The sequence below is a fragment of the Streptacidiphilus jiangxiensis genome (genome assembly GCF_900109465.1).
Classification (GTDB): Bacteria; Actinomycetota; Actinomycetes; order Streptomycetales; family Streptomycetaceae; genus Streptacidiphilus; species Streptacidiphilus jiangxiensis.
In genome coordinates, this window is the sequence record NZ_FOAZ01000010.1 from 173,015 (window position 1) to 228,821 (window position 55,807).

Genomic DNA, 55,807 nt, shown 5'->3' on the forward strand with positions numbered 1-55,807 from the left:
GTGTAGGGCTTCTTCGCCTCCAGTCCGAAGCCGGTGGCCCGGTGCCGACGCAGCGGCTCGACCTCGCTGAAGGAGCCTTCGTCCAGCAGCAGAGCGATACGCTCGCGCGCGGTCAGCTTGCCCTTCGCGTGCTGGGCCTCGGTGGCCGCCGCACTCGGCCCCGCCAGCACCTGCTCACGAATGGCAGCCAGCTCGGCGACGCGGCCGTGCGCATCGCTCGTGCTGACAGGGGCTTCACGCAGGACGGTCATCGCAGAACACTCCAAGGTCGGCACGGAACGGCTTCCCGCTGTGGCGGGGAACCAGCTCACCCTTACGACCCTACGAGGCGGGACCAGCGAGACATGGGTGCGACTCTGTACAAGACCTGAGCCCCGGTTCTGGTGGGGATGGACAGGAGCGACACCCGAGTCCGCGTGGCGTGGCCAGCTCCGGCAGGCCGCGAATCCCATGAAGGAGTCAAGAATTCATCCGCTCCTCACAAAGAAGCCCTAGGGTGCCCCGCATGACGACTCCCGGTCCCACCACCCCGGGCGGCACCTCCGCCCCCAGCGGCCTCCCCGGCCTCGGCCCCGCCGCCCCCATGTCCGACGACGCGCAGGTCGCCGATCCCAAGACGGTCTCCATGGGCGTCACCCAGAAGACCGCGTGGGCACCCCGCGCGAACACGGTCCTCAGCCCCGAGCAGAAGGAGCTGGACGACCTGACCGACGAGGAGCTGGAGGCGCTGACGCAGGAGAGCGTCTCCAAGGGCGTCCTCGGCGGCGCGTCCGCGATCGTCTCCGCGGCGCTGGGCGTGGTGTCGCTGAGTGGCACGTACCTCGGCACGGTCATCCAGCAGCGTCAGGGTGTACTGGGCCAGATCGGCGCCAAGACCAATGCTGACGTGATCAAGAACGCCTACACCGAGGCGTGGCACCGCATGGCCGAGTGGAACGGCGCGTTCGCGCTGGTCGCCGTGCTGGTGGGGGCGGCGACGCTGTTCGGCGGCTCGTTCCTGTCCAGCAAGGAGGTTCCCTCCTGGGTCAAGGCGGTCGCGTGGGCGGGCGTGGTGCTGGGTCTGATCGGGCTCTTCGTCTCCGCGTCGATCTGGTTCGACTGGTTCATGTCCCCGATCAAGGCTCCCGCGACGTCGGCCACCGGCGGCTGAGCGTTCCCCCAGGGGCGCGGGGAACTGCGCGAGCAACCACCCACCACGGATGGCCCTGCTCGCTGAGCGACTCACCACGCAGGGTGGCTTGTCGCGCAGTTCCCCGCGCCCCTGACGGGTTCCTCACCTGCCCAACGTGACCGTCCGGTCGATCCCCAGCTCCGCGAGGAAGCGCCGGTCGTGGGAGACCACGATGAGCGCGCCCCGGTAGCCGGCCAACGCGGTGGTCAGCTGGCGGACGCCGGCGAGGTCGAGGTTGTTGGTCGGCTCGTCCAGCAGCAGCAGCTGCGGTGCGGGCTCGGCCAGCAGCAGCGCCGCGAGAGCGGCGCGGAACCGCTCGCCGCCGGAGAGTGTGCCGACCGGCTGGTCCGCCCGCGCGCCGCGGAAGAGGAAGCGGGCGAGCCGCGCCCGCAGCGCGTTCGGTGTGGCCTGAGGCGCGAACCGGGCCGCGTTCGCGACCACGCTCGCTTCCTCGTCGAGCAGGTCCAGCCGCTGCGGCAGGTACCGGATCGGCACGGGGGCGTGCACCTCGCCCGCCACTGGGCCGAGCTCGCCGACGATGGTCCGCAGCAGCGTCGTCTTGCCGCTCCCGTTCGGACCGACCAGGGCCACCCGCTCCGGTCCGCGCAGCTCCAGATCCACCCGCGGACCCAGCGGATCCGCGTACCGGGGCAGCAGGTCCATCAGGGACAGCACGGTGCGGCCCGCCGGGACCTCGGTCGCCGGAAGGTCGACGCGGATCTCGTCGTCGTCCCGCACCGCGAGCTCCGCCTCGCTGAGGCGCTCCCGGGCGAGGCGGACCTTCTCCTCGTGCTCGTTGCGCAGCCGCCCGGCGGACTGCTCCGCCGCGCGCCTGCGCGCACCCATGACGATCTTCGGCTCCCGCTTCTGGTCGAACATCTTCTGGCCGTAGCGCTGGCGCCGCGCCAGCTTGACCTGGGTGTCGACCAGCTCGCGGCGCTGGCGCCGCAGATCGGACTCGGCAACGCGGACGTCGCGGTGCGCCGCCTCCTGGGCGACGGCGAGCGCCTCCTCGTAGGCGCTGAAGTTGCCGCCGAACCAGTTCACCTCGCCGTCACGCAGCTCGGCCACGGAGTCGACCAGGTCCAGCAGCGCGCGGTCGTGGCTGACCACGACGAGCGTGCCGCGGAACTCGGTGACGGCCTGGTGGAGCCGCTCGCGGGCACCGGTGTCGAGGTTGTTGGTCGGCTCGTCCAGCAGCAGCACGTCCGGGCCGCGCAGCAGTTGGCCGGCCAGGCCCAGCAGGATCGCCTCGCCGCCGGACAGCTCGGCCAGGCGTCGGTCCAGGCCGAGGTGGCCGAGACCGAGCCGGTCCAGCTCCGCCTGCGCGCGCTCCTCGACGTCCCACTGCTCGCCGACGGCGGCGTAGTTCTCCTCCGTCACCTCGCCGCGTTCGATGGCGTGCAGGGCGCGGCGCGGGCCAGCGATGCCGAGGGCCACGTCGACGGGCAGTTCCACGTCCAGTGGCAGACGCTGCGGCAGGTAGCCGAGCGTGCCACGGATGCGGACCTGCCCGGCGTCGGGGGTCAGGTCCCCGGCGACCAGGCGCAGCAGCGTGGACTTGCCGCTGCCGTTGCGCCCGATCAGGCCGGTGCGGCCGGGTGTGACGGAGAAGTCCAGCCCGTCGAGGACGGGCGTGCCGTCGGGCCAGGCGTAGCTCAGGCCGGTGGCGATGACGGCGGGGTCGTGGAAGGTGGGTTGTGACATGCGGGGCTCCCGGTGGCGTTGGGTGAAGTGATCCAGCGACACGTGGGAGACACGGAGACCCGACGGAAAGCCCTTCGATCGCGACAGCACGTCAGCGCGAAAGCACGTCAGCGCGACAGCGCACGGGCATGCAAAAGCCGCCCGGAAACGGAAGAGGGCACAGCACAGCTGAGGTCGGGGACGTGTCTCCGAGCTCAGCGAAGCAAGGGCCTTCTCCTGACGGGCGGCAGTAGGTACGTCATCCACGGTAAGCGAGGCCCCCGGCGGCGGCAAACGAATTATCGGCCGCGCCCCGATCGGGCGAAACCGGCGTGCCGCCGCCGTGTCCGGGCGGTGCGGCGACGGGTGGCTTGCCATCGTGCGTACATGCGCGTTCTGATCCGGCTCGCCCTCGCCGCGGCCATCTGCTCCACCCTCCTCGGCGCCGCGCCCGCGCCCGCCCCGACGGGCGTCACCGCCGACGCCGCCCCGACCGAGGGGCAGGAGTACGTACGGCTGGCGCACCCCGTGAAGACGGCGCCGCGCGAGGTCACCGAGGTGTTCTGGTACAACTGCGCGCACTCGTACCAGCTGGAGCAGCCGCTGGACGACTGGGCCGCGCGGCAGAACCCGCCCGTGGTGATCCGCCGTATCCCGGCCGCATGGCCGGACAAGCCGGTGATGACGGCCTACGCCCGGCTCTTCTACACCCTCGACAAGCTGGGCGTCTCCCAGCGGGAGGCGATCCCGGTCTTCCACGCCGTGCGCGACGAGGGGATGGACCTGACGACCGAGCAGGCCGTGCTCGACTGGGCCGCCGGCGAGGGGATGGACCCGCGCGCGGTGCAGCAGGCCTACGAGTCGCAGCAGGTCCAGGACGAGACGCAGGCGGCGCCCGCGCTGCGGGACGCGTACCAGACCGACGAGATGCCGAGCGTCATCGTCGGTGGCACCTTCCGCACCTCGCCGTTCATGTACCAGGAAGGGGTCAGCGGCACCGTCCCCGTCGTCGACTACCTCTACCGGCACTCGTCCGGCCACTGAGTCCGATCCACTCAGGCGAACTCGCGCAGGCGCGGGCGGACGCCGGTCAGGACCAGCAGCATCGCCACGCCGAGCCCGGCCGCGGAGACCGCCGCCCAGCCGGACAGGTCGTCGGCCGCGGCGGACGCGTGGGCGCTGAAGGCCGCCGCGTCGGCCGCCGCCAGCGCGCCGAGGTGGACCGAGAAGTCGTAGTAGGAGAACGCCGCGTCGTCCCGGCCGACGCCGGTCAGCCGCAGCGCCGCGCCGTTGACGTCGCCGCTCTCGGCGACCTGCCGCAGGCCGGTGTCGGAGGTGAGGTAGGCGTCGAAGCGCTGCCGGACCACGGCCGCCGCCGGGGAGGTGTCAGCCGCCAGTAGCTGCTTGACGCGGGCGGCGTCGCCCTGGAAGTCGGCGGCCAGCGCGGACCGGTAGTCGACGTCGACGACCCACCGGCTCTGCCGCGCCTCGGCGTCCGCCGCGGCGACGGACGCCTGCGAGAGCCGGGCGTAGGGCGTGTACCCGGCCGAGACGGCGGAGTCGACCTCTCCGGCGGCACCGAGCAGGGCCGAGGTGGTGCCGACGAGCAGCGCGGCGACGCACACCGTGGCGGCCACCAGCGGCCGGTTGAAGACGCGGTTGTGCCGGACCATCAGGTCGCGCTGCCACCACAGCAGCACCAGCACGGTCGCCACACCGAGCCCGCCGAGCACCCCGGCGTAGGCGAGGGCGGCGTCGTGGGCGGCGGCGCGGTCCTGGGAGACCTGCCGGTCGGCGTCGCCGAGCAGGGCGTCGACCGCGGGCAGCAGCTGGGAGCCGAGCAGCGCGTCGGCCTGGGCGTAGTTGTCGACGGCGCCGGCCACGGGATGGCCGACGACCGGATCGGCCTGGGTGCCGACGAAGTACTCCTCGGTGCCGGTCCAGAAGTCGTAGAGGTTCAACGCGTTCAGCAGACCCTGGACCTGCTCCGGCTCGGCGGCGGCGAGCTGCGCGAGGGCGGCGGACGCGTCGCGCTGGTCCGCCTGCGCGGTCAGCGCGGCCAGGACGCCGTCGTCGACGAGGACCGGCGCGGCGGTGGGGTCGGCCGGATCCGGCGCGGAGTAGCCCATGACCAGGGACTTGGCGCGCTGCGCGTCAAGGTCGGCCAGCGCCTGGTAGAGCCGTCCGGCCGCGGCGGCGCGCGGCTCGGAGACGGCGGTGAGCTGGTGCACCCGCGCGACGGTGTCGGCGAACCCGAGCACCGCCGTCACCAGCAGCGCCGCGAGCAGCAGCAGCGCGGCGCCGGCCTGCAGCCGCAGGCGCGGCACCGGCCCGACCGCGCGCAGGCGTCCAGCGCGCGTACGGGCCGCGGCGGACGCTCCGCGGCCCGCCGGAGGCGTGGGCGCGGCCGGGGCGGCGGAGGCCGGAATCGTGGCGGTCATGGTGACAACGCTAGGAAGCGGGAGGGTCGTCCGGCTGACGTCAAGTCAGCCGGCGGGTGAACGAGGCGTCACGATGCGATAGCGGACCGTCTCGGTCCGGCAGCGGAGCGTGTTCCCAGCGTTCTCCCAGGTAAGAAGGGAGTGAGCACCGACACGTGGGGTGCGTGTCCGATGGCATGATGCACCGGCTAGCGTTGGTCGTCGACCAGTGGGAGGGCTGGTCCGGAACGTGGGTGGACCGGTAGCGACGCAGACGACGACCGAACAGGAACGGGCAAGGTGCAGTGGGCGTGAACGTGATGCTCGGCTACCTGGAATCGTCGTGGTTCTACCTGCTGGCCCTGCTGGCTGTCTTCTCCGACGCGTTCCTCCCGTTCGTCCCCAGCGCGTCCATCGTGGTCGCGGCCGTGCTGGAGTCGCGTGAGTCACACGCCCCGCTGCCGATCCTCATCGCCGGGGTCGCGGCGGCGTCCTTCGCCGCCGACCTGGTCCTGCTGCGGCTGGGCCGCCGGGGCGGCGCGCGGGCGCGCCGCTGGATCGGCCGTCGTGCGGGCACGGTCGAAGCCGCGGCCACCGTCCTGTCCGCGCTGGAGCGCAAGCCGGGCCGTACCGTCGTCATCGCCCGCTTCGTGCCCGGCGGACGCAGCGTCCTCGACCTGGCGGTCGGCACGGCGGTGGCGCCGCCGCGCCACTTCGTCCGCTGGTCCGCGGTGTCGGCGGCGGTCTGGTCGCTCTACGTCATCGCGGTCGGCTGGCTGAACGAGAACGCGTTCAACACGTTCTGGCTGAGCATGGCCGTCTCCTTCGCGGCGACGACCACGATCAGCGCGTTCGTCGCCCGCAAGGTCGCCCGCCAGCGCGCCCGCAACCGCGCCGCCGCGCCGGCGACGGAGTCGCTGGCTGAGGCCGCGTAGCGGCCTTCAGGGGCGCGAGGAGGGGGCACCTCCCGGCCGAAGGCTGGGGGATTGTCGCGCACGCAGTTGATTGGCAGAGCCTCGCGCGCCTATGAGGTTGCCACCAGCAGGTCTGCGATGCGCCCTGCGTGGGCCGGCGCGGTGAGGATCGAGTAGTGGTTCGAGTCCGGGACCACCTCGAAGGGGACGCGGAGCGTGTCCACGCCCGCGGCGGCGATGCGGGAGGCGTCCAGCAGGCCCTGCGGCTCGTTCTGCAGGCCGCGTTCCGCGATCAGCAGGCGGGACGGGACGGACAGCTCGTGCACCGCCGAGAGGACCTCCTTGTCGAACACGCCCATGCCGTCCACGCGAACGGCGTCCAGGACGCAGGAGGAGCGCAGCGTCGGCTCCTCCCCCACCAGGTCCCGCTGAAGGTAGGCGTCCACCGCTTCGGACCAGCCGCCGCCCACGGCCGGGTGGGCGAGCCAGAACTCCCGGTAGGCCTCGCGTGAGGCGAACGTCATCGACAGCCGCGCCATCGCCGGGCCGAGCACGGCGGTGAGCAGTTCGTCACCGTCCAGGCCCGGAGGCGGGGGGAAGCCGACGCCGCCGTCGACCAGCAGGACGGACGAGAACAGGGCCGGATACCGGACCGCGGCCACCGCAGCGACGTACGCACCCATCGAATGGCCCGTCAACGTGACCGGGCCGCCGCCCGCCAGCGCGTGGACGACCGCTGCGGCGTCGTCCGCATGGCGGCCGATGCCCCAGGGGCCGTCTGTCGACGCGCTCGCCGCCCGACCGCGCAGGTCGGGGGCGAGGAGCGTGACGCGGCCGTCCAGCGCCTCGGCGACCGGGCCCCAGGCGAGGCCGTTGGCGGTGATGCCGTGGAGGGCCAGCACGACGGGCCCGTCGGACGACCCGGATGCGGCCGACGACGACCCCGCCCACCGCAGGACCCTCAACTCGCCGCCCTCGACCGGGACGGACAGCTCCTCGAACTCCGGAACGGCGCTCATGCCTGAGCTCCCCTCCCCCGCAAGCGGGCCGGAAGACCGGCGACCCCGCCCGGCAGGGCGTAGACGATGACCACGAACAGCACCCCCAGTAGGAACAGCGGCTGCGACAGCGGCACCCGCAGCACGGACGGCAGGCCGGCGATCGTCCCGGAGCCGGCCAGGCTCGCGAGTCGATGCTGGGCCCAGGTGTACAGCACGCCACCGACAAGCGGCCCCCAGCGGCTGCCGGAGCCGCCCAGCACCACCATCACCAGCAGCGACAGCGTGAAGTCGGAGGTGGTGGCCTGCGGGGTGGCCCCGCCGGTGAGCAGAAGATAGACCACTCCGCCGAGGGCGGCGAGGGTTCCGGCGAGGACGAAGGCGACGAGCTTGAAGCCGTAGGGGCGCAGGCCGAGCACCTCCACCCGGCGTTCGTTCTCGCGGATGCCCTCCCAGACGCGGCCGATCGGCGAGCGCACCGCCCACTGGACGGCGGCGAGGGTGACGACGAGGTAGGCGAGGGCGATCCAGTACAGGTTGGCGGTGTGCTGGATGCCGACGAGCCAGCCGGGCAGGCCGGTCGCGGCCAGGCCCTCCTCGCCACCGGTGACCCCGCCGGGGTCGCGCTCGACCAGGATCGAACCGGCCTGCGCGAACGCGAGGGTGACCATGGCGAAGCCGATGCCCGTCATCCGCAGGCTGACCGAACCCAGCAGTGCGGCCAGGACGACGCCCGCGAGCAGGCCCAGCGCCGCCGAGGGCCAGAAGCCCAGGCCGGTCTGCGTGAGCAGCAGGTCCGTGGCGTACGTCCCGGCGGCGAAGTAGAGGGCGTGGCCGAAGGAGAGCAGGCCGGTGCGGCCGAGCAGCAGGTCGTAACCGGTGGCGAGCGCGCCGAAGACCAGGCAGAGCGCCAGCAGTTGCAGGCTGCCGGGGCTGCCGATCGGCCCGTCCAGCAGGCCGGGCAGCGACAGCGCGCTGTACGGAAGCAGGACCAGCACCACGAGGGCGAGCGCTGGCCACCACCGCCGGAGCGGGCGCAGTAGGGCGGGGACGTTCACGCGAGCCTCCCGGTCAGGCCGCTCGGCCGCACCAGCAGCAGGGCGGCGAGCAAGACGACCACGGACAGGTCGCCCAGACCCGCGGTGCTGTAGTAGTTGGCGAACTGCTGGACCAGGCCGACCACGACGCAGGCGACGGCCGCGCCGCTGACGGAGCCGAGGCCGCCCATCACGACGACGACGAAGCCGAAGATCAGCAGTGAGCTGCCCTGGGTCGGGTCGACGGAGCCGAAGTACAGGCCGGCGAGGCCACCCGCGAGGGCGGCCGCCGCGCCGCCGATCGCGAAGACCAGGGTGAACGCCCTGCGCACGTCGATGCCGAGGGCGGTGACCATGGCGCGGTCCTCGACGCCGGCGCGCACGACGAGCCCGTGCCGGGTGCGGCCGAGGAACGCCTTGAGAGCGAGCAGGACCACCAGCGCCGCACCGATCAGCACCAGCCGGTCCACCGGCACGGTCGCGCCGAGCAGCGTGAACGTCCCGCCGAGCGAGGCGGGGACGGGGAAGGTGCGGGCGTCGGCGCCCCAGATCGCGGAGAGCAGCGCCGGCACGGCCAGTCCCACGCCGACGGTGGCCAGGACCTGTTCGCGGGGGCGCCGGTACAGCGGCCGGATCAGGCCCAGTTCGAGCGCGACGGAGGCCAGCGTGCCGACGGCGGTGCCGAAGAGCAGCGCGAGCGGGTAGCCGAAGGAGTGGCTCGCCGCCCACCAGGTGGCGTAGGCGCCGATCGACAGCAGGGCGCCGTGGGCGAAGTTGAGCACGTCCATCAGGCCGAAGATGAGCGAGAGGCCGGACGCGACGAGGAAGTACAGCGCGCCGAGGCCGAGCCCGGTGACGCTGAGCAGGACGACGGTGGACATCAGTGGTCCCCTCCTGTCGCGGGGGCAGCGGGAGCAACGGGAGCCGGGGCCGTGTCCGCGCGGCGGCCGACGCCGAGCAGCGTGCGGGACTTGTCGGCGTCGGCCAGCAACTCGGCGGCCGGGCCGGCGTGGGCGGTGCGGCCGTCGGCGAGGACGGCGCAGTGGTCGGCCAACCGCCGGACCAGGGCCAGGTTCTGCTCGACGAGCAGGATCGGCACGGCCTGGGCGGCGCGTTCGAGCGCCACCGCCACCTCGGTGACGACGCGCGGCGCGAGGCCCTTGGTGGGCTCGTCCGCGATGACGAGCCGGTTGGAGCGGTTGAGCAGGGTGCGGCCGATGGCGACCATCTGCTGCTGTCCGCCGGAGAGCGTCCCGGCGGCCTGCCGGGCGCGCTGTCTGAGCTCGGGAAAGAGCTCGTGGACCAGGTCGTAGGCGGGGTCGGGATCGCGCTCGGCGAGCCGCAGGTTCTCCGCCACCGTGAGCGAGGCGAAGATGCCGCGGTCCTCGGGGACGTAGCCGATGCCGCGCTGCACGATCCGGTGCGTCGTCAGGCCGTTGGTCTCGAGGCCGTCGTAGATCACCGAGCCGGTGCGCGGGACCAGGCCGAGGATGCCGCGGACCGTCGTCGTCTTGCCCGCGCCGTTGCGGCCGAGCAGCGCGGTGACGCCGACCGGGGCGACGTCGAGGTCGACGCCGTGCAGGATGTGGCGGCCGCCGACAACGACCTTCAGGCCGCGGACGGACAGCAGGGAGGAGGTCACAACTCCTCCCCCAGGTACGCGAACTGCACGGTCTCGTCGGCCATGACGGTGTCGGGCACGTCGAGGGCGAGCAGGGTGCCGTGGTGCATGACGGCCAGGCGGTCGGCCAGGCCCAGCAGGACGTCCATGTGGTGCTCCACCATCATCACGGTGCGGCCCTCGTCGCGGTGGAGCGAGCGGATCAGCTCCGTCAGGGCGGGCACCTCCTCGGCGCTGACGCCGGCCATCGGTTCGTCGAGCAGCATCACCCGCGGGTCGCCCACCAGCAGCACGGCCAGCTCCAACTTCCTTTTCTCGCCGTGCGAGAGGGAGCCCGCGAGGGCGTCGGCACGGTCGGCGAGGCCGGTGCGCTCCAGCGTCGCCGTCACCTCGGCGGTGAACGGGCGTGCGCGGCGCCACAGCCGGTACGAGCCGCCCTGGGCCGCCTGCGCGGCGAGACGCACGTGGTCGGCGACGGTCATGGCGGGCCAGAGGCTGGAGGTCTGGAAGGTGCGGCCCAGCCCGCGCCGGGCACGGGCGTGCGGGGCGAGCCGGGTGATGTCCGCGCCGTCCAGCCGGATGCTGCCCCGGCTGACCGGGTTCAGGCCGCTGACCAGGTTGAACAGCGAGGTCTTGCCTGCCCCGTTGGGCCCGATGAAGGCGAGGAACTCGCCCTCGCGGACCTCCAGCGAGACGTCGTCCAGGATCACCGCGCCGCCGATGCTCCACCCCACGTCGGTGAGGCGGAGCACCGGCGGCGCCTGGTGCGTGTCGGTCGTCACGCGTCTCAGCCCGCGATGGTCTTGGCCGGCGGCGCGACCTGGTCGGCCGTGAGCGCGGTCAGCAGCTTGGGCTGCGCCGAGGCGCCGGAGCCGGTGAGGGTGGCCTGGAACATCGGCTGCAGCAGCGCGTGGTCGGACGCGCGCACCTGCTCCGCGCCCTTGGGTCCGTCGAAGGACCAGCCCTCCAGCGCCTTCACCATGGCGCCGGTGTCGCTGTCGGACGCCTGGATCGCGTGGACGATCATCAGCGCCGCGGTGAACCCGTCCGGCGAGAACAGGTCCGGCGTTCCGCCGGCCTGCTTGATGCCGTTGATCATGGCCGTCTCGACCGTGTTGTTGCCGCCCGCGCCCGGGAAGTAGTGGGCCAGGAAGTCGACCTTGCTGCCCGCGTTGCCGAAGATCGGGTACGAGGCGGTCCCGGCCAGGCCGGTGACGACCTTGGTGGACCCGAGCACGCCCTGCTGGTCCAGCGCCGTCCACAGCGCGGGCGCGGTGGCGCCGGCCCAGGCGACGTAGACCAGGTCGGCCTTGGCGGACTTCACCTGCTGCGCGAACGGCGTCAGGTCCTGCGCGCTCGGCGGTGCGAGCACCTGCGTGACCGTCGCGCCCTTCGCCCCCAGCACGGCCTTGACGGCGGCGACGTTGGCCTGCCCGAACGCGCTGTCCTGTGCGAGCACCAGGATCTTCTTGCCGCTCGGGTCGCCGACGAAGGAGCCGGCCGCGGCGATGTCCTGGTAGCTCTCCCGACCCGAGCGGAAGGTGTACTTGTTGATCCCGGTCAGCGCGTCGGTGGCGGCCGGGCCGGAGACGTACAGCACCTGGTTCTGTGCGGCGAGCGGCGCGAGCTGCAGGCCGATGCCGGAGTCCGTGGTGCCGGCCAGGATCTTCACGCCCTTGCCGATCAGGTCCTTGGCGTCGGCGACGGCGGTCGCCGGGTCGCCGGTGTCGTCCTGCTCGATCACGTCGACCTGATGCCCGTTCACCTTGCCGGTGCCGTGGGTGGCGTAGGCGAGGCCGGCTTGGAAGCCCTGCTCGTACTGCGCGCCGTAGGCGGCCAGCAGACCGGTCTTGGAGTACAGCAGGCCGACCTTGACCGGCGCGGACGCGTTGCCGCCGCTCGCCGCGGTTCCGGCGGTCCCGGCGGAGGCGCAGCCCGCGAGCAGGGCAGTGGCGGCGGCCGCGGCGAGGTAGGCGACGGCGCGTCTGGCGGAAGCGGACGGGCGGTTGGTGCTCATGGCTGCGGCTCCTCGGTCTGCAGGGTGGATGCCGGAACCGTAGGAGCGGGGCCCTTGCCGGGACATGTGACCGGCAGCTGCATCCCCTGCGGGAAGCATGTGGCCGATCGCCATAGCTGGTGCACTCAAGGGACGTTGCAATCACCTCAGGGGCGCGAGGAACTGCGCGAGCAACCACTGACGAGCGGATGGCTCTGCTCGTTCGGGGCTCTACCTGCGTGGGATGGGGGCACCTCCCGGCCGAAGGCTGGGGGATGGTCGCGCAGTTCCCCGCGCCCCTGAGGTGTTGCAACGTCCCCCATCTGAAACGGAACCCTCCCCATGGACAAAGTCCTCTCCTCCGCGGCCGAGGCCGTCGCGGACATACCCGAAGGGGCCTCCCTCGCCGTCGGCGGGTTCGGGCTGTGCGGGATCCCGTCGACGCTGATCGGCGCGCTCGTCGGCGCCGGCGTCGGCGGGCTGCGGGTCACGTCGAACAACTGCGGTGTGGACGACTGGGGACTCGGCCTGCTGCTGCGCGAAGGGCGGATCGCCCGGATGACCTCGTCGTACGTCGGCGAGAACAAGGAGTTCGCCCGGCAGTACCTGAGCGGCGAGCTGGAGGTCGAGCTCGTGCCGCAGGGCACCCTCGCCGAGCGGCTGCGCGCGGGTGGGGCCGGGATTCCCGCGTTCTACACCCCGGCCGGCGTCGGTACGCAGGTCGAGGAGGGTGGGCTGCCGTGGCGTTACGGGCCGGACGGCCACGTGCTCCTCGCCTCGCCACCCAAGGAGGTCCGCACCTTCGACGGCCGCGACCACCTGCTCGAGGAGGCGATCACCGCCGACTTCGCACTGGTCCGCGCGGCCGTCGCGGACCGGCACGGGAACCTCGTCTTCCACGCCGCCGCCCGCAACTTCAACCCGCTCGCGGCGGCCGCGGGCCGCATCACCCTGGTCGAGGCCGAACGGATCGTCGACGCGGGCGAGTTGGATCCGGACTCGATCCACCTCCCCGGCATCCACGTCGACCGTGTGGTCCTGGCCGATCCGGACGACAAGCGCATCGAGCGCCGCACCACCCGCACCGCCACCGAGGAGAACGCACGATGACGACCACGACACCCCTGACCCGCGACCAGCTCGCCGCCCGCGCCGCAGCGGAACTGCGGGACGGGCAGTACGTCAACCTCGGCATCGGACTGCCCACGCTCGTGCCCAACCACCTGCCCGCCGACGTCCACGTCGTGCTGCACTCGGAGAACGGCATCCTCGGCACCGGCCCGTACCCGATCGCCGGAACCGAGCATCCGGACCTGGTCAACGCGGGCAAGGAGACCGTCACGACGCTCGCCGGGGCGTGCTTCTTCGACTCGGCGGCGTCCTTCGGCATGGTCCGCTCGGGGCGGGTGGACGTGACGATCCTCGGGGCCATGCAGGTCTCGGCCGAGGGGGATCTGGCCAACTGGATGATCCCCGGCAAGATGGTCAAGGGCATGGGCGGCGCGATGGACCTGGTGCACGGCGCGCGCCGAGTCGTGGTCGTGATGGAGCACACGGCCAAGGACGGCAGCCCCAAGCTGCTGCGCCGCTGCACGCTGCCGCTGACCGGCCGCCGGGTGGTGCACCGGGTCATCACCGATCTCGCTGTCTTCGACGTCGAGCCCGAAGGGCTGCGCCTGGTGGAGACCGCGCCCGGAGTGACCGTCGACGAACTGCGCACCGTCACGGAGGCGCCATTCCGCATTTAACCGGTTTGTAGCATTACGTAGACGAGGTTCACTCGATGAGGGACCTGGGTCCGGAACCAGGTCCCTCTTTCGCGTTAATTTTCCGGAGCCGATTGCTTACGGCCCGTAACGCCGTGCAGGCTTGTTGCTACGGCCGTTTCCGGGGGGAACCGGCTGTTTCCGCATGGCTTGTGGGGGTTTGGCCGCACGCCCGGAGTCCGGGCCCGCGGTCCAAGGGGGGTTGTCGCACATGACGCAAACGTCTGCCGCGCCCCGGGTCACGAAGGAGCAGGAGGCTCCGCCCGATCCCGGGGTACGCACGAACGTCCCGCTCTACGACTACGAGCGGTTCAGCCGGCTCGCCGGTCCGGTCGCCGACGCGCCCGCCGGGCCGTACCGGGTGGCCTACCGCAGGCTGCTCAGCGACGCGCCGAACCGGCGCCGGGTCTGGGCGTTGATGGTGCTGGCCCCGCTCATGGAGCTGGCACTGCTGGTGTGGATGGTCCTGCCGCGCAACTGGACCACCCGGCCCTACGATCCGCGCACCTGGTTGCTGGCGCTGGACAAGACGGTGCTCGCCTGCATCGTGGTGATCGAGCTGTTCCGGCTGCTCCAGGTGGTCTCCAACGCGCACGGCTCGCTGTTCGCCCGCGACCCGGTCCCGGTGCGGGCCCAGAGCGGCACCAGGGTCGCCTTCCTGACCACCGCCGTGCCCGGCTCGGAGCCCGTGGAGATGCTGCGCCGCACGCTGGAGGCCGCGGTGCGGATCCGCCACACCGGCACGCTGCACGTCTGGCTGCTCGACGAGGGCGACACCGACGAACTGCGCGCGCTCTGCGCCGAGCTCGGCGTGCACCACTTCACCCGGCGCGGCGTCGAGGGGTTCAACACCCGCAAGGGCTCCTTCCGGGCGCGCACCAAGCACGGCAACTACAACGCCTGGCTGCACGTCCACGGCGAGCAGTACGACTACCTCGCCGCCGTCGACCCGGACCACGTGCCGCACCCGGGCTTCCTGGAACGCACCCTCGGCTGGTTCCGCGACCAGGACGTGGCCTTCGTCGTCGGCCCGCAGGTCTACGGCAACTACCACCGGCTGATCACCAAGGCCGCCGAGAGCCAGCAGTTCCTCTTCCACTCCGTGGTGCAGCGCGCCGGCAACAAGTACCACGCGCCGATGCTGGTCGGCACCAACAACGTGCTGCGGGTCAGCGCGCTGCGCCAGGTCGGCGGCTACCACGACTCGGTGACGGAGGACATGGCCACCGGCCTGATGCTGCACACCCGCCGCAACCCGGCCACGGGGGCACGCTGGCGTTCGGTCTACACGCCCGACGTGCTCGCCGTCGGCGAGGGCCCCAGCTCCTGGACGGACTTCTTCCGCCAGCAGTCCCGCTGGAGCCGCGGCACCTACGAGACGCTGCTCAAGCAGTTCTGGTGGCGGATGTGGCGGCTGTCCCCCGGCCGGATGGTCAACTACCTGCTGATGCTGACCTTCTACCCGATGTCGGCGATCTCCTGCATCCTCGGTGCGGTCAGCAGCGTGCTCTACCTGGTCCTCGGCGCCTCCGGGGTCACCGTCCCGACCTCGACGTGGATGATGCTCTACAGCGACGCGGTGCTGCTGCAGATCGGCCTGTACGCGGTGAACCGCCGCCACAACATCAGCCCGCACGAGAAGCCGGGCTCCACCGGTGTCGGCGGCATGGCCATCGGCGCGCTCGCCACCCCGATCTACGCCACCTCGTTCCTCGCCGCCCTGCTGCGGATCCCGACGGGCTTCCGAGTCACCCCCAAGGGCCGGTCGGTCAGCGGCGACGGGGTGCTGACCTTCGGCACGCACCTGCTCTGGGCCCTGATCTTCGGCGCCGCGCTCGGCGCCTCCTTCGTCACCCACAACACCTACCTGGCCATGCGGATCTGGGCCGGCATCGCGCTGGCGACCAGCCTGCTGCCGATCGTCATCTGGCGCATCGACGCGGCCCGTTCCGCCCGGAGGAAGTCCTCGTGAGTCCGTTCCCGTCCAAGGCCGGCCGCTTCAGCCGCCGCCCCCTCTCGCTGCGCACCAAGCGGCTCGCGCTCGGCAGCAGCCTGGTCCTGACCGTGGTCGGCATGAACGCCCCGGCCGCCGTCTCCTTCGCCCAGCAGCAGTACCACGCGTACGAGATCGCCCAGCCCGCCTACAAGGCGAAGTACGGCTCCTGGAGCACGCTGGTGCTGCCGCAGCAGTTCCGCGTCAACGCGATCCACGCCAGCCTGCTCCGCACCGGCAAGGTGCTGATCATCGCCGGCTCGGGCAACGACTCCGACAACTTCAAGGCCGGGACGTTCAAGACCCTGCTGTGGGACCCGGTCCGCAACAGCTACAAGCTGATCCCCACGCCGGCCGACATGTTCTGCGGTGGCCACTCCCAACTGCCGGACGGCAAGCTGCTGGTGGCGGGCGGCACGCTGCGGTACGAGGTGCTCGGCGCCGCCGTCACCACGGCGGGCGGCACCATGCAGGTCTTCAACGAGGACCCGAACAAGGCCCGCACCGTCCCCAAGGGCACGGTCTTCACCGCCCCCGACGGCCGCCGCTACCTCTCCGACGACACGCTCGTGCTCGGTCCCGCACAGAAGGTGCGGGTCACCGACCGGAAGGCCCCGGGCGGGTTCCGCACCGTCGTACGCCACACCCAGCAGGCCGTCTTCGTGCTCGCCGCCAAGGCCGGCCAGGGCCAGAACGTCAAGGCGCAGACCAGGTTCCAGATATCGGGGCTGGTCGGCAACGACGCCAACACGCTCTACGGCATGACCGGCAACATCAACATGGGTGACCAGAACTTCGAGGGCATCAAGGCGTCCTACGAGTTCGACCCGGTCAGCGAGCAGTACGAGCTCGTCGACCCGATGCAGTACGCCCGTTGGTACCCGACGCTGGCGCCGCTCGCCGACGGCAAGGTCGTCGCCGTCTCCGGCCTCGACGACACCGGCTCGATCCTCAACGGCCAGAACGAGATCTTCGATCCGGCCACCAAGAAGTGGACGCCCGGCCCGAACCGGTACTTCGCCACCTACCCGGCGCTCTTCCTCACCGCGAACGACAAGCTCTTCTACTCCGGCTCCAACGCCGGCTACGGCGACCCGAAGAAGGGCCGCACGCCCGGCCTGTGGGATCTGCGGACCAACACCTTCCAGGTGGTGCCCGGCCTGACCAGGCCCGACCTGACCGAGACCTCCTCGTCGGTGCTGCTGCCCCCTGCCCAGAGCCAGAAGGTGATGTTCCTCGGCGGTGGCGCGCCGGGCGAGTCCGCCGTGTCCACCGACCGCACCGCGATCGCCGACCTGGCCACCGCCGATCCGCACTTCGTCCCCGGCCCGAACCTGCCGGGCGGCGACACCCGCTACCTGAACAGCGTGGTCCTGCCGGACGACACCGTGCTCACCACCGGCGGCTCCAGCGACTACCGGGGCAAGCGCGGCAGCGACATCCTCAAGGCCGACGTCTACCACCCGGACACGAACACCTTCACCCCCGCCGCCGACCCGACCGTCGGCCGCGACTACCACAGCGAGGCGCTGCTGCTGCCGGACGGCCGCGTGGTCACCCTCGGCTCCAACCCGCTCTTCGGCAACAAGCAGGACGTCGGCCCGCAGTTCTTCGAGCAGCGCATCGAGATCTACACCCCCGCCTACCTCTACCAGCAGGGCGCCCGACCGAGCGTCACCGGCGGCCCGCAGGACCTGCGGCTCGGCGAGACGGCCAGGTTCAGCACGTCCGCCGCGGGCGACATCGCCTCGGCCCGGCTGATGCGGCCCTCCTCCGTCACCCACGCCACGGACGTGCAGCAGCGCAGCATCGCCCTGCCGCTGACGCGCGCAGCGGACGGTTCGGGCGTCAGTGTGACGATTCCGCAGAGCAGCGGACTGGTGCCGCCGGGCTGGTACATGCTGTTCGTCGTGAACAAGGCCGGAGTTCCGTCCGTGGCGCGGTGGGTGCAGGTGTCGTGAGGGCGGCGCGCGGATCGGTGCTGCTCGGGGTCGTCCTGGCCCTGCTGGCGGCGGGAGCGGTCGGGTACGCGCTGCTGCGCGGCGGGGCGCCCGCGTCCGGCAGCTCGGACGGCAGCTCGTCTACGGGCCCGGGCGCGGTCGGGACGCCGCCGCCGGGCTGGTCCACAGTCTGGCGCGACGACTTCGGCGGGCCGGCGGGCGCGCCACCGGATCCGGCGAGCTGGGTCGTCGACACCGGCACCGGCTACCCCGGTGGTGCCCCGCAGTGGGGCACCGGCGAGGTCGAGCGCTACACCACCGACCCGGCCAACCTGCGCCAGGACGGTCAAGGTCACCTGCTGATCACGCCACAGCGCGACGCAGCCGGGCGGTGGACCTCCGCCCGCATCGAGACCCGGCGGACGGACTTCCGCCCCGCGCCCGGTTCGGTGCTGCGCTTCGAGGCCCGGCTGCAGTTGCCGCAGGTGAGTGGGCCCGCCGCGCTGGGCTACTGGCCCTCGTTCTGGGCACTGGGCGCGGGCGAGCGGACGAACCCCAACGCCTGGCCCGGCATCGGCGAGTTCGACGTGGTCGAGAACGTCAACGGCGACAACACGGTGCGCGGCACGATGCACTGCGGCGTCGGCCAGGGCGGTCCCTGCAACGAGAAGGTCGGCCTCGGGGGCACCACGCCCTGCGCGGCGGGCGCCTGCCGCAGCGGGTTCCACACCTACGCCCTGGAGTGGGACCGCAGTGGCCCCGTCGAGGAGTTGCGCTGGTACCTCGACGGTGTCGACTACTGGACGGTCAAGGCGTCGGACGTCTCCCCCGAGGCGTGGCGGGCCGCCACCACCGCCGGGGACTTCCTCCTGCTCAACGTCGCCGTCGGCGGCCAGTTCCCCGACGCGCTGGCCCCGAAGGGCGTGACGACGCCGACGGCCGACACCCGGCCGGGCGTGCCGATGGTCGTCGACTACGTGTCCGTACTGCAGCGGTCCGGCCGAGCCTCGACGGTCGCCGGACCGGCACCGTCCTTGCCCACGCTGAGCGGCAACGGGGCCACGGCGGAACTGCCCCGCTACGACTTCGGCTCCGAGCTGACGGCGGCGACGGGCGTGACGCTCGGCTACCGCGCCACCACCACGGCCAAGTTGGAGCTCCGGGTGGACTCCCCGAGCAGCCCGACCATCGGTGCCCTCGACCTGCCCGCGGGCAGCGGCACGGTGACGGCGACCCTGCACCTGCCGACCAAGGGGGTCCACGACCTGTACCTGACCCTGGTCGGCTCGTCGGGCGCAACCGTCACCGTGGCTTCACTTCAGTTCACTCGCTGAGCTCCCAGTTGATCGGGGCGGCACCGAAGTCGGCCAGAGCCTTGTCGATCTGCGAGAACGGCTTGGTGCCGAGGAAGTGGCGGGCGGAGAGCGGGGAGGGGTGGCCGCTCTGCACCACCACGTGGCGGGTGGTGTCGATCAGCGGGAGCTTCTTCTTGGCGTAGCCGCCCCACAGCACGAAGACCACCGGCTCCTGGCGGGCGTTGACAGCCTTGATGACGGCGTCGGTGAACTTCTCCCAGCCCTTGCCCGCGTGCGAGCCTGCCTCGTGGGCGCGGACCGTGAGCACCGCGTTGAGCAGCAGCACGCCCTGGTCGGCCCACTCCTCCAGGTTGCCGTGCTTGGGCGCGGTGAGGCCGAGGTCGGTGCCGAGCTCCTTGTAGATGTTGCGCAGCGACGGCGGCACCTTGATGCCCCGGCGCACGGAGAAGCACATGCCGTGCGCCTGGTTGTCGTCGTGGTACGGGTCCTGCCCGAGCAGCAGCACCTTCACCTGGTCGAGCGGGGTGTGCTCCAACGCGGCGAAGACCTCGCCCTGGGGCGGGAAGACCTGGCCGGTGGCCCGCTCGGCGGCGACGAACTCGGCGAGCTCGTGGAAGTACGGCTGCTCCACCTCGGTCTGGAGCGCCGCGCGCCACGACTCGGGCAGCACGAACTCGTCGGTGGGAGCGGTCTTGGTCATACGGGATCCTCCGGGCCTGGCCGTCCGGCGACTGGTCTGATGACTGGCGCCTGGTGACTAACGCGTCGTGGAAACGCTATCGCCCGCCACCGACACTCCGGACCGGTCACCGGGCTTCCCGGCCCGGACCGCCTGCATCCGCTCCAGCGAGACCGCCAGACCGTCCAGAACGGTGTCCAGCCCGGACGTGAAGGCCTGGTCCACATCGGGGTGGTCGTCGGCCTCGTGGACGAACCGGGCCATCAGCGGGTGCCGTCCCTCCGCCAACACCCCCATCAGGTACGGCCCGACCGTGCGGCGGTACTCGTCCTCGGTGACACCGGTGCGGCGGATCGTCTCCGCCTCGGCGATCTCGCCCATCACGAAGCCGCGGACGTAGGCCATCACGGTCCAGCCGAAGCCCGCCGTCGCGTCGATGCCGAGGCCCTGACCGTCCATGGCGGCCAGCATCCGTTCGCTGTTGTCCATCACGTTGGGCCCGAGCGGCGGGCGGGAGGCCGAGACACCGAGCACCCACGGGTGCCGCAGCACGAGCGCGCGGTAGCGCAGCGCGATGCCGCGCAGCTCGACGCGCCAGTCCCGGTCACGGGGCGGGCGCTCGCCCTCCCCCATGACCTGGTCGATCATCAGGTCGAGCAGGTCGTCCTTGGTCTCGACGTAGCGGTAGAGGGACATCGTGCCCACGCTCAGCTCGGAGGCGATGCGGCGCATCGACACCGACTCCAGCCCCTCCGCGTCGGCGAGCGCGATGGCTGCGCCGACGACGGACTCGACGCTCAGGGACGGCTGAGGGCCGCGCCCGGTGCTCCGGGTCCGGGCCCACACGGGCGTACGCGCCTCCGCCAAGACGGCCTCCTCCAATCAGGTGCGTACATTGTACGCACCTGAGCTCAGCGGACGCCGCTCAGGTGCGCGAAGAGCACCACGTTGCCGCTGTACTCCCGTCGGCTGCGATCGAACGTGCCACCGCAGGTCACCACGCGCAACTGTGCGCCCTGGGAGGGCCCGTAGACCTGCGCGGCCGGGAACTGCGCCCGTGGGTAGGCGTGCACCCGGTCCACGGTGAAGACCGCCGTCCGGCCGTCCAACCGCGTCACGTCCACCTCGGCGCCCGCCCGCACGGCGGCGAGGTTCCAGAAGACGGCCGGGCCCGTGGTGGTGTCGACGTGCCCGACCACGACGGCCGTCCCCGCCTCCCCCGGCGAGGCCGAGTCCCGCAGCCAGCCCGCGGTGCGCGGCAGCGAGAACGGCGGCAGCTCGGCCGCGCCCCTGCCGTCCATCCCGAGCCCCAGCAGCGGCGCCTGGAGGCCCACCGACGGGATCGCCAGCACCAACGGCGTCGAGCGGGCGAGCGCCGCGGGCCCGGCGGCGGGCGCGCCCCCGCTCGACGCGACCGCGCCAGGTGCGCCGGCGCCGGGCGTGCTGCGGCCGGGCGCGACGGCGCCGGGCAGGACTGCGTCCGACCCCGAGCCGCTGCGCGACGAACCGCCGCGGGCCACGCCCGCCACCGGCAGGACGGCACGGTGTCCGTGGCCGACCCCGTACAGCACGCCACCGAGTGCGACCGCGAGCAGCGTGCCCGAGACGACTCCCAGCACCCGCCTGCGGCGCAGGCCCCGCAGCGGCCCGCGCTTCCACACGGCCCGCGCGGGTCCTCTCGTCCCGGCCTTCAATCCGTCGCGCCGTCGGGCTGCCGCGGCCACGGCGGGGGCCGCGTTCAGGCGGGGCGCGGCCCGTCGTCGCGCCCTCAGCCGCGAGGCGCTCAGCGCCGCGCTGAGCGCACCCGGCCGAACGCGGCCGCTCCCGGCGGCCTGCGACTCCCTCCGGCCCCGGAGCCGCCCGAGAACCCGCCGCGCCACCTCGACGCCACCCACCGCCCTGCGCCCCACCGTCCTCCGCCCCGCCGACGTCGACGTCGACGCCGTCATCGGCGCCACCGCACCCCGCACGCCCCCCGGGCGGCCACCGCGCCCGGAGCCACGCAGGCCACCGGCACCGCGAACGCCACGCGCGTCCGCATCCGCCGACACCCTGCCCACCTGTGCGCCCTCCGGGCGGCTGCCGGACCGCGAGCCGGGTGGGACGGCACCGCGCCCACCGCCGTCGGGCGGGCCCGGGCGGGACGGGCGACCGGCCCGAGCAGCCTGGTCCGCGGTCCGCTTCGGTCCGGCGGTCCGCGCCGACGGGGACCGCTCCCCGCTCCCCACCCCGCGCGCGGCCGCGCCGGGCTGCGTCGGCACGTCCCGGGTGCCGTCGCCCTCCGTGCGGCTGCCGCGCTGCGAGCCCCGTGGAGCCGCACCACGATCCTCTCCCCGCATGCCCCGCGGAGCCGCACCACGGTCCTCTCCCCGCATGCCCCGCGGAGCCGCACCGCGGTCCTCTCCCTGCGAACGGCGTCGGGCCTCGGCGTCCCTCCTGCGGTCACGCATCGGCGTCGACCGGGGCGAGGCGGTAGCGGCGGTGGAGCGAGAAGGCGCCGACGCAGGCGAGGGAGGCGAGGGTGAGGCCGATGGCGGCGTCGCGCGGGAGGGAGGAAGCGGCGGTGGGGGCCGGCGCCTTCGCGGGGGTCGGCCGGACCCGGAGCGCGCGCCAGCCGCCTCCCGTCGCGGGGGCGCCGAGGTCGGCGATGGTGAGGCGGCCCGCGGCGACGGGGTGGCCCGCGCAGAACTCGTGGACGAGGTAGCTGCCGGGTTTGACGTCGGGGGCGATCCGGGCGGCGGCGTAGAGGCCGCCGTCCTCCGCCAGGGCCAGGCCGACGGGCGCGGCGAAGGCCGCCGAGCGGACCTCACCGGTGCTGGTACCTCCGCAGTCGGCGAAGGTTCGCAGGTCGACGGCGGCACCGGCGCGGCTCTGCGCGGGGTCGACGGTCATCGTCGCCAGCACCACCGGGGGTTGGGCCTTGGCCCGGTCGGCTGCGGCGGACCCCGCCGCGCCCGACGCCGGGGCGCCGCCGACGGTGACGAGCGTCGTGCCGCCACCGGGGGCGGCGTCCGAGGCGAGAGCCGGGCCCGTGCACCACACCGCCAGGAGCGCGGCGGACGCGAGTACCCCCGCGATCGCCCTCCGCCGCTTCGCCATCGTCTCGTCGTCCCTTCGATCCGCCAGCCGGGAAGAGCTGACGCACCGTGAGAAATATGACGATCGCCCCGTGCCCCAAACGCGGGCTGGGCCGCCCGGGTGAGCACGGCGGTGCCGTGCCACCCGAACGGCCCAGCGGGACGTCGAGCGCGTGAGCGAGGTGCTCAGATCTCGTCGACCAGCTCCGCGACCGACTTGACCACCCGCGACGGACGGTACGGGAAGCGCTCGACCTCGGACTGCGAGGTGAGGCCGCTCAGCACCAGGAAGGTCTTCAGGCCGGCCTCCATGCCGGACTTGATGTCGGTGTCCATCCGGTCGCCGATCATCGCCGTGGACTCGGAGTGCGCGTTGAGCGTGTTCAGCGCCTCACGCATCATCAGCGGGTTGGGCTTGCCGACGAAGTACGGCTCGACGCCCGTGGCCTTGGTGATCAGCGCGGCGACCGAGCCGGTGGCCGGCAGCACGCCCTCCGTGGAGGGGCCGGTCTCGTCGGGGTTGGTGCAGATGAACCGGGCACCCGCGTTGATCAGGCGGATCGCCTTCGTCAGCGCCTCGAAGCTGTAGGTGCGGGTCTCGCCGAGGACGACGTAGTCGGGGTTGCTGTCGGTCAGCACGTAGCCGATCTGGTGCAGCGCGGTGGTCAGGCCCGCCTCGCCGATGACGTAGGCGGTGCCGCCGGGGCGCTGTCCGGCCAGGAACTTGGCGGTGGCGAGCGCGGAGGTCCAGATGCACTCCTCCGGCACGTCCAGGCCCATGCCCTTCAGACGCGCGTGCAGGTCGCGCGGGGTGTAGATGGAGTTGTTGGTCAGCACGAGGAACGGCTTGCCCGACTCCCGCAACTTCCCGATGAACTCGCCCGCGCCGGGGATGACCGTGCCCTCGTGGACCAGGACGCCGTCCATGTCGGTGAGCCAGGACTCGATCGGCTTGCGCAGCGCGGCCGGCTTCGCGCTCTCGTCCGGGCTTGCTTCGGCGGCGGTGTTGCTCTGAGCCACGACCGTGTCTCCACTCTGGTGATCTGGTGAATCGCTGGTTGCCCCGACCACCGCCCAGCCTAATCGGCCGGGCGGCGCACTCGCGCCCCGTCCCGCCAGGCAGGACGAGCCCGATGCGGGTGCGCTCAGCGCACCTGATCGGGGTGGGTGGCGAGGACGGCGGTCAGCAGCCCGGGGAAGCAGGCGTCGAGGTCCTCGCCGCGCAGGCTGACGATCCGCTGCGCGCCCTGCACGCGCTCGCGCAGCACGCCGGCCTCCCGCAGAACGCGCTGGTGGTGGGAGAAGGTCGGCTGGCCGATCGTCAGCTCAGCGGCGCGGCGCAGCTCCACGCACGGTGACTCGCCGAGGCCCGCCAGGGTGCGCACGATGGCGACCCGCACCGGGTCGGCGAGTGCGCCGAGCACCTTGACCAGCCGGAGCTCGTCCGTCGCCGGATGGCGTTCGTCTGCTGTCGTCGTCATGACGCCATCATATCGACAACCATCGATTGCATCGACTATCGTCGTAGACATTGATGAGCATCGATGATCGGGAGGGGTGCCGTCATGGCCACCTGGAGCACCACCTACCTCGCCGCCCTCGGCGACCCGGCCGTGACTCCGGCGTTCATGCCGCAGCCGCGGGCGTTCGCAGCCGCGGAGACCGTGCGCCAACGGGTCCGCGTGCGCCGCGGCGGCAGCGCCCTGCGGCTCGTCCTCAGCAACGAGTTCGGCACCGGGCCGCTGGTGTTCGACGCGGTGACGGTGAACTCCGTACCGCTGACGCTCGCCGGCGTGACGCGCTGGGAGATCCCCGCGGGGAGGACCGCGACCAGCGATCCGGTGGGGTTCGCGTTCGCCGACGGGGACGAGCTGACCGTGGACTGCGTGCTGGGCGCGGACGCCGGGGCGGGGGCGTTCCTGCACTCCGCCCAGCGCACGGGCGAGGTGCTCGGCTCGAGCGAACGGTTCGGCTCGCTCTACTGGATCACCCGGGTCCTGACGGACGCCCCCGCACGGGGTCCCGTGATCGTCGCCGTCGGCGACTCCCTCACCCGCGGCGACGGCACCTCGCCGGATCTCGACCAGCGCTACCCGGACCACCTGCAGCGGCGCGTCGGCACCACCGGCGTCGTCCTCAACGCCGGCATCGGCGGCAACCGACTGCTCGGCCCGCTGTTCGGCCCGACCCTGCCCGACCGCTTCGACCGCGACGTCCTGGGCGTCCCCGAGGCCACCCATCTCCTGCTCATGGCCGGCCTCAACGACCTCCCCGCGGGCGCCACGGCACCGGAGATCACGGCCGTGCTCTTCGACCTGGCGACGCGCGCACAGCAGCACGGCATCCGCCCGGTCCTCGGCACGCTGACGCCGATGATGGGCAGCGTCTACGAGACGTTCCGCGCAGCGGGCAACGAGGCGACCCGACTGGCCGTCAACGAGGCGGTCACCGCGCAGAAGGCGTGGCCGGTCGTCGACTTCGCCGCCGCCGTCGCGGATCCGGCGGACCCTTCCCGCCTCGCGCCGCCCTTCGACTCCGGCGACGGCGTCCACCTCAGCGACTCCGGCGCGGAGGCACTCGCCGCAGCCGTCCACCTGGACCTCGTGGCGGCACACGCCTGAGGGGCGCGAGGACTTGCGCGACAAGCCACCCGGTGAGACGGGGCCCCGAACCTCCAGGGCCATCCGCTCGTCAGTGGTTGCTCGCGCAGTTGCCCGCGCCCCGGACAGTGCGACTACCTGCGGGAGCCCGAACTACAGCACCAGCGCGGGCAGGTCCGCGACGCTCGCCAGCACGTGGGTCGCGCCGTCCGCGCGCAGGCGCGGGGCGTCGTGGGCGCCGGTGAGGACGCCGGCGACGATGCCCGCGCCGGCGCGGACGCCGCACTGCATGTCGTAGCCGGTGTCGCCGATGACCGCCATCTCCGCGACGCTGTCGGCCGCGCCGGTGCGCAGCAGCGCGGCGAGCGCCAGGTCGGGGTAGGGGCGGCCACGGCCGGCGTCCGCCGGGCAGAGGGCCAGGTCGACCAGCTTCTGCCAGCCCAGGGTCTCGATGATCCGCTGCTGCGTCGTACCGGAGAAGCCGGTGGTGAGCACGACCGTCAGGCCGGCCTCGCGCAGGCGGGTGATCGCGGCCTCCGCGCCGTCGATCGGGGCGCAGTGGCCCTCGCCGACGAGGCGGTCGTAGGCGGCCTCGAAGGCGATGTTGGCGCGCTGGGCGAGGCCCTCGTCGCCGAAGAGGCGGCGGAAGACGGTGATCTTGCTCTCGCCCATCGTGGCGCGCACGTCGGCGAGCATCGCCGCGTGGCGCTCGCTGCCGGCCTCGACGCCGAGCTCGCGTGCGGCCTCCTGGAAGGCGAGTTCGACCAGGCCCCCGTCGGCCACCGTGGTGCCGGCCATGTCGAGGACAACCAGCTTCGTCTGCTTCACAGCTGTTGCAGCCATCGGTCTACAGCTCCATCTCGTTCGCGGTCGCCTCGCCGATCGCGGGCGAACAGGTCATGCCACGGCCACCGGGGCCGGTCACCAGCCAGACGCCCTCACGCAGGCGCTCGCGGTGGACGACGCGGGTGGTGTCGACGCACTGGGCGTAGACGCCGGCCCAGCGGCGGCGGATCGCCGGCATCGGGCGGCCGAGCAGATCCTCGACCACTCCGCGCAGGTAGGCGTAAGGGTCCTCGACGACGTCGAAGCCGAAGGGCTGGTCGTACTCGTGGGTGTCGCCGATGGTCAGCGAGCCGTCGCGGCGCTGGACCATGAGCAGCTGCATCTTGTGCTCGGAGGCGATCGGGTGCTGCGGCTGACCGTCGTTCAGCCGGTCCAGGGCGGGGCCCTGGTAGGCGGGGTAGTAGCGGAAGCTGTCGCCGTCGGCGACGGAGGTGGTGAGCGGCACGTCCAGCGGCTCGGTCTGCATCATCTGCAGGCGCACCCTGCGCACCGGCAGCTGCGGGGCGAGCTCGCGGACCAGGCCGCCGAGCCAGGCGCCGGTGCACAGCACCACGCGGTCGCCGGCGTGCAGCTCGCCGCGGTCGTCGCGGACGGCGTTCTCGCCGACGACCTCGCGGACCTCGCGCCCGCCGAGGAAGGTGTACCGGCCGGAGGCGCGCAGGTGGTCCTGCAGGGCGCGCTGGGTGACCCGCGGCTCGACCTGGGCGTCGTGCGGCGACCAGAGCGCGCCGAGGAGCTTGCCGCCGAGCGCCGGGTTGGCCTCGCGGACGGCGTCCTCGTCCAGCCACTCCCAGCCGCGGCGGGCGGCGTCGGGGCGGGCGACGACCTCGGCGGCGACGGCTCGCTCCGCCTCGGTGCGCACCACGGTGAGCGAGCCGGAGGGGCGGAACCCGACCCCCGGCACCTCGGCGGCGATGCCCTCCCACAGCTCACGGGCCCGCAGCGCGGTGTCGAGCTCGGCTCCCTCGGACCGGCCGCCGACCCAGACCAGGCCGAAGTTGCGCACGGACGCGCCGCGCGCCTGCTCCTCGCGCTCCAGGTGGACGACCTCATGACCGCGCTGGACCGCATGCCAGGCATGCATGGTCCCCAGCGCTCCTGCTCCCACAACGATGACCTTCACGCCGACGACCTTCGATCTCCGCGGTTGCGCGACGGGACCTTCCCGGTGAATCCAGCATGAACAGCGGCGGCACGTTTGGACTAGACCCGTTATCGTTTTGTGACCAAAGAGCCTCGTTCCCCCTTCGGCGGCACGGCTACTCGGCCGCCCGGAGCTCGGTGGAGAAACTGAAGCGGTCACCCCGGTAGAGCGTGCGGACGCGCTCGAACGCCCGCCCCCGCACGTCCCAACTGCGCCGGTGCAGCAGCAGCATGGGCAGCGCCGGGGGCGTGCCGATGAGCAACGCCTCGCGCGGGGTGGCGAGCACCGTCTCGATCCGCTCCTCGCCGCCACCGGAGACCAGGCCGCCGGCGTCGCGGGCATAGGCGTAGAACGAGCCGACGGGGTCGAAGTCGTCGTCCAGGCGCGGCAGCAGCGCCACCGGCGCATAGGTGCTCTCCAGGCCGACGCGCTCGTCGTCGACGAGCAGGACGCGCTCCAGGTGCCAGACGAAGTCGCCGCGCTCGACGCCGAGTTCGCTCGCGGCGTCGGCGTCGGCGGCGAACCGCTCCAGGCCGATCAGGCGGCGACCCGGGGTGTGCCCCCGCTTGCGCACGCCCTCGGTGTAGGAGCCGAGGGCGAGCGGCTGCTCGATCTTCGGTCCGGCCACGACGGTGCCGCGGCCCTGGCGGCGGACCCGCCCCTCCAGCAGCAGCTCACGCAGGGCGAGCCGCAGGGTCTCCCGGGCGACGCCGTAGCGCTCGGCCAGCTCACGCTCGGCCGGCAGCGTGGCGCCCTCGCCCAATTCGTCCAGGAGCTCCGTCAGTTGCGCCTTGGCGAGGTAGTACTTGGGCATCCGGCCGTGTTCGGGGATGCCGGCCCGGACGGGAGCGCCGGGCGCGTGCGGCAGGCGCGGCGCCTGCGAGGGTGGTGGACTCACGCCCCCACGGTAACCGGCCGCGGCTGTTCGCCGACCAGATGTCCCCAGACCACCATCCGGTAGAGCGAGGTGAACGGGGGCGTGCAGGTGGTGAGGGTGATGTAGTGGCCGGCCGTGCGGTAACCGTAGCGGCCGGAGGGATGGTCGGTGCTGTACGGCTCGGGCAGCACCACGGTGCCGTCGCTCGGCTCGGTCTCGGGCAGGATCGAGTCGACCTGGTAGACGTAGTCCCACCCGGCGACCTCGACGATCACGGCGTCGCCGACCCGGATCCGGTCGAGGTACCGGAACGGCTGGCCGTGCGTGTTGCGGTGCCCCGCGACGGCGAAGTTGCCCGCCTGGCCCGGCATGGCCGTGCCGGGGTAGTGGCCGATGTAGCCGTGGTTGAGCACGGCGTACTTGTCGACGCCCTCCGCGACGGGGAAGACCAGGCCGAGCGTGGGGATGCGGATCACCGCGAAGGCGGTGAGGTCGCGGGCCATGGAGTCGATGCCCGTCCCGCCGCTCCCGCCCCGACCACCACCGCCGGTTCCGGACGCGGGCGGGGGCGCGGGGGTCCCGCTCGGCGACGCGCCGGCGGTCGGACCCGGCGCGGACGAGGGGGCCTGCGCCTGCTGCCGGGCCTGGCGCTGCGCCTGCGCGTCCCACTGGCGTTCCAGCGCGGAGACCGTCTGCGCGGCGTTGGCCTCGGCGGCGCGGTTGGTCCACCACAGCTCGTACGTCGCCAGCAGGACCGTCACCAGCCCCAGGGTGACCGCCAGTTCGCCGAAGAGGATGAGGCCGCGGCGCAGTCCCCACAGCCACCGCGGTCTCATCCCGGCTCCCCACGCGTCGAACCCCAGAGATCTCTGACGCGCCGTCAGATTACGCCTCCCGGCGCCACCCCGCCAGATGCGCGTCGATCTCACCGAGCAGACGGGCCTTGCCGGCGTCGTCGAGGAACGAGGAGCGGACGCCGTTGCGGGCCAGCTCCGCGACGCCGGCCTCGTCCAGTCCGAGCAGGGCGGCGACGACCTCGTACTCGTGGTTCAGATCGGTGCCGAACATCGGCGGGTCGTCGCTGTTGACGGTCACCACCAGGCCGGCGTCGACCATCTGCCGGATCGGGTGCTCCTCCATCCGCTCCACCACGCGGGTGGCGATGTTCGAGGTCGGGCAGACCTCCAACGGGATGCGGTGCTCACCGAGATGGTCCACCAGCGCCGGGTCCTTGACGGACTGCGTGCCGTGCCCGATCCGCTCCGCGCCGAGGAAGCGCAGGGCGTCCCAGACGGTCTCCGGCCCGGTGCTCTCCCCCGCGTGCGGCACGCTGTGCAGGCCGGCCGCGCGCGCCCGGTCGAAGAACGGCTGGAACTGCGGCCGCGGCACCCCGATCTCGGGCCCGCCGAGCCCGAAGCTCACCAGCCCGTCCGGCCGCAGGTCGAGCGCGAGACGCTCGGTCACCTCGGCGGACTCCAGTCCCGCCTCGCCGGGGATGTCGAAGCACCAGCGCAGGGTGACGCCCAACTCCTTCTCCGCGGCGTGGCGCGCGTCCTCGATGGCCTCCATGAAGGCCTCGCCCGGGATGCCGCGCCTGACGGAGCTGTACGGGGTGACGGTCAGCTCGGCGTAGCGGATGTTCTGCCGGGCCATGTCCTGCGCGACACCGTAGGTGAGCGCGCGCACGTCCTCGGCGTCGCGGATCAGGTCCACGACGGAGAGATAGACCTCGATGAAGTGGCCGAAGTCGGTGAACTCGAAGTACTTCGCCAGCGCGTCCGGATCCGTCGGCACGGACGTCCGCCCCTCGTACCGCGCTGCCAGTCCGGCGACGACGTGGGGGGAGGCGGAGCCGACGTGGTGGACGTGGAGCTCGGCCTTGGGCATTCCCGCCACGAAGGCGCGCAGGTTGTCAGTCATGGTCCACACACTCTCACGGGCGGCCCCGAGGTCAGACCAACGTCGAAATGGTGTGGATCAGCAACCCCGCGACCGCCCCCACCACCGTGCCGTTGATGCGGATGAACTGCAGGTCCCGACCGACGTTCGCCTCGATCTTGCGGGAGGCCTCGGTCGCGTCCCACCCCGCGACGGTCTCCGAGATCAGTGAGGTGATCTCGCCGCGGTAGGTGTCGACCACGTACTCCGCCGCGTCCTCCAGCCAGCCGTCGACCTTGGCCTGCATGCGCGGGTCCTCCGCCAGGCGCGTGCCGAAACTGCGCAGCCCGTCACGGATGCGGACCCGCAGCTGGCTGTTCTCGTCCTCCGCGGCCTCCATGACCATGCCGCGCACCGCCGACCATGCCGAGGCGATCAGGTCCTGCACCTCGGGGCGGGACAGCAGGTCGGCCTTGGCCCGTTCGATGCGGCCGATGGTCTCCGGATCCTCCCGCAGCTCCCAGGCGAAGTCCGACAGGAAGCTGTCGATCGCGCCGCGCGCGGCGTGGCCGGGGTCGTCGCGGACCTCGGTGGCGAAGCGCAGCAGCTCCCGGTAGACGCGGACGCCGATCTGGTTGTCAATGAACTTCGGCGTCCAGCCGGGCGCCTCCTCCGAGATGGTCCTGATGACCTGCTCGCGGTGGACGACGAGCCAGTCGTGCAGGCGGACCGCGCACAGGTCGACGACACCGCGGTGGCCGCCCTCCTCGACGACGCGGGAGAGCATCCGGCCGAGTGGCTGGGCGACGGGCTGGGCCGCGGCGCGGCGGGTGACCGCCTCGCCGACGACGGCCTGGACGTCCTCGTCGCGCAGCACGGTCAGCGCGCCGCGCAGCGCGGCGGAGGCCTCACGGGTCACCTTCTCGGCGCTGCCCGGTGCGGAGAGCCACTGGCCGAGGCGCCTGCCGACGCCGAGGGCGCGCAGGCGGGTGCGGACGACCTCGATGGAGAGGAAGTTCTCACCGACGAAGGTGCCGAGGCTGACGCCGAAGGCGTCCTTCTTGGTGGGGATGATCGCCGTGTGCGGGATGGGCAGCCCGAGCGGTCGCTTGAACAGCGCCGTCACGGCGAACCAGTCGGCCAGCGCACCGACCATGCCGGCCTCGGACGCCGCCTGGACGTAGCCCGCCCAGGAGCCGGCCCCCGAACGCAGCGCCCAGGTGGTGAGGACGTAGATCACCGTCGCGATCACCAGGAAGCCGGTCGCGATGGCCTTCATCCGACGCACGCCACGCCGTTTCACCTCGTCGGAGGCGGTGTAGCGCACCGCACCGGCCCCGGCGGGCATACGGTCTACTCGCGCGTCGGTCGCTTCTTCCGGCTTCTTGGGGAGCGTATCCACGGTGCAAGTGTCACCCGTCTCTCAGAAAAATCCGCGCCAGAAAACACAACGGTCGAACCGTCGGAGAGATCAACGATGGCGTCCCCCCGTTCCGTGCCCGTGTCCTTCCCCTCCCCCGGTGCGACCGGCGGCCTGGCCGGCTACGCCGAGCACTTCGCCGAGTCCGAGGGCTACCTCGACTTCGGCCGCTTCGGCCCGCCCTCCCGGGACGTGCTGGACACCACCCGGCTGCTCCTGGAGCAGAGCGCCCGCGCCGACGCGTCGACCGTGGACGAGCTGATGCGGCAGGAGCTCCGCGCCCGCGAGGCGGCGGCCGAGCTGCTCGGCGGCGTGCCGGTGGAGGCGGTGGCGTTGCTGCCCAATGCCAGCACCGGGCTGTTCCACGCCGCGTTCGGCCTGCCGCACGGCACGGTGCTGGTGCCGGCGCGCGAGTTCCCCTCCAACGCCTACCCGTGGCTGCGAGCGGCCCGACTGGGCCGGGTGCGGCCGGTCACGCTCGAGCCGGACGCCTACGGCCGCGTGACGCCGGAGCTGGTCCGGCAGGCCCTGACGGCCGAGACCGTCGCCGTCTCGGTCTCCGCGGTCGACTACCGCACCGGTTACCGTGCGGACCTGGGCGGCATCCGTGAGGTGATCGGGCCGGACCGGCTGCTGGTCGTGGACGCGATCCAGGGCATGGGCGTGACGGACCTGCCCTGGGCGGCGGCCGACCTGGTGGTGACCGGCGGTCAGAAGTGGCTCCGCTCGGGCTGGTCGACCGGCTTCCTGTACGCCTCCCCGCTCGCCCTGGAGCGGCTGGAGCCGACCCTGACGGGCTGGACCGGGGTGCAGGACGTCGGCGTCTTCGACAGCCAGGAGCACCCGCCCGCAGTGGGGGCGGCACGCTTCTCGCTCACCAACCTCAGCCCGGTGACGGCGGGCGCCTTCGCCGCGGGGCTGGAGCTGGTGCTGCGCACCGGCGTGGACCGGATCGCGGCTCACGTCGCCGAGCGCACCGCGCAGCTGATCGACACGGTGCGCAGCGTCGGCGGCGTGGTGCTCTCGCCGGAGGCCGAGCAGGAGCGGGCGGGCATCGTGGCGTTCACGATGCCCCGCACCGAGCCCGTCCTGGTCGCGGCGAGCCTGGCCGAGCACGGCGTCACCGCGACCGTCCGCCCGGACCAGCTGCGGCTGTCCGCGCACGGGTCGACGACGCTGGCCGCCGTGGACCGGGTCCACCGGGCGCTGACGTCCCTTCCGGTGTGACCGCCGCGGGCTCGCCCACCTCCAGGGGCCGGCCCGTCCCCAGGGGCTCGCCTACTTCCAATCCACCCCGTCGGCCTTGGTGTAGGTCCAGCCCTGGGCGGTCCACAGCGGCGCCTGGGCCGCGAGGCGGGTGCGGAAGTCGGACCAGTTGCGCGCCGACTGCGGGGTCCAGGCGACCTCGGCCAGGGCGGGGAGGCGCGGGAGTTCCATGGTCTGCAGGTCCGACGTCGTGGACAGGGTCTCGGTCCACAGCAGCGTCTCCACGCCCGCGACCGAGCCTGCCGGTACTCCCGGAACGTACGTGTCGGGGTTCCAGTCGTAGGCCTGCCGCACGCCGACGTACCCGGCCCAGTCCAGGCCGAGCGTGGTGGAGGCGTCGTACTTCTGGTCGAGGTAGGTGTGGTCCGCCGGGGACATCAGCAGTTTCGCGCCGCGGCCGGTGGCGGCCGCGATGCCGGTGCGCAGGTCGTCCGTCAGGTCGTACTGCGGGTGCCACACCTGGACCAGGTCCGGCTGCTCCGGCGCGGCCTCGTCCCAGGCGACGACCTGCTTGCCGTGGGCGTGGCCGACGGCGATCGCGCGCTTCATGAAGGCCCGGTAGTCGGCGGGGTCGAGCGTCTTCGCCTCGTCGCCGCCGAGGTGGATCAGCGGACCGGGGGTCAGCGCGGCGATCGCGGACACGACGTCGTCGACGAACCGGTAGGTGGACTCCTTGGTGGTGCAGACCCGGCTGAAGCCGACGCCGATGTCGGTGTAGGGCGCGGCGGCGGGGTCGCCGTCGCAGGCGAGCTCGGGGTAGGAGACGATCGCGGCGTTGCTGTGGCCGGGCAGGTCGATCTCCGGGACGACGGTGATGTGGCGGGCCGCGGCGTAGCGGACGATGGCGCGGTAGTCGGCCGCCGTGTAGAAGCCGCCCTTGCCGCCGCCCACCTCGGTCAGGCCGCCGACGGCGGTCAGCTGCGGGCGGCTGCTGATCGCGATGCGCCAGCCCTGGTCGTCGGTGAGGTGCAGGTGCAGGTGGTTGAACTTGTACAGCGCCAGCACGTCGACGTACGACTCGACCTGGGCGACGGAGAAGAAGTGCCGGGCCACGTCGAGGCCGCCGCCCCGGTAGGCGTAGCGCGGGTGGTCGTGCACGTCGACCGGCGGGACGGTGCCGGTCGTCCGTCCGGCGGGCAGGAGCTGACGCAGTGTCTGGCCGCCGTAGAACAGCCCGGCGCCGTCCGCAGCGGTGATCAGCACGCCGGACGGCCCGGCGGTCAGCGTGTAGCCCTCGGGGCCGGTACCGGCCTGCGGGTCCAGCCGGAAGGTGATGCCGGGGCCGGGCGTGGCGCCGCCCGCCGGACTGCCGCCCGGCAGGTCCAGCTCGCCCGCCACGAGCATCGCCGCGGCCCGGGCGTCCGCCCCGCCCTCGGCGAGGACGGAGGTGCGCGAGGTGACGGTGAAGCCGGCCCCGGACCCGACCGTCAGCTGTGCGGGCCGTGGCACGACCGCCGGCGTCCGGCTGCTCGCACCGCCCGTGTCACCCTCGCCGGACGAGCAGCCCGCGACCAGCGCCAGCGCGGCGGCCGCGCCCACCGTGAGGAGGGCGCGGCCGATCCTTGGTCCCGCGCTGCGTGTCATGCGGACCATGCTGCACATGGTCTGGACCAATTGCAATCAGCCGGCGTCAGCTCGACGGCTTCAGGCACATGACGAAGTTGTTGTCCGTCTCGGTGTGCGTGTAGGTCGTGGTCGCGTCGGACGGGCAGCCGCTGGTGTCGGTGGTGCCGTACAGCTTCTTCTCCACCACGTAGACGCCGCTGCCGCTGCCACAGTCCACGATCTTCAGGTCGGGGCTGCTGTTGGTGCCGTAGTTCTTCACGCACTGGCCCTCGATCGCGAGGTTGCCGTCGATGCCGCCGCCGTCGGTCGGCAGGTCGGTCGGCATCGAGGTGTCCGTCGGCAGGTCCGTCGGCGTGTCGGTCGGCGTGTCCGTCGGCAGGCTCGTCGGCGAGTCGGTGACGTAGGGCCCGGGGGTCGGGTAGACCGGGCCCGAGTTGCCCGCCAGCGAGACGGCCACGGCCAGGATCAGCACCAGGAGGAAGGCGATCGGCACCAGGAAGCCCGCCGCCTGCGGGCGCTGCAGCAGCGGCTTACCCGGGTCCATCGGCGGGCCCGGCGGGTAGGGCGCCGGCTCGGGCAGCGCCTTGATCTTGTTGAACGCCGCGAGGTTCATGAAGAGGTAGATCGGCACCATGAACAGCGAGCCGTAGCCCCACCAGCCCTGCGCCAGCGACTGCGCGGACATGTCGCGCACCGCCGCCGTGCCACAGGTCCGGCAGTACGGGCCGGGCAGCCGCGTGTACCGGTAGAAGAACCAGCGCCCCTTCAGCGAACGCACCATCGCGTCCGTCGCCGGGTAGCCGCCGCAGAACCGGCAGGTCCCCCCGCCCTGCTCCATCCCGGGCTGTCCGTAGGGCTGTTGACCGTAGGGCTGCTGACCGTAGCTGGGCTGGGGCGGGACCTGGTACTGCGGCGGCTGCTGGTCCTGCGGATAGCCGTAGCCACCCGGCTGCGGCTGGGGCGGCTGCGGCGCCTGCGGGTAGCCGTAACCCCCCTGCTGCGGCACGGGGTTGCCATAAGGGTTCGGCTGCGGCGGCTGCTGGCCGTAGGGGTTGGACTGGTCGTACGGACCGGGCTGCTGCCCGTACGGGTTCGGTGCGCCGTACGGGCTGCCGGGCGGCTGCGGCGGAGTGGCCACGGAGAAGTCCCCCATCGAACGGTTGATGCCCGTGTCGATCTGACGCACGGACAGACGGGAACCTTATCCGCTCCTTACACCACGCCGCCGACCGCCCCTGCCCCTGCCGTCACACCGCTACCACCGCCTCCCCGTACATCCGGGCGATGACGTCCTCGATCTCCGGCTCGCGAACCGAGAGGTCCCGCAGCGCGTAGCGCCCGGCGAGCGCCGCGACCAGCGGCGCCGCGCTGGCCGAGGCCGGGAAGGCCAGCCACTGCCGGGTGCCCTCGCAGCGCACCAGCCGGGTGCCGGGCAGCTCGATCGGCGGCTGCTCCCGCTCCAGATCGACCACCAACGTCCTTTCACTGCGGCCCTGTTCGTGCAGGCCGTCGAGGCCGCCGTCGTAGACGACACGGCCGTGGTCGATGACCATGACGCGCGAGCAGAGCTGCTCGATGTCGGTCAGGTCGTGCGTGGTGAGCAGCACGGTCGTACCGCGCTCCGCGTTGACCCGGGCCAGGAACTCGCGCACCCGACGCTTGCTGACCACGTCCAGACCGATGGTCGGCTCGTCGAGGTACAGCACCTCGGGCTCGTGCAGCAGGGCGGCGGCGATGTCGCCGCGCATCCGCTGGCCGAGCGAGAGCTGGCGCACCGGCACGTCCAGCAGGTCCTCCAACTCCAGCAGTTCGACGCAGCGCGCGAGGTTGCGGGTGTAGGTGGCGTCGGGGATGCGGTAGATGCGGCGGGCCAGCTCGTAGGAGTCGCGCAACGGCAGGTCCCACCAGAGCGTGGTGCGCTGTCCGAAGACCACGCCCATGCGCTGCGCCAGCCGGACCCGGTCGCGCACCGGGTCGGCCCCGGCCACCCGCAGCCGCCCGCTGCTGGGCAGCAGGATCCCGGTGAGCATCTTGATGGTGGTGGACTTGCCGGCCCCGTTGGGGCCGATGTAGCCGACCATCTCGCCGCGCCGGACGGTGAAGTCCAGCCCGGCGACGGCATCGACGACCGTCCTGGTGCGCCGGAACCGGCCGGCCCGGCGACGGACCACGAAGCTCTTGGTGACACCCTCGACCTCGATCAGCGCATCGTCCACGGCACAAACCCCTTTCTGGTGCTGACGGTGGTTCAACTTCCGGTACTGCGGTAGGAGCGGATACCGGTACGCCACAGCAGGCCGGCCACGACGACGCACAGCAGCGCGGCGATCGGGGAGGCGAACGCGTACCAGGACGGCAGGCCCAGCGGGTCGGGACGGCCCAGCAGGTGGAGCGCGGGCAGCCAGTTGACGAAGGCGAGCGGCACGCCGTAGACGGTGCCGCGGACGATGTCGCGGGCGTAGATCGTCGGCGGGTACTGGAGCATGGTGGCCCCGCCGTAGGTGAACGAGTTCTGCACCTCGGCCGCGTCGGCCATGAAGAAGTGGAAGGCCGAACCGCCGACGAAGACCGAGCCGAAGATCACCGTCCCGCAGATCACCAGCGAGACCAGCAGCAGCGCCTTGAGCGGCGTCCAGTCCAGGTGCAGGTGGGCGACGGACCAGACCAGGACCGCGCCGGACTGGGTGACCCGGCCGAGCCGACGCAGCGCGAAGCGGTCGCCGGCGATCTGCGCGAGCGCGGGGACGGGCCGGACCAGAACGGTGTCGACGGAGCCGTCCCGCACCCGGACTCCGAGCTGGTCCATACTGCCGACGAGCAGGTCGGCGAGCCCGAGGGTGAGGCCGGAGGTGCCGTAGAGGAAAGCGACCTGCGGCAGGCTCCAGCCGCCGAGGGCGTGGGTGTGCAGGAACATCACGGCGATGACCGCGAAGTCCAGCCCCGACAGGAGCATGTTGCCGACGGCGGTCATCCAGAAGGAGGCCGGGTAGGCGAGCGCGGCCCGGATCCACATCCGCACGATGTGGCCGTAGCAGCGCAGCGCATGGCCCGGCTCCCAGCGGCCGGACCGCCACAGCGGGAGGTGCGTCTCAGCCACCCTGCACCACCACCTTCAGCACGGCGCGCCCCTGCACCAGCCGTCCGATCCCGAGCAGCACCACGGCCCAGACCAGCTGCAGGCCCAGCGCCGCGAGCGTGCCGGCGGCGTCGTAGCGCTGCAGGAAGACGTCGGCGGGCACCTGGAAGACGGCGACGAACGGGAGCGCCCGCGCGATCGCCTCCAGGACGGGAGGGAAGAGGGTGACGGGCAGGAAGAAGCCTCCGAAGAACGAGCAGGCGAGGAAGTAGACGAGCTGCACGCCGCGCACGTCGAGCAGCCAGAAGGCGGTCAGCGCGACGAGGTAGCGGATCGCGTAGCCGACCACGAGGGCCAGCACCAGTGCGAGCGCGCTCGCCGACCAGCAGGCCGCGACCGCCCAGCCGGAGCCCTGGGGTACGCGCAGGTGGAAGGCGAGCGCGCCGACGAGCATCGGGATCGCGGCGTTGGCGACCAGCTGGTAGCCGGCCCGACCCAGGTCGCACGCGAGCCACCAGGCCTGCTGGTCGACCGGGCGGTACAGGTCGACGGCGACGTCGCCGTTGCTGATCCGGGTCTGCAGGTCGGTCAGGGCGCCGAGGTCGTTGAGGGCGGCGACGGAGAGCAGGCCCTGGCCGATCCAGACGTAGGTGAGGGCCGACGACAGGTCGTAACCGCCCAGGTGCGGACGGACCTGCCACAGGGCGAGGTAGGTGTAGCTGATGATGAAGCCGAAGACGGTGTTGGTGATCACGCGCGCGCCGGTGGCGGCACGGTAGGTCGCGTAGCGCCGGAAGCTGCGGACACAGACTGCGGTGTACATCACACTCCCTTCTCTGACCTGCTGCTGTGCCGGCGCACAGCGAGCGGATGTCGACTTGTCGACAGGCATGGCGGCGGGCCCGCGCGCTTGCGCGGGAACGCCGAAATGGCCCCGTTCGTCGACACCCGGGGGGTGTCACGAAGGGGCTGGCGCCGTCGTTGTTCGGTTGTGCGCGGCTGTGACGCCGCTCTCACAGCGTAGCGAAGTCGACGCGCCGAGTGTCACAGCACCGCCACAAAGGTCCCGCGAGCGGCCTAGGAGGTTCGCCCACCACCGGACAATCCGGCACAGTAGAGCAGAATGCCCCGATTGGGGCGTTTAACGATCACGCAGACCAGATCAAGCAGACGAGTCGGCACCACCAGACGAACCACCGGAGCACCACCGCATGGGCAGCAGTGACAGAGGCATGGACGATCCGGACAGCCTGGCCAATCCCATGGACGGTGGCACCCTCGAAGCCGAGGACCGGGCCGAAGGAGGCGGAATGGGCGCCAGCGGGCGCGATCGACGCCGCGCCAAGAAGGCGGCGCGGAAGGCGAGGCGCAAGGCGCTCCCCTGGTACCGGCGGATCATCCCCACCTGGCGGATGGCCCTGGGGGGCCTGCTCACGGCGGTGCTGCTGGGCGTGGCCGCCTTCGTCGGCATCTACCTGAGCGTCGAACCGCCGAACGCCAACGCCGCCGCGGTCGCCCAGGCGAACATCTACTACTACAACGACGGCAAGACCGTGATCGGGCAGACCGGCGAGACGAACCGGATCATCATCCCGCTCAACCAGATCTCGCCCGAGATGCAGCACGCCGCGGTCTCCGCCGAGGACCGCACGTTCTACTCGAACCAGGGCGTCAGCCTCACCGGCATGGCCCGCGCCGCCTGGGACACCGCCCGCGGCCAGGGCGTCCAGGGTGGTTCGACGATCACGCAGCAGTATGTGAAGAACTACTACCTGAACCAGAACCAGACGATCAGCCGGAAGATCAACGAGTTCTTCATCGCGCTGAAGGTGGACCGCACCGAGTCCAAGAGCGACATCCTGGCCGGGTACCTGAACACCTCCTACTTCGGCCGCGGCGCCTACGGCGTCCAGGCCGCCGCCCAGGCCTACTTCGGCATCAACGCCTCCCAGCTCAACGCCGAGCAGAGCGCCTACCTGGCCGCCCTGCTCCAGGCGCCGAGCGCCTACGACGTGAACTCCTCCACGACCACCCAGGCCGGCAAGCAGGCCGCGGTCAACCGCTGGAACTACGTCATGGACGGCATGACCAAGCTCGGCTACCTGAACGCGGCCGACCGCGCCAAGGCCACCTTCCCGACGGTCAAGAAGGCCGCCTCGGTCAAGGGCATGTCCGGGCAGGCCGGCTATCTGATCGACATCGCCGACAACTACCTGTTCAGCAACAAGGTCATGACCCGGGACGAGCTGTCCCAGGGCGGCTGGAAGATCGTCACGACCTTCAGCAAGAGCGACCAGAACGCGCTGGCGGGCTCGGTGAAGGACGAGCTGAGCGGCCTCAAGTCCAACTCGGCCAAGGCGAAGTACATCCGCGCGGGCGCCGCCTCCGTGGAGCCGTCCACCGGCAAGGTCGTCGCCGCCTACGGCGGTCCGGACTACATCACCCAGCCGTACAACGACGCGCTGCGCGACGACATCGCGGAGGGCTCGACGTTCAAGGCCTTCACCCTGGCGGCTGCGCTGTCGCAGCACGCCACCACGCAGGACGGGCGCACCATCACCCCCTACACGACCTACGACGGCACCAGCGGCCGCCAGGTCATGGGCCTGCCGCCGAACGTCGCGGCCTACAACCCGCCCAACGAGGACGACATGAACTACGGCCAGATCAGCGTGGCCACGGCCATGGCGAAGTCGGTCAACTCCGTCTACGCGCAGATGGCCGCCGACGTCGGCCTGGACCAGGTGCGCCAGGCCGCGATCAACGCCGGGCTCCCGGCGGACACGCCGGGCATGAGCGCGGGCAACGCCTCGATCGCCCTGGGCACCTCGTCCCCGAACGCGATCGACCTGGCGGGCGCGTACGCGACCTTCGCCAACCACGGCATGCAGATCACCCCGTGGTCGGTGCAGTCGGTCAGCCAGGACGGCGAGTCCAAGACCATGCCGCAGCACTCCGCGAAGCAGGCCTTCGACCGCAGCGTGGCGGACACCGTGACGCAGGTCCTGCAGGGCGTCGTCAACAACGGCACCGGCTACGCCGCGCAGGCGCTCGGCCGCGACGCGGCGGGCAAGACCGGCACCACGGACGCGAACAAGTCCGCCTGGTTCGCCGGTTACACCCCGCAGCTCTCCACCGCCGTGGGCCTGTTCGCGCAGCTGCCGAACAACCACCAGATGTCGCTCGGCGACGCCGCGGGCATCTCCCGCGTCAACGGCGGCTCGTACCCGACGCAGATCTGGACGAACTACATGCAGCAGGCGCTCGCCGACCTGCCGGACGTCAGCTTCGACCTGCAGACGGGCAGCTACTACACCGCCCCGACGCCGACCACCGTGCCGACCCCGTCGTCCACGGCCACCACCACCCCGACGCCGACCCCGACGCGGACTCCGATCACCCCGAACCCGTGGCCGACCAGTCAGCCGACCACGCAGCCCACGACTCAACCGACGACCCAGCCGACCACGCAGCCCACGACGCCGCCGGCCACGCCGACGACGAAGCCGTCACCGCAGAACGTGGTCCAGACGCCGTAGTCACCGCGTCCCGGAAGTGGGCTCCAGCCGACGCTCGAAGAGCATCAGGCTGGAGCCCTCGCCGTTGTAGCCGTCGACGGGGCCGGTGACGGAGAAGCCCATGGCGGTGTGGAACGCGATCGACCCGTGGTTGACGGGCGAGGTCACCGCCCGCACCACGTCGCGCCCGGCCGCGGCCGCCTCGGCGAAGAACTCCCGGTACAGCCGCCCCGCGAGCCCGCTGCCCCGCAGCGCCGGGTCGACCCCGACGAAGTGGATGTACGCCTCCTGCGCCAGCGAGGGCGACAGGAACGCGATCAGGAACCCGGCGAGCGACCCGTCGGGGTGCTCGGCGACGCGGCTGGTGGCGTGGAAGTGCTCCAGGTAGAGCCGCGGCAGCGTGGCCTTGATCGGCCGCCCCCACCACGTGTCGACCACGGCGACGATCGCGTCGTAGTCGGCAGGTCGGGCCTGGCGGACCGTCAGGTCCCGGAAAGCATCGAAGGGCATGGAGCACATCCTGCTCCATGCCCTCTCCCTCAGACGAGCAGGTCGTAGCTCTGCCAGCCGCCACCAACCAGCACCCGTGGGAGGTACGGAACGCCGACCTCGCCCGTGCCGGTGTACAGCCACAGCCTGCCGGCTCCATCGCGGGCGACCAGCCCGTCGTGCCCCGAGGACGAGGCATCGCCCGACTGCACGACGGTGTTGTAGATCTGCCAGCCGCCGCCGACCCGGACCCGCTTCGTGGTGTTCTCCTCCCACCGGTAGAGATCGGGCACCAGCCAGAGGACACCCGAGCCGTCCCGGGCCGCGAACCACTGCTGGCGGGCGAGGCGCCCGGCGCCCGTCACGGTGGAGTACCCGCGCAGCGGCTCGGCCGTCCCTCCGGCGGCGCTGAAGGGACTGCTCGCCTTTCCGGTGCCGATGAGGAAGACGGTCGGGTTGCCGCCGTAGTCCACGACATCGGCCAGACCGTCGCCTTCGAGCGGACCGTTCGCAGCCAACCGGTTCGTGGTCCCGACGACGGGCACGCTCGCCGGAACGCGGGGCCGGAACGGGGCCGAGGCGTTGCCGGTCCCCTGGTACAGCCACAGGTGGCCGGTGCGGTCCCGGGCGATCAGGTCGTCGTGTCCGTCCTTGCTGAGGTCGCCGGAGGCGACCAAGCTGGTGTAGACCATCCAGCCGCCGCCCACGCGGATCCGGTGGCCGTACGGCGCGGCGGCGCGCCCGGTGCCGGGAAAGAGCCACAGGACACCGGCGCGGTCCCGTGCGAGGAGATCGGGCCTGCCGTCCCCGGTGAAGTCGTGGGTCAGGCACTCCCCGCGCCGGATGGTGAACGCCTGCTGCCGGTCGGTCAGTACCTGGCCGTTCCCGGCCGTGACGGCGATGTCGGCGTCGAGGGTCGCCGGCGGGAGCGTGCAGTCGGCGTCAAGGGTGAGCTGCCAGTAGTAGTTGGGCTGTGCCCCACTGCCGATCGTGGCCGGCGCGAAGTCCTGCGGCGGCAACGCGAGACTGAGGGAGCCGTCCGGGTTGGCCGTCCATGCGGCCGCAGGGACCAGGTTGTCGGTGCCCACGCCGGCCCCCGGCTCCAGGCCGGCCGCCACCTGCGCCGCGGTGTATCCGGCCGCGCGCAGTTGCGCCGCACTGACGGTGACCACCGCCCGGGCACCCACCAGGCCGGGGCTGACGGCGGGATCGACGTCCAGCATGTAGGAGTTCGGCGTCGTGGTCTGCACGATCGGCATCGCGCTGGTGAAACCGTTGCCGGTGCCGGCGGTGCTCTGCCAGGTGGTCGCGTCGCTCACGTCGACGATCGGGGCCGTGACCGGCGCGCTGCTCGCCTCGACCTGACCCGACGCGTGGTCCACCAGTTCCGCGGTCATGGTCACCGGCACGTACGTGCCGAGCGGCTCGCGCAGGTCGATCTGTCGGTCCAGGACCTGCCCGGCGGTCAGCGTCGTGCCGTAGGGGACGTGGAGACGGACGGTGACGGTCGTCCCGGAGGCGTCCGTCACCACGGTGGACGGTTCGAGCACCTGGTTGCCGGTGAAGGCGGTCAGTCCCGGGGTCGAGGCGTGGAAGACGTACACGACGTCGGCGGGAGCCGCAGGCAACTGCCCGAGGGTGACGTCGAGATGGTAGGGCTCGGCAACCGAGTAGTACGCGGGGCCCTGAAGACTGATGGCCGCAGGGCTCTGGTCGACTGCAGCGCTCTGGTCGGCCGAGGCCGGAGCGGCGGGAGCGAGGCAGAGCAGGCAAGCGGCGCCCGCCGCGAGCAGGCGCGGGCCAGCGGAACGAAGACGCATTGGACGATCCCCTCCTGGCGGCCCGCACCCCGGCAGAGGCAGATGGACCGCGCTCGAACGACTGGCAGCGCGGTGATCATAGAGCCTCGCCCGACCCGGAAGGCAGGAGGGGCTGCCACCGGTCGTCGCACCGGCGGCAGCCCCTCGCCCAGGAGGTTCGGGCTCAGAAGTTGATCATGTGCCCGGCCAGGCCGTGGATGGCCTCCTTGACCGCCTCGCCCAGCGTCGGGTGTGCGTGGACGTTGCGGGCCACCTCGGTGACCGTCAGGTCCCACTGCTGGGCCAGGGTCAGCTCCGGCAGCAGCTCGGTGACGTCCGGGCCGATCAGGTGCGCGCCGAGCAGCTCGCCGTGGGTGGCATCCGCGATGATCTTGACGAAGCCGCCGGGCTCGCCGATGCCGTGCGCCTTGCCGTTCGCCGTGAACGGGAACTTGGCGACCTTGACGTCGAAGCCCTTCTCGCGCGCCTGCGCCTCCGTCCAGCCGAAGCTGGCGATCTGCGGCTGGCAGTAGGTGGCGCGCGGGATCATCACGTAGTCGAGCTCCATGGTCTCCTCGTCGGCGATGGTCTCCGCCGCGATGATGCCCATGGACTCGGCCGCGTGAGCCAGCATCAGCTTGGCCGTCACGTCACCGATCGCGTAGATGTGCGGCACGCTGGTGCGGCAGCGCGCGTCCACGTCGATGGCGCCGCGCTCGGTCAGCGCCACGCCGGTGTTCTCCAGGCCGTAGCCCGTCACCCGCGGCGCGAAGCCGATCGCCTGCAGCACCTTGTCGGCCTCCAGCACCTGCTGGGCGCCGTCCTTGCCGGTCACGGTGACGCGGACCTTCTCGCCGCTGTCGTCGATGGAGTCGACCCGGGTCGAGGTGAGCACCTGGATACCCAGCTTGCGGTAGCGCTTGGCCAGCTCCGCCGAGACGTCCGCGTCCTCCAGCGGCACCATCCGGTCGAGGAACTCGACGATGGTGACCTTGACGCCGTAGTTGTGCAGCACGTATGCGAACTCGACGCCGATGGCGCCCGCGCCCGCGATGACGATGCTCTCGGGGAGGGAGTCGCTGAGGATCTGCTCCTCGTAGGTGACCACGCGGCTGCTGAGCTGCGTGCCCGGCAGCAGGCGGGTGGTCGCGCCGGAGGCGATGATGCAGTGGTCGAAGGTGACCGTCTCGGTCCCGCCCTCGACCAGGGCGACCTGCAGGGTGTTGGCGTCGACGAAGTGGCCACGCCCCTGGAACTGGCGGATCTTGTTCTTCTTCATCAGGAAGTGGACGCCCTTGACCCGGCCGTCCGCGACCTGGCGGCTGCGCTCGAACGCCGCCTTGTAGTCGAAGCTCACCTTGCCGTCGACCCGGATGCCGAAGGTGTCGGCCTCGTGGGTGAACAGGTGCGCCAGCTCGGCGTTGCGCAGCAGCGCCTTGGAGGGGATGCAGCCCACGTTCAGGCAGACCCCGCCCCAGTACTTCTCCTCGACGATCGCCGTGCTCAGACCCAGCTGCGCGGACCGGATCGCGGCCACGTAGCCGCCGGGACCGGCGCCCAGAACCACCACATCAAAGTGCTCACTCATGCCTCGGACTCTACGCCCAACCGGGGCCCGCCACCTCGGCTGTGATCGACGTGACAGTCGGGTGGCGCACGCGGCCCCGGTCCCGGCCGTCCCCTGGCTCCTCCGTCCGCGTGAGGCCGTTTCCGGCGAGTCAGAGCGGCGCCGACCGCCCTCGGCAGGAAGATGCCGTCATGGGTGACAAATCGGAAGAATCGACCGGCCTGGGCGGCGCATCGGGACTGGTCCTGCTGACGCTGGCCTCGGGACAGTTCGTCATGGCGCTCGACAGCTCCGTGATGAACGTGTCGATCGCGACCGTGGCGCACGACGTGGGCACCTCGGTGACCGGGATCCAGGGCGCGATCACGGCTTACACGCTGGTGATGGCCGTGCTCATGATTCCCGGCGGCAAGGTCGGGGAGATCATCGGCCGCAAACGCGCGTTCATGATCGGCTGCGTGGTCTACGGCTGCGGCTCCTTCACCACCGCGCTCGCACCGAACCTGCCCGTGCTGCTGCTGGGCTGGTCCTTCCTGGAGGGCGTCGGCGCGGCGCTGATCCTGCCGGCGATCGTGGCCCTGGTCGCCTCGAACTTCACCAAGCAGCAGCGCCCGGCCGCCTACGGGCTGGTCGCGGCGGCCGGCGCCATCGCGATCGCCCTCGGACCGCTCATCGGCGGCATCGCGACGACCTACTTCTCCTGGCGCTGGGTCTTCGTGGGCGAGGTCGTGGTGATTCTCGGCATCCTCCTGCTCGCGCGTCGCATGGCCGACGCGGTGCCCGACCGGTCCCCTCGCATCGACGTGGTCGGCGCCGTCCTGTCGGCGCTCGGCCTCGGCCTGTTCGTCTTCGGCGTGCTCCGTTCGAGCGGCTGGGGCTGGTTCGTCCCCAAGCCCGGCGGGCCGTCCTGGTTCGGCCTCTCACCGGTCGTCTGGCTGATGCTGGCGGGCCTGCTGGTGCTGTGGCTGTTCCTCCGCTGGGAGGCCCGCCTCACGACGCAGGGCCGGGAGCCGCTGGTCGACCAGGCGATGCTGCACAACCGTCAGCTCACAGGCGGACTGACGATGTTCTTCTTCCAGTACCTGATGCTGATGGGCGTGTTCTTCGTCGTGCCGCTCTATCTGTCGGTGGCACTGGGCCTGTCCGCGCTCGCCACGGGCGTGCGGATCCTGCCCTTGTCACTCACGCTGCTGGCGGGGGCCGTCGGCATCCCGCGCCTCTTCCCCGACGTGTCGCCGCGCCGCGTCGTGCGCTACGGCCTGCTCGCGATGGTGGCCGGCGCGGCGGTGCTGATGGCGACCCTGAAGCCCAGCTCGGGGGCGGCGGCCACCACCGTGCCGCTCCTGCTGATCGGCCTGGGCATGGGCGCTCTCGCCTCCCAACTCGGATCGGTCACCGTCTCCGCGGTCCCGGACGAGCAGAGCGCCGACGTCGGAGGCATCCAGAACACCGTCACCAACCTCGGCGCCTCCATCGGCACGGCACTCGCCGGATCGGTCATGATCGGGGTGCTCACCTCGTCGTTCCTGACGAACGTGGAGCAGAGCCCAGCCATCCCCGACCGGGTCAAGGCCCACGCCACGGAGCAGCTCGCCGGTGGCATTCCGTTCCTGTCGGACGCCCAGCTCCGGGCCGCCCTCGACCAGGCGGGGGCGAACTCGCAGGTGACCCAGGCGGCGCTCGACGCCAACGCGGACGCTCGGATCGACGGCCTGAAGGTCGCCCTGGCGATCCTCGCGTTCGTCGGGCTCATCGGGCTGTTCTTCGTGCAGCGCATCCCGACGACGCAGCCCGGTTCGACCGACCGCCCGGGCAGCTGATCCCCGGCGGGCCGCCGGCAGAACCGGCTTCCGCTCCAGGTACAGCCTCCCGTGCTGATGCCGTCGGCGTCGCGTGTGCTCACCAGGTCCTGCCTGCCTGCTCCCGGATCATGTGGTTGATCCGGAGGTCGGCAGCTGCATCCCGGACCTCGTCGGTCACGCCGGGGGCACCCGCCTGGATGCGGGTGGCGGCCTCGGTCAGCGCGAGCGCCGCCGCTCCTCCTCGGCGTGGTTCCGTCAGCCTTGTTCCTTCAGCGGTTACCTGGACCCGTCCGGGCCCGACATCACCCATGACGGAGCGGCTTCGGGGAAGGTGACAACATGTTCGAGACCGGCTCGACGGACCCGGTGGCCGAGGCGTGGCTGCGACTCTCCCGTCAGGAGACGGCGGCCATCGAGAACCTCGCCGGCTGGCTCTTGCCGGCGATGGTTCCATCACGGCCGATGCGTCGCGCGTCGCCAGGTAAGCCGGTTCAAGGAGGCCGGTCCACCGACCTGCCGAGCCAGGCAGCCGGCCTCGCGGCGGCGCGGCCGCGCGGTCTGCGGGAGAGGCTCAGTCGGCGTCGAGACCGAGCGTCTCCGGGAGCCGACGCAACGCCTCCCGGTTGTCCGGGTCGGGCTCGCTGTCAGCGATGCGCCCGAAGATCGCCGTCAGGTCGCCCCGCTCCTGGCCGGACAGCTCGGACAGCACGAACGAGACGTCCTCGACGAGGTTGCCGGCCATCGCCGGGTCCATGTCCTCGGCGCTGCTGTTCTCGATGCTCACCAGGAGCTGTCCCAGCGCCTGAACGACCTTCTCCGTCAACGCGACGTCGCCCATCCGACCCCTCCGCCTACAGGTACAGGCCCGTGCTCGTGCCGTCCGCCTCGCTCACCCGCTCGGACGCGACCGCGTGGATGTCGCGCTCCCGCAGCAGCACGTAGATGGTGCCGCGGACCTCGACCTCGGCGCGGTCCTCCGGGTCGTACAGGACCCGGTCCCCCGGCTCGATGCTGCGCACGTTCTGGCCGACGGCCACGGCCTCGGCCCAGGCGCATCGCTTGGACAGCTCCGCGGTGGCCGGGATCAGGATGCCGCCGGTGGAGCGTCGCTCCCCCTCCGGGCCCTCGGTGCGGACCAGGACGCGGTCGTGCAGCATCCGGATCGGCAGCTTCTCGCCGAAGGAGGAGTCGTGCTTCTTCTTGCTCACAGTGTCGTCCGCACTCACGCAGAAACCGTACAGGCAGCCGGAGGCTACTTCTTCCGGCGCAACAGCACGAGACCGACCACCACCGCGCCGGCGACCGCCACGACGGGGATGATCCGCTCCTTGCGCGGCTGCCCCTTCTCGTCCACGAACTGCGCCCGCACCTGCTCCACACCACGGTTCACGGCCACGAACGCCTGACCGACCGTGCGGTCGACGGACGCCTTGGCCTGCGCCTTGGCCTGGCCGACGATCGTCGAGGGGTGGACGGCCACCGCCAGCTCGTCGAGCGTCGCGGCGAGCTGCGCCCGGGTGCGGGCGATGTCCGCCTCGATCTGGGCCGCGCTCCGCCGGTCCCGACTCTCGTCCCTGGTGCTGACCTCGCCCACGAGGACACCCTCTCTCGCTCGCTCGCCGACTGCTACTCCTTCTGGACAGTCTGTCAGGTCCCGCGCGCCCGCGCGCAGCGGCACCCCGCTGTGAGACACGCCGCAACCGGGCGCCCCGGGCGGTACCGTCGCAGCATGAGTGCCCGACTTTCCCCCGGCGACGCCGCGCCCGCCTTCACCCTGCCCGACGCGGACGGCAAGGCCGTCTCGCTCGCGGACCACCTCGGCCGCAAGGTCATCGTCTACTTCTACCCGGCCGCACTGACACCGGGCTGCACCAAGCAGGCCTGCGACTTCACCGACAACCTGGACGCGCTGGCCGAGGCCGGCTACGACGTCATCGGCGTCTCCCCGGACAAGCCCGAGAAGCTCGCCAAGTTCCGGGAGAAGGAGCACCTCAAGGTCACCCTGGTGGGCGATCCGGAGAAGGAGGTGCTGCAGGCCTACGGCGCCTTCGGCGAGAAGACGATGTACGGCAAGACCGTCACCGGCGTCATCCGCTCCACCTTCGTCGTCGACGAGCAGGGCAAGGTCGAGCACGCCTTCTACAACGTGCGCGCCACCGGCCATGTCGCCAAGCTCATCAAGGACCTGAAGATCTGATCCGCCGCAGACGCGAAGAGGGCCCCAGCGGATGCCGGGGCCCTCTCGCATTGCCGCTGCTTACTGCATGGAGCTGTTCATCGCGTTGATCAGCGAGCCGGAGGCGTCGTCACCCTCGAAGGAGAAGGCGAAGATGCCGCCGAGGCCGTTGGTGCTGGCGTACTGGCCGCGGGCGGTGATCGCCTGCGGGGTGTCGCCGGTGTAGAAGTTGGTGCCGTCGTAGATCCACGAGCTCTGCGTGGTCGGGTCCCAGTGGACGGTCGAACCGGTGGTCAGGCCCTTGGCGGCCAGCTCCTTCCAGTCGGCGATGCCCGCCTCCTGGGTGTAGGTCTGGGCCGGGCTGGCGCCGGTCGCCGACTGGTACAGGCCGTAGTTGCTGCCGGCCGGGACGCCGGTCCAGCCGCGGAAGTAGAACGGGACGCCGAGGACGATCTTGGAGGCCGGGAAGCCGCCGGTGATGCCGTAGGCGGAGTCACCCGTGGTGTAGGCCTTGATGGTCTCGTCGATGTTGTACTTCGCCGTTCCCGGGGCGATCGCCTTGCTCGGGTCGTTCGACGTGTCGTGCAGCGGGTCCTGGAAGTTGGTCGGACCGGTCGAGTCCCAGGCGCCGTGCATGTCGTAGGTCATCAGGTCGCCGTAGTCCAGGTACTTGGAGATCGCGGCGGGCTGGATCAGCGCGATCTTGTCCTGGCCCGACGGCAGGGCCGCGGTCAGCATGTAGTGCTTGCCGACGGTGGCGCCGTAGGCGTCCAGCTCGCTGCGGAACTCGCCCAGCAGGGCGGTGTAGTTGGCGGTGTCCGCGGCCGAGGTGTGGTTGCCGGTGTGGCCGCCGGTCGAGGCCGGGTACTCCCAGTCGATGTCGATGCCGTCGAAGAGGCCGGCCGCCGAGCCCGTGCCGCCGGAGGCGTCACCGGAGATGTTCGTCGGCAGGTTGCCCTTGATGAACATGTCGAGGCAGGAGGAGACGAACTTCTTGCGGGACGCGTCGGTGGCGGCCACGTCGGAGAAGTACTTCGAGTAGGTCCAACCGCCGATGGAGAGGTTGATCCGCAGGTTCGGGTACTTCGCCTTCAGCTCACGCAGCTGGTTGAAGTTGCCCTTGATCGGCTGCGACCAGGTGTCGGAGGTGCCGTCGACGGAGATGTCCGAGGTGTAGGACTTCTGGTAGTCGGCGAACGCGTCGCCCGCGCCGTCACCGGCGTTCGGGTCCGACTCGTTGGTGGAGTCCGAGGCCTTGACCGTCTCGAAGCAGGTCAGGTTCGTCGGGTCGATGTTCTCGAAGGCGTAGGTGATGACCTTCATGCCCGCGGCCGCGCCCGAGGTGCCCACGTTCTTCGGGTAGTAGGCGTTGCCGTAGATCGACCACTGGTCGAAGTAGGCGGACTTCATCGCGCCCGTCGGTGCCCCGGCCGTGGTGACGGTGATCGGGGTGGACTGCGCGGAGGCGTGACCGTCCTTGTCGTAGCCCTGGACGGTGAAGGTGTAGCTGGTGTTCGGCAGCAGCGAGCTGACGGTGACGCTGTTGCCCATGGCCGTGGCCATCAGGTTGGCACCGCTGTAGACGTAGTACGCCGGGGTGTCGCCGGTGCCGGAGCTGTCCGTGGAGCCGGTCCAGGTCAGCGTCACCGCGTTGTTGGTGACCTTGGCCGAGACGCCGGACGGGGTGGAGACCAGGCCGTCGCCGCCGGGCGCGGTGCCGCCGCCGGAGGTGGCGGACGCGGACGGGCTCGCGGAGGTCGCCGAGGCTGACGGGGAGGCGGAGGTGGCACTCGCCGAGGGCGAGGCGGAGGTGGCCGAGGCCGACGGGGAGGCCGAGGTGGCGGACGCCGAGGGCGACGCGGAGGTCGCGGACGCGGACGGGCTGGAGGTGCCGCCGCCGGAACCGGCCGGACCGGTCAGCGCGACGTCGTCGGCGTAGTAGGTGCCCTGGCCGTACCAGCCGTGCGTGTAGACCTGCACCGAGGTGGTGGAGGCGCCGGTGGTGAAGCTGGTGCTCAGCTGGCCGTAGCTGCTGTTGCTCGGCGTCCAGGTGCTGGCGCTGACGCCGGTGCCGGTGGCGCCGATGTAGACGTACGCGCCCTGCACGTAGGCGGAGAGCGTGTAGGTGGTGTTGGGCTGCACGGAGACGGTCTGCGTGCACTGCGCGTCGTCGCTGGAGTTGGCCGCGCCGGCAAGGGCGTGGCTGCCGCCGTGGACCGGGGAGGTGACCACGGAGTCCAACGTGGAACAGGACCAGCCGGTCAGGTTGCCGGTCTCGAAGTCGCCGTTGGTCAGAAGGTTGGTGGCGGCCGCGTTGGCGCCAGTGATGCCGGCGGCGAGCGCGATCGTCCCGGCCACGAGGGCGGTGGCGGCCGCGAGGGCGGTGCTGCGCTTCATCCTCCGCTCCGGGGCCGCGGGGACGGGCAGGGCACGCTGGTGCATGGTGCTACTCCGTGGGTTGTGGGGGCTGTTTGCTGGTGCTGCGGTGGGGCTCGGTGGGGGTTTGGTGACCACCCGCGCCGGGGTGTGGGGCCCTCCGGCGCGGGTGGCGTTCGTGCGGCCGAGTCGGGGTCGGCCGAGTGGGGGTCGGCCGAGTCAGCCGGGTCAGCCGTTGTACTGGACGAGGATCTTGGTGAAGTCGTACGGGTTCTGCGTGACACTCGAGCAGGCGCCGTCGGCCCAGTAGTGCACGACGCTCGGGTCGCAGGCGCGGTCGCGGTTGACGTCCCAGTAGGAGAACGCCGCTGCGTGGTTGGCCTGGACGTAGCCGAGCAGGTCGGTGAAGGTCGACTGCGTGTACAGCTCACTGGGCTGGTCGGTGTGACCGTTCATCAGCTGCACGGACAGGTGCGACCACGCGGTGGCGGCGCTCCAGCCGTAGAGCGTCTGCAACTGCTGGACGGTGTCGGCGGCGACGGTCTCCGCGGCGGCGGTCTGGGTGCCGCTGTTCAGGCCGAAGTCGAAGTCCATCAGGTTGACCCGGTCGATCCGGGCGCCGTCGTTGATCGCCTGCTGGATCTCGTCGCGCCCGGTCAGCGGGAGGCCGACGGTGGTCGCGGGGATGGTCAGCGAGACGAGCAGGTTCGGGTCCTGGGCCTCCAACTGCTTGATGGCGCCCCATCGGACGGCCATGTTGGAGTCGAGCGCGGTGTTCTCCCAGTCGAGGTCGATCCGGGTGAGGTTGTACTTCGTGATCACCTGCTGGTACGCGGCGGCGAGGGCGGAGGCGCTCCCGCAGGACGAGCCGAGCTCGGTCCCGTTGTACCCGCCGAAGGAGACCGCGACGTCGCCACCGGCCGCGCGAACAGCGCTGATGTCCGCGGCCACGGCGGTGTCGGAGGAGACGGGGGTGCTCGCGTTGCCGCCCCAGGCCGGCGTGCAGCCGCCGGAGTCGAGCACGAAGGCGAGGTTGAACTGGTTCTCGCCGGAGCCGGAGACGATGTCGGAGATCGCCTGCGGCGAGTTGTCCAACGGCATGAAGTAGACGGGGTGGTGGAACCCGGTGTCGACGGGCGGCGGGGTCGCGGTGCTGCTCGCGCTGGCGCTGGCGCTCGGGCTGCTGCTCGCCGAGGCGCTCGCGCTGGCACTCGGGCTGGCGCTGGCGCTCGGGCTGGCGCTCGTCGTGGAGGTCGCGCTCGGCGTTCCCCCGCCGGCGGGGACGGGACCGGTCAGGGATATCTGGTCGGCGCCGAACGTGCCCTGGCCGTACCAGCCGTGGACCCACACGGTCACCGAGGTGGTGCTCGCACCGGTGGTGAAGGTGGTCGACAGGGTGCTCCAGCTGCTCGCACCCGGGGTCCAGGTGCTGGTGTCCGTGGTGCCGGTACCGGTGTCGCCGAGGTAGACGTAGTTGCCCTCGACCTGGCCGGAGAGCGTGTAGGTCGAGCCCGGGACCACGGCCACGGTCTGCGAACACTGCGCGTCGTCCTGCCCGGCGGGCGTCCCGGACAGCGCGTAACTTCCGGCGGCGACAGGACTGCTGACGACCTTGTCGTTGGCCGAACAGCTCCAGCCGCTCAGATCCCCGGTCTCGAAACCACCGTTGACCACCAACTGCCCGCTGGCCGCCTGCGCGGCGCCGCCGACGAGCGCCAGCCCGCCGACCCCGAGCAACCCGGCGGTACACGCCGCGAGCACGCCCTTCACACGTGTGGGATGCCTGTCTTCCATGCCTGCTGCCTCCGCGAGGGACGTCGTCTTCGTACGCCGGCCAGAACCCGTTGCAGTGCCCGCAGCCGAGCTCCCCGGATCCCCACACGAACTCCCGGGTAACGGCTGCGTACGCAGATAAATTGGCCTGGACCAACCCCGACCGTCAAGACCCCATTTGGCAACGTGTCACTTAAGAGCACTTAAGGTTCACCGAATCAGCAGCTCAGAGGCATGGTGGCGCAAACTGGCCTAGTCCTATTGGTCTCAACCACACAGCGCCACTCCAGCCATGTCCAGGCCACCGTCAAGGTGTGACATCCGCTCCCCCAGCGCGTTAGTCCGTATGGGGAACGAAAACGACAGGGGGCGACCATGACCGTGCGGGTGTACACCCGTGAGTACCTGGCCGAGTTGGTCGCAGGTGGCGGGGAGCTTGACGACATGCTCCGCCGGATCGGCAAGGAGCCGACGCGCAACAACCGCCGTTACCTGCGGGAGCGACTGGTGGCCGCCGGGCTTCTCTCCGGCGAGCCACGACGCACCACCGTGTACACGCCCGACCTCCTCGCGGAGGCAGCCGCCGCCTCGTGCAGCTTCGCCGGGGTCGTACGGTTCCTGCAACTGCGCCAGGCCGGCGGGACCCAGGCCCACATCGCGCGGCGCATCCGTGCCTTCGGCATCGACACCAGCCACTTCACCGGCCAGGCCCACGCGAAGGGGCAACGTCGCCCCAGGACCTCCCCCGAGCACCTCCTGGTCCGCCGCCCTTCCCACTCCCGCCGCGTACCGGGTCAACGACTGCGGCGGGCCCTCGGCGAGCTCGGCCGTGCCGATACCTGCGTCGGTTGCGGCACCGGCCCCCACTGGCAGGGACGGCCCCTCTCCCTGGAGGTCGACCACATCAACGGCGACTGGTGTGACAACCGTCCGGAGAACCTGCGCATCCTCTGCCCGAACTGCCACGCGACCACGGAGACATACTGCGGCAGGAACAAGGCGCGCAGGCGAGCGATCACCAAGGCCGGGGACAGCCTGGGCGCCGAGTAGGTAGCATTCCTCCCATGCGGCCGTGGAGAAATGGCAGCCTCGCTGGCCTTAGGAGCCAGTGCGCGTGAGCGCGTGAGGGTTCGAATCCCTCCGGCCGCACGACGTGACGACGGCCCTGCCCCCGACGGGGGCAGGGCCGTCGTTCTTCGTAGCTCAGCCCAGCAGGTCGCGCAGGACCGGGGCCAGGGCGCGGAAGGCCTCGCCGCGGTGGCTGATGGCGTTCTTCTGGTCCGGCGTCAGTTCCGCACAGGTGATGTCGTAGCCGTCCGGCTGGAGGATCGGGTCGTAGCCGAAGCCGAAGGAGCCGACGGGCTCGAAGCGGAGGGTGCCGCGGAGGCGGCCCATCACGACGCGCTCCTCGCCGTTCGGCAGGGCCAGGGCGGCCGCGCAGGCGAAGTGCGCGGCGCGGTGGGGGGCGGCGATGTCGGAGAGCTGGGCGAGCAGCAGCTCCAGGTTGGCGCGGTCGTCGCCGTGCTTGCCGGCCCAGCGGGCGGAGAAGATGCCCGGGGCGCCGCCGAGGACGTCGACGCAGAGGCCGGAGTCGTCGGCGACGGCCGGCAGGCCGGTGGCCTGGGCCAGGGCGTGGGCCTTGAGGAGCGCGTTCTCCTCGAAGGTGACGCCGGTCTCGGCGACGTCCGGCACCTCGGGGAAGGCGTCGGCGCCGACGAGGTCGACCTCCAGGCCGGCCGCGCCGAGGATCGCGCGCAGTTCGCCGACCTTGTGGGCGTTGCGGGTGGCGAGAACCAGCTTGCGCACGGCGCTCACCCCTCCAGGACCTTGCGCTGGATCGCGTCGAGCTCGGCGCAGCCGAGCTGGCCGAGGTCCAGCAGCTGGTTGAGCAGGTCGCGGTCGAAGGGCGCGCCCTCGGCGGTGCCCTGGACCTCGACGAAGCGGCCGTCGCCGGTGCAGACGATGTTCATGTCGGTCTCGGCGCGGACGTCCTCCTCGTAGCGGAGGTCCGTCATCGGGATGCCGTCGATGATGCCGACGCTGACCGCGGCGACCGCGCCGACGATCGGCTCGGCCTTGGCGCGGGTGATCTTCTTGGCCTGGGCCCAGCGCACCGCGTCGACCAGGGCGACGTAGGCGCCGGTGATCGCGGCCGTGCGGGTGCCGCCGTCGGCCTGGAGCACGTCGCAGTCGAGCGCGATGGTGTTCTCCGACAGCGCGCGCAGGTCGATGACGCCGCGCAGCGAACGACCGATCAGGCGGCTGATCTCGTGGGTGCGGCCGCCGATCTTGCCGCGGACGGACTCACGGTCGCTGCGGGTGTTGGTGGAGCGCGGGAGCATCGCGTACTCGGCGGTGACCCAGCCCTCCCCGCTGCCGCGCCGCCAGCGCGGGACGCCCTCGGTGACGCTGGCGGTGCACAGCACCTTGGTGTCTCCGAAGGAGACCAGGACAGAACCCTCGGCGTGCTTGCTCCATCCGCGTTCGATGGTGATGGGGCGGAGCTGTTCGGGGCTGCGGCCGTCGATGCGAGTCATGACACCGACCCTACCGAAACCACACCAAAACACGGGTGGCCTGCCCCCGTGAGTGCGCACGGGGGCAGGCCACCGGTGTCGTACCCCGAACGGGGCAGTCCCATAGGGGCGACGGACCGTCAGTCCATCATGTCCTCGATGTCGGCGGCGATCGGGTCGGCGTCGGTGCCGATGACGACCTGGATCGCGGTGCCCATCTTGACGACACCGTGGGCGCCCGCGGCCTTGAGCGCGGCCTCGTCGACCAGGGAGGGGTCGTGGACCTCGGTGCGGAGGCGGGTGATGCAGCCTTCGACCTCTTCGATGTTGTCGATGCCGCCGAGTCCCGCGACGATCTTCTCAGCCTTCGTGGCCATCTGGTCTCTCCTGTTCTGGGCCGGGAACACCAGTTTTAGACGCAGTGTCCCGGTCTGTCACGTTAACGCACTAATGGCTCAACTTCACGAGCGAAGATCAGCAAGCCACCCGAGGATGTGCACTAAC

51 protein-coding genes and 1 tRNA gene (1 of these 52 only partly in view) are annotated in these 55,807 nt (G+C 71.8%); 15 read left to right on the forward strand and 37 right to left on the reverse strand.

All coding sequences use genetic code 11. From position 1 onward, the window contains the following. Window positions 1–251, reverse strand: partial view of an acyl-CoA carboxylase subunit beta gene (locus BMY61_RS20470; RefSeq protein WP_042450295.1) — the beginning only. The gene continues 1,333 nt to the left of window position 1, outside the view; the window shows 251 of its 1,584 coding nt (coding positions 1–251); the start codon lies at window positions 249–251; the stop codon falls past the left edge of the window. A gap of 254 nt (window positions 252–505) precedes the next feature. Here BMY61_RS20470 and BMY61_RS20475 point away from each other — a divergent pair, with 254 nt between their 5' ends. Next, a complete protein-coding gene (locus BMY61_RS20475; RefSeq protein WP_052438872.1) occupies window positions 506–1,150 on the forward strand; it encodes a hypothetical protein in 645 nt (214 codons plus the stop codon). 123 nt (window positions 1,151–1,273) lie between these two features. Here the strand turns inward: BMY61_RS20475 and BMY61_RS20480 are convergent, their stop codons facing one another. Then, window positions 1,274–2,878, reverse strand: coding sequence for an ABC-F family ATP-binding cassette domain-containing protein (locus BMY61_RS20480; protein ID WP_042450297.1), 1,605 nt, complete (start codon window positions 2,876–2,878; stop codon window positions 1,274–1,276). 366 nt (window positions 2,879–3,244) lie between these two features. On the opposite strand from BMY61_RS20480, the gene BMY61_RS20485 reads away from it, so the two are divergent. Then, complete coding sequence (locus BMY61_RS20485) at window positions 3,245–3,901, forward strand: thiol:disulfide interchange protein DsbA/DsbL (protein ID WP_042450298.1); 657 nt, start codon at window positions 3,245–3,247, stop codon at window positions 3,899–3,901. Window positions 3,902–3,912: 11 nt separating this feature from the next. Here the strand turns inward: BMY61_RS20485 and BMY61_RS46345 are convergent, their stop codons facing one another. Next, the gene (locus BMY61_RS46345; protein WP_042450299.1) at window positions 3,913–5,298 is read right to left on the reverse strand and encodes a hypothetical protein; all 1,386 of its coding nucleotides are present in this window, start codon (window positions 5,296–5,298) and stop codon (window positions 3,913–3,915) included. Between the two features lie 299 nt (window positions 5,299–5,597). Between BMY61_RS46345 and BMY61_RS20495 the strand changes: the two genes are divergently transcribed. Then, entirely contained in the window at window positions 5,598–6,212 is a 615-nt protein-coding gene (locus BMY61_RS20495; RefSeq protein WP_236656090.1) for a DedA family protein, read from the forward strand. 89 nt (window positions 6,213–6,301) lie between these two features. Here BMY61_RS20495 and BMY61_RS20500 read toward each other — a convergent pair whose 3' ends face one another. From BMY61_RS20500 to BMY61_RS20525, 6 genes are read right to left on the reverse strand one after another with little or no spacing between them, the layout of a single operon-like run. Next, window positions 6,302–7,210 (reverse strand): alpha/beta fold hydrolase, encoded by a 909-nt coding sequence (locus BMY61_RS20500; RefSeq protein WP_042450300.1) that lies wholly within the window; start codon window positions 7,208–7,210, stop codon window positions 6,302–6,304. Beyond that, on the reverse strand, window positions 7,207–8,247 hold the full coding sequence (locus BMY61_RS20505; protein WP_042450301.1) for a branched-chain amino acid ABC transporter permease: 1,041 nt from the start codon (window positions 8,245–8,247) through the stop codon (window positions 7,207–7,209). The genes BMY61_RS20500 and BMY61_RS20505 overlap by 4 nt, the downstream gene beginning before the upstream one ends. Further along, complete coding sequence (locus BMY61_RS20510) at window positions 8,244–9,107, reverse strand: branched-chain amino acid ABC transporter permease (protein ID WP_042450302.1); 864 nt, start codon at window positions 9,105–9,107, stop codon at window positions 8,244–8,246. The genes BMY61_RS20505 and BMY61_RS20510 overlap by 4 nt, the downstream gene beginning before the upstream one ends. Continuing rightward, a complete protein-coding gene (locus BMY61_RS20515; RefSeq protein ID WP_042450303.1) occupies window positions 9,107–9,868 on the reverse strand; it encodes an ABC transporter ATP-binding protein in 762 nt (253 codons plus the stop codon). Before BMY61_RS20515 ends, BMY61_RS20510 begins: the two co-directional genes overlap by 1 nt. Then, the gene (locus tag BMY61_RS20520) at window positions 9,865–10,629 is read right to left on the reverse strand and encodes an ABC transporter ATP-binding protein (RefSeq protein ID WP_042450304.1); all 765 of its coding nucleotides are present in this window, start codon (window positions 10,627–10,629) and stop codon (window positions 9,865–9,867) included. The genes BMY61_RS20515 and BMY61_RS20520 overlap by 4 nt, the downstream gene beginning before the upstream one ends. A 5-nt stretch (window positions 10,630–10,634) precedes the next feature. Next, a complete protein-coding gene (locus tag BMY61_RS20525; RefSeq protein WP_042450305.1) occupies window positions 10,635–11,864 on the reverse strand; it encodes a substrate-binding domain-containing protein in 1,230 nt (409 codons plus the stop codon). Between the two features lie 321 nt (window positions 11,865–12,185). Between BMY61_RS20525 and BMY61_RS20530 the strand changes: the two genes are divergently transcribed. The 5 genes from BMY61_RS20530 (at window position 12,186) to BMY61_RS20550 (ending at window position 18,876) form a co-directional block, all read left to right on the forward strand. Further along, window positions 12,186–12,953 carry a CoA transferase subunit A gene (locus BMY61_RS20530; RefSeq protein WP_042450306.1) on the forward strand — a complete coding sequence of 256 codons (768 nt, stop codon included), beginning with the start codon at window positions 12,186–12,188 and terminating at the stop codon, window positions 12,951–12,953. Further along, window positions 12,950–13,591, forward strand: a complete 642-nt coding sequence (locus tag BMY61_RS20535; RefSeq protein WP_042450307.1) for a CoA transferase subunit B — start codon at window positions 12,950–12,952, stop codon at window positions 13,589–13,591. Before BMY61_RS20530 ends, BMY61_RS20535 begins: the two co-directional genes overlap by 4 nt. Window positions 13,592–13,820: 229 nt before the next feature. Continuing rightward, on the forward strand, window positions 13,821–15,581 hold the full coding sequence (locus BMY61_RS20540) for a glycosyltransferase family 2 protein (protein WP_042450308.1): 1,761 nt from the start codon (window positions 13,821–13,823) through the stop codon (window positions 15,579–15,581). 101 nt (window positions 15,582–15,682) lie between these two features. Further along, a complete protein-coding gene (gene glxA, locus BMY61_RS20545) occupies window positions 15,683–17,563 on the forward strand; it encodes a radical copper oxidase GlxA (RefSeq protein ID WP_082015157.1) in 1,881 nt (626 codons plus the stop codon). Beyond that, window positions 17,560–18,876, forward strand: coding sequence for a carbohydrate-binding protein (locus BMY61_RS20550; RefSeq protein ID WP_075003999.1), 1,317 nt, complete (start codon window positions 17,560–17,562; stop codon window positions 18,874–18,876). Before glxA ends, BMY61_RS20550 begins: the two co-directional genes overlap by 4 nt. On the opposite strand, the gene ung is transcribed toward BMY61_RS20550, so the two are convergent. The 6 genes from ung to BMY61_RS20580 all read right to left on the reverse strand — a co-directional run bounded on the left by ung (window position 18,866) and on the right by BMY61_RS20580 (window position 24,095). Further along, window positions 18,866–19,558 (reverse strand): uracil-DNA glycosylase, encoded by a 693-nt coding sequence (gene ung / locus BMY61_RS20555; RefSeq protein WP_042450310.1) that lies wholly within the window; start codon window positions 19,556–19,558, stop codon window positions 18,866–18,868. The two genes, BMY61_RS20550 and ung, sit on opposite strands and share 11 nt — an antisense overlap. Before the next feature lie 57 nt (window positions 19,559–19,615). Then, window positions 19,616–20,404 carry a TetR/AcrR family transcriptional regulator gene (locus BMY61_RS20560; RefSeq protein WP_042450311.1) on the reverse strand — a complete coding sequence of 263 codons (789 nt, stop codon included), beginning with the start codon at window positions 20,402–20,404 and terminating at the stop codon, window positions 19,616–19,618. Between the two features lie 44 nt (window positions 20,405–20,448). Next, window positions 20,449–21,198, reverse strand: a complete 750-nt coding sequence (locus BMY61_RS46350; RefSeq protein ID WP_075004000.1) for a class F sortase — start codon at window positions 21,196–21,198, stop codon at window positions 20,449–20,451. Between the two features lie 781 nt (window positions 21,199–21,979). Further along, complete coding sequence (locus BMY61_RS20570; RefSeq protein ID WP_042459082.1) at window positions 21,980–22,636, reverse strand: hypothetical protein; 657 nt, start codon at window positions 22,634–22,636, stop codon at window positions 21,980–21,982. A 164-nt stretch (window positions 22,637–22,800) separates the two neighbouring features. Then, a complete protein-coding gene (locus BMY61_RS20575; protein ID WP_042459178.1) occupies window positions 22,801–23,541 on the reverse strand; it encodes an HAD-IIA family hydrolase in 741 nt (246 codons plus the stop codon). A gap of 218 nt (window positions 23,542–23,759) precedes the next feature. After that, window positions 23,760–24,095, reverse strand: a complete 336-nt coding sequence (locus tag BMY61_RS20580) for an ArsR/SmtB family transcription factor (RefSeq protein WP_042459085.1) — start codon at window positions 24,093–24,095, stop codon at window positions 23,760–23,762. Between the two features lie 84 nt (window positions 24,096–24,179). Here BMY61_RS20580 and BMY61_RS20585 point away from each other — a divergent pair, with 84 nt between their 5' ends. Continuing rightward, window positions 24,180–25,235: a GDSL-type esterase/lipase family protein gene (locus BMY61_RS20585; RefSeq protein ID WP_042459088.1), complete on the forward strand. Its 1,056-nt coding sequence runs from the start codon at window positions 24,180–24,182 to the stop codon at window positions 25,233–25,235. Window positions 25,236–25,367: 132 nt separating this feature from the next. Here BMY61_RS20585 and BMY61_RS20590 read toward each other — a convergent pair whose 3' ends face one another. The 6 genes from BMY61_RS20590 to BMY61_RS20615 form a co-directional block, all read right to left on the reverse strand. Next, window positions 25,368–26,057 carry a phosphonatase-like hydrolase gene (locus BMY61_RS20590; protein WP_042459091.1) on the reverse strand — a complete coding sequence of 230 codons (690 nt, stop codon included), beginning with the start codon at window positions 26,055–26,057 and terminating at the stop codon, window positions 25,368–25,370. Window positions 26,058–26,061: 4 nt separating this feature from the next. Further along, a complete protein-coding gene (locus BMY61_RS20595) occupies window positions 26,062–27,183 on the reverse strand; it encodes a TIGR03364 family FAD-dependent oxidoreductase (protein ID WP_042459093.1) in 1,122 nt (373 codons plus the stop codon). 136 nt (window positions 27,184–27,319) lie between these two features. Continuing rightward, complete coding sequence (locus tag BMY61_RS20600; protein WP_236656640.1) at window positions 27,320–28,102, reverse strand: GntR family transcriptional regulator; 783 nt, start codon at window positions 28,100–28,102, stop codon at window positions 27,320–27,322. Further along, window positions 28,099–28,917, reverse strand: coding sequence for a class E sortase (locus tag BMY61_RS20605; RefSeq protein WP_042459097.1), 819 nt, complete (start codon window positions 28,915–28,917; stop codon window positions 28,099–28,101). The genes BMY61_RS20600 and BMY61_RS20605 overlap by 4 nt, the downstream gene beginning before the upstream one ends. A gap of 49 nt (window positions 28,918–28,966) precedes the next feature. Beyond that, window positions 28,967–30,001 (reverse strand): adenosine deaminase, encoded by a 1,035-nt coding sequence (locus BMY61_RS20610; protein WP_042459100.1) that lies wholly within the window; start codon window positions 29,999–30,001, stop codon window positions 28,967–28,969. Between the two features lie 31 nt (window positions 30,002–30,032). Continuing rightward, entirely contained in the window at window positions 30,033–31,307 is a 1,275-nt protein-coding gene (locus tag BMY61_RS20615; protein WP_042459103.1) for a DUF445 domain-containing protein, read from the reverse strand. A gap of 129 nt (window positions 31,308–31,436) precedes the next feature. Between BMY61_RS20615 and BMY61_RS20620 the strand changes: the two genes are divergently transcribed. After that, window positions 31,437–32,606 carry an aminotransferase class V-fold PLP-dependent enzyme gene (locus BMY61_RS20620; RefSeq protein WP_042459106.1) on the forward strand — a complete coding sequence of 390 codons (1,170 nt, stop codon included), beginning with the start codon at window positions 31,437–31,439 and terminating at the stop codon, window positions 32,604–32,606. Between the two features lie 51 nt (window positions 32,607–32,657). Here the strand turns inward: BMY61_RS20620 and BMY61_RS20625 are convergent, their stop codons facing one another. The 5 genes from BMY61_RS20625 to BMY61_RS20645 all read right to left on the reverse strand — a co-directional run bounded on the left by BMY61_RS20625 (window position 32,658) and on the right by BMY61_RS20645 (window position 38,110). Continuing rightward, window positions 32,658–34,229 carry a beta-N-acetylhexosaminidase gene (locus BMY61_RS20625; RefSeq protein ID WP_236656641.1) on the reverse strand — a complete coding sequence of 524 codons (1,572 nt, stop codon included), beginning with the start codon at window positions 34,227–34,229 and terminating at the stop codon, window positions 32,658–32,660. 46 nt (window positions 34,230–34,275) lie between these two features. Next, window positions 34,276–35,364: an LppU/SCO3897 family protein gene (locus BMY61_RS47780; RefSeq protein WP_236656642.1), complete on the reverse strand. Its 1,089-nt coding sequence runs from the start codon at window positions 35,362–35,364 to the stop codon at window positions 34,276–34,278. A gap of 94 nt (window positions 35,365–35,458) precedes the next feature. Further along, entirely contained in the window at window positions 35,459–36,427 is a 969-nt protein-coding gene (locus BMY61_RS20635) for an ABC transporter ATP-binding protein (protein WP_082015619.1), read from the reverse strand. A 32-nt stretch (window positions 36,428–36,459) separates the two neighbouring features. Then, window positions 36,460–37,224 (reverse strand): ABC transporter permease, encoded by a 765-nt coding sequence (locus BMY61_RS20640; RefSeq protein WP_082015624.1) that lies wholly within the window; start codon window positions 37,222–37,224, stop codon window positions 36,460–36,462. A 76-nt stretch (window positions 37,225–37,300) separates the two neighbouring features. After that, the gene (locus BMY61_RS20645; protein ID WP_042459108.1) at window positions 37,301–38,110 is read right to left on the reverse strand and encodes an ABC transporter permease; all 810 of its coding nucleotides are present in this window, start codon (window positions 38,108–38,110) and stop codon (window positions 37,301–37,303) included. A 409-nt stretch (window positions 38,111–38,519) separates the two neighbouring features. Here BMY61_RS20645 and BMY61_RS20650 point away from each other — a divergent pair, with 409 nt between their 5' ends. After that, window positions 38,520–40,826 carry a transglycosylase domain-containing protein gene (locus BMY61_RS20650; RefSeq protein ID WP_052439467.1) on the forward strand — a complete coding sequence of 769 codons (2,307 nt, stop codon included), beginning with the start codon at window positions 38,520–38,522 and terminating at the stop codon, window positions 40,824–40,826. On the opposite strand, the gene BMY61_RS20655 is transcribed toward BMY61_RS20650, so the two are convergent. From BMY61_RS20655 to lpdA, 3 genes are all read right to left on the reverse strand, one after another. Next, on the reverse strand, window positions 40,827–41,315 hold the full coding sequence (locus BMY61_RS20655; RefSeq protein ID WP_042459111.1) for a GNAT family N-acetyltransferase: 489 nt from the start codon (window positions 41,313–41,315) through the stop codon (window positions 40,827–40,829). Between the two features lie 29 nt (window positions 41,316–41,344). Next, complete coding sequence (locus BMY61_RS20660; protein ID WP_042459114.1) at window positions 41,345–43,114, reverse strand: FG-GAP repeat domain-containing protein; 1,770 nt, start codon at window positions 43,112–43,114, stop codon at window positions 41,345–41,347. A gap of 163 nt (window positions 43,115–43,277) precedes the next feature. Next, on the reverse strand, window positions 43,278–44,681 hold the full coding sequence (lpdA, locus tag BMY61_RS20665) for a dihydrolipoyl dehydrogenase (protein ID WP_042459117.1): 1,404 nt from the start codon (window positions 44,679–44,681) through the stop codon (window positions 43,278–43,280). 170 nt (window positions 44,682–44,851) lie between these two features. On the opposite strand from lpdA, the gene BMY61_RS20670 reads away from it, so the two are divergent. Further along, on the forward strand, window positions 44,852–46,480 hold the full coding sequence (locus tag BMY61_RS20670; protein WP_042459120.1) for an MFS transporter: 1,629 nt from the start codon (window positions 44,852–44,854) through the stop codon (window positions 46,478–46,480). A gap of 553 nt (window positions 46,481–47,033) precedes the next feature. Here BMY61_RS20670 and BMY61_RS20675 read toward each other — a convergent pair. The 3 genes from BMY61_RS20675 to BMY61_RS20685 form a co-directional block, all read right to left on the reverse strand. After that, a complete protein-coding gene (locus BMY61_RS20675) occupies window positions 47,034–47,300 on the reverse strand; it encodes a hypothetical protein (RefSeq protein WP_042459123.1) in 267 nt (88 codons plus the stop codon). Window positions 47,301–47,313: 13 nt separating this feature from the next. Beyond that, window positions 47,314–47,619, reverse strand: a complete 306-nt coding sequence (locus BMY61_RS20680) for a GroES family chaperonin (protein ID WP_143094459.1) — start codon at window positions 47,617–47,619, stop codon at window positions 47,314–47,316. Window positions 47,620–47,714: 95 nt separating this feature from the next. Beyond that, complete coding sequence (locus BMY61_RS20685) at window positions 47,715–48,056, reverse strand: DUF3618 domain-containing protein (protein ID WP_042459129.1); 342 nt, start codon at window positions 48,054–48,056, stop codon at window positions 47,715–47,717. 135 nt (window positions 48,057–48,191) lie between these two features. Here BMY61_RS20685 and bcp point away from each other — a divergent pair, with 135 nt between their 5' ends. Next, complete coding sequence (bcp, locus tag BMY61_RS20690; RefSeq protein ID WP_042459132.1) at window positions 48,192–48,659, forward strand: thioredoxin-dependent thiol peroxidase; 468 nt, start codon at window positions 48,192–48,194, stop codon at window positions 48,657–48,659. A gap of 60 nt (window positions 48,660–48,719) precedes the next feature. Here the strand turns inward: bcp and BMY61_RS48435 are convergent, their stop codons facing one another. Together BMY61_RS48435 and BMY61_RS20700 are read right to left on the reverse strand one after the other, a co-directional pair. Then, the gene (locus BMY61_RS48435; RefSeq protein WP_042459136.1) at window positions 48,720–51,080 is read right to left on the reverse strand and encodes a glycosyl hydrolase family 18 protein; all 2,361 of its coding nucleotides are present in this window, start codon (window positions 51,078–51,080) and stop codon (window positions 48,720–48,722) included. Between the two features lie 162 nt (window positions 51,081–51,242). Next, a complete protein-coding gene (locus BMY61_RS20700; RefSeq protein WP_042459138.1) occupies window positions 51,243–52,808 on the reverse strand; it encodes a carbohydrate binding domain-containing protein in 1,566 nt (521 codons plus the stop codon). A 354-nt stretch (window positions 52,809–53,162) separates the two neighbouring features. Here BMY61_RS20700 and BMY61_RS20705 point away from each other — a divergent pair, with 354 nt between their 5' ends. After that, window positions 53,163–53,837, forward strand: coding sequence for an HNH endonuclease signature motif containing protein (locus BMY61_RS20705; protein ID WP_042459141.1), 675 nt, complete (start codon window positions 53,163–53,165; stop codon window positions 53,835–53,837). A 16-nt stretch (window positions 53,838–53,853) separates the two neighbouring features. Next, window positions 53,854–53,936, forward strand: a tRNA-Leu gene (locus BMY61_RS20710). 54 nt (window positions 53,937–53,990) lie between these two features. Here BMY61_RS20710 and rdgB read toward each other — a convergent pair. The 3 genes from rdgB to BMY61_RS20725 all read right to left on the reverse strand — a co-directional run bounded on the left by rdgB (window position 53,991) and on the right by BMY61_RS20725 (window position 55,680). Beyond that, window positions 53,991–54,593 (reverse strand): RdgB/HAM1 family non-canonical purine NTP pyrophosphatase, encoded by a 603-nt coding sequence (gene rdgB / locus BMY61_RS20715; protein ID WP_042459199.1) that lies wholly within the window; start codon window positions 54,591–54,593, stop codon window positions 53,991–53,993. A gap of 5 nt (window positions 54,594–54,598) precedes the next feature. Continuing rightward, window positions 54,599–55,324 (reverse strand): ribonuclease PH, encoded by a 726-nt coding sequence (gene rph, locus BMY61_RS20720; RefSeq protein ID WP_042459142.1) that lies wholly within the window; start codon window positions 55,322–55,324, stop codon window positions 54,599–54,601. Between the two features lie 119 nt (window positions 55,325–55,443). Continuing rightward, entirely contained in the window at window positions 55,444–55,680 is a 237-nt protein-coding gene (locus tag BMY61_RS20725) for a PTS sugar transporter subunit IIB (protein WP_042459144.1), read from the reverse strand. Window positions 55,681–55,807: the final 127 nt, after the last annotated feature.

What these genes read in the sequence shown, in the direction of transcription:
- BMY61_RS20700 (WP_042459138.1), bottom strand. Translation starts at nt 52,808, where the DNA reads ATGGAAGACAGGCATCCCACACGTGTGAAGGGCGTGCTCGCGGCGTGT.
- BMY61_RS20655 (WP_042459111.1), bottom strand. Translation starts at nt 41,315, where the DNA reads ATGCCCTTCGATGCTTTCCGGGACCTGACGGTCCGCCAGGCCCGACCT.
- BMY61_RS20660 (WP_042459114.1), bottom strand. Translation starts at nt 43,114, where the DNA reads ATGCGTCTTCGTTCCGCTGGCCCGCGCCTGCTCGCGGCGGGCGCCGCT.
- rph (WP_042459142.1), bottom strand. Translation starts at nt 55,324, where the DNA reads ATGACTCGCATCGACGGCCGCAGCCCCGAACAGCTCCGCCCCATCACC.
- BMY61_RS20480 (WP_042450297.1), bottom strand. Translation starts at nt 2,878, where the DNA reads ATGTCACAACCCACCTTCCACGACCCCGCCGTCATCGCCACCGGCCTG.
- BMY61_RS47780 (WP_236656642.1), bottom strand. Translation starts at nt 35,364, where the DNA reads ATGGGGGACTTCTCCGTGGCCACTCCGCCGCAGCCGCCCGGCAGCCCG.
- BMY61_RS20500 (WP_042450300.1), bottom strand. Translation starts at nt 7,210, where the DNA reads ATGAGCGCCGTTCCGGAGTTCGAGGAGCTGTCCGTCCCGGTCGAGGGC.
- BMY61_RS20570 (WP_042459082.1), bottom strand. Translation starts at nt 22,636, where the DNA reads ATGGCGAAGCGGCGGAGGGCGATCGCGGGGGTACTCGCGTCCGCCGCG.
- BMY61_RS20535 (WP_042450307.1), top strand. Translation starts at nt 12,950, where the DNA reads ATGACGACCACGACACCCCTGACCCGCGACCAGCTCGCCGCCCGCGCC.
- BMY61_RS20680 (WP_143094459.1), bottom strand. Translation starts at nt 47,619, where the DNA reads ATGCTGCACGACCGCGTCCTGGTCCGCACCGAGGGCCCGGAGGGGGAG.
- BMY61_RS20475 (WP_052438872.1), top strand. Translation starts at nt 506, where the DNA reads ATGACGACTCCCGGTCCCACCACCCCGGGCGGCACCTCCGCCCCCAGC.
- glxA (WP_082015157.1), top strand. Translation starts at nt 15,683, where the DNA reads ATGAACGCCCCGGCCGCCGTCTCCTTCGCCCAGCAGCAGTACCACGCG.
- BMY61_RS20650 (WP_052439467.1), top strand. Translation starts at nt 38,520, where the DNA reads ATGGACGATCCGGACAGCCTGGCCAATCCCATGGACGGTGGCACCCTC.
- BMY61_RS20510 (WP_042450302.1), bottom strand. Translation starts at nt 9,107, where the DNA reads ATGTCCACCGTCGTCCTGCTCAGCGTCACCGGGCTCGGCCTCGGCGCG.
- BMY61_RS20590 (WP_042459091.1), bottom strand. Translation starts at nt 26,057, where the DNA reads ATGGCTGCAACAGCTGTGAAGCAGACGAAGCTGGTTGTCCTCGACATG.
- bcp (WP_042459132.1), top strand. Translation starts at nt 48,192, where the DNA reads ATGAGTGCCCGACTTTCCCCCGGCGACGCCGCGCCCGCCTTCACCCTG.
- BMY61_RS20530 (WP_042450306.1), top strand. Translation starts at nt 12,186, where the DNA reads ATGGACAAAGTCCTCTCCTCCGCGGCCGAGGCCGTCGCGGACATACCC.
- BMY61_RS20675 (WP_042459123.1), bottom strand. Translation starts at nt 47,300, where the DNA reads ATGGGCGACGTCGCGTTGACGGAGAAGGTCGTTCAGGCGCTGGGACAG.
- lpdA (WP_042459117.1), bottom strand. Translation starts at nt 44,681, where the DNA reads ATGAGTGAGCACTTTGATGTGGTGGTTCTGGGCGCCGGTCCCGGCGGC.
- BMY61_RS20540 (WP_042450308.1), top strand. Translation starts at nt 13,821, where the DNA reads ATGACGCAAACGTCTGCCGCGCCCCGGGTCACGAAGGAGCAGGAGGCT.
- BMY61_RS20585 (WP_042459088.1), top strand. Translation starts at nt 24,180, where the DNA reads ATGGCCACCTGGAGCACCACCTACCTCGCCGCCCTCGGCGACCCGGCC.
- BMY61_RS20620 (WP_042459106.1), top strand. Translation starts at nt 31,437, where the DNA reads ATGGCGTCCCCCCGTTCCGTGCCCGTGTCCTTCCCCTCCCCCGGTGCG.
- BMY61_RS20580 (WP_042459085.1), bottom strand. Translation starts at nt 24,095, where the DNA reads ATGACGACGACAGCAGACGAACGCCATCCGGCGACGGACGAGCTCCGG.
- BMY61_RS46345 (WP_042450299.1), bottom strand. Translation starts at nt 5,298, where the DNA reads ATGACCGCCACGATTCCGGCCTCCGCCGCCCCGGCCGCGCCCACGCCT.
- BMY61_RS20495 (WP_236656090.1), top strand. Translation starts at nt 5,598, where the DNA reads ATGCTCGGCTACCTGGAATCGTCGTGGTTCTACCTGCTGGCCCTGCTG.
- BMY61_RS20605 (WP_042459097.1), bottom strand. Translation starts at nt 28,917, where the DNA reads ATGAGACCGCGGTGGCTGTGGGGACTGCGCCGCGGCCTCATCCTCTTC.
- BMY61_RS20610 (WP_042459100.1), bottom strand. Translation starts at nt 30,001, where the DNA reads ATGACTGACAACCTGCGCGCCTTCGTGGCGGGAATGCCCAAGGCCGAG.
- BMY61_RS20625 (WP_236656641.1), bottom strand. Translation starts at nt 34,229, where the DNA reads ATGACACGCAGCGCGGGACCAAGGATCGGCCGCGCCCTCCTCACGGTG.
- BMY61_RS48435 (WP_042459136.1), bottom strand. Translation starts at nt 51,080, where the DNA reads ATGCACCAGCGTGCCCTGCCCGTCCCCGCGGCCCCGGAGCGGAGGATG.
- BMY61_RS20615 (WP_042459103.1), bottom strand. Translation starts at nt 31,307, where the DNA reads ATGCCCGCCGGGGCCGGTGCGGTGCGCTACACCGCCTCCGACGAGGTG.
- BMY61_RS20705 (WP_042459141.1), top strand. Translation starts at nt 53,163, where the DNA reads ATGACCGTGCGGGTGTACACCCGTGAGTACCTGGCCGAGTTGGTCGCA.
- BMY61_RS20575 (WP_042459178.1), bottom strand. Translation starts at nt 23,541, where the DNA reads ATGGACGGCGTCCTGGTCCACGAGGGCACGGTCATCCCCGGCGCGGGC.
- BMY61_RS20525 (WP_042450305.1), bottom strand. Translation starts at nt 11,864, where the DNA reads ATGAGCACCAACCGCCCGTCCGCTTCCGCCAGACGCGCCGTCGCCTAC.
- ung (WP_042450310.1), bottom strand. Translation starts at nt 19,558, where the DNA reads ATGACCAAGACCGCTCCCACCGACGAGTTCGTGCTGCCCGAGTCGTGG.
- BMY61_RS20485 (WP_042450298.1), top strand. Translation starts at nt 3,245, where the DNA reads ATGCGCGTTCTGATCCGGCTCGCCCTCGCCGCGGCCATCTGCTCCACC.
- BMY61_RS20640 (WP_082015624.1), bottom strand. Translation starts at nt 37,224, where the DNA reads ATGTGGATCCGGGCCGCGCTCGCCTACCCGGCCTCCTTCTGGATGACC.
- BMY61_RS20725 (WP_042459144.1), bottom strand. Translation starts at nt 55,680, where the DNA reads ATGGCCACGAAGGCTGAGAAGATCGTCGCGGGACTCGGCGGCATCGAC.
- BMY61_RS20670 (WP_042459120.1), top strand. Translation starts at nt 44,852, where the DNA reads ATGGGTGACAAATCGGAAGAATCGACCGGCCTGGGCGGCGCATCGGGA.
- BMY61_RS20645 (WP_042459108.1), bottom strand. Translation starts at nt 38,110, where the DNA reads ATGTACACCGCAGTCTGTGTCCGCAGCTTCCGGCGCTACGCGACCTAC.